At 66.0% G+C, this 43,936-nt stretch carries 34 protein-coding genes (1 of these 34 cut by a window edge); 23 read left to right on the top strand and 11 right to left on the bottom strand.

Annotated elements, in window-relative coordinates; translation table 11 throughout:
- The 5 genes from AUL32_RS17120 to AUL32_RS17100 form a co-directional block, all read left to right on the top strand.
- A partial coding sequence (locus AUL32_RS17120) for a DsbA family protein (RefSeq protein WP_062117485.1) occupies positions 1-638 on the top strand: 638 nt, incomplete at its 5' end.
- A gap of 161 nt (positions 639-799) precedes the next feature.
- Entirely contained in the window at positions 800-3,475 is a 2,676-nt protein-coding gene (gene ppdK, locus AUL32_RS17115) for a pyruvate, phosphate dikinase (RefSeq protein ID WP_062117481.1), read from the top strand.
- A gap of 316 nt (positions 3,476-3,791) precedes the next feature.
- A complete protein-coding gene (locus AUL32_RS17110; RefSeq protein WP_062117477.1) occupies positions 3,792-3,980 on the top strand; it encodes a hypothetical protein in 189 nt (62 codons plus the stop codon).
- A 138-nt stretch (positions 3,981-4,118) separates the two neighbouring features.
- On the top strand, positions 4,119-5,756 hold the full coding sequence (locus AUL32_RS17105) for a long-chain-fatty-acid--CoA ligase (protein WP_062117474.1): 1,638 nt from the start codon (positions 4,119-4,121) through the stop codon (positions 5,754-5,756).
- A 70-nt stretch (positions 5,757-5,826) separates the two neighbouring features.
- On the top strand, positions 5,827-6,690 hold the full coding sequence (locus AUL32_RS17100) for a DUF1499 domain-containing protein (protein ID WP_062117471.1): 864 nt from the start codon (positions 5,827-5,829) through the stop codon (positions 6,688-6,690).
- A 9-nt stretch (positions 6,691-6,699) separates the two neighbouring features.
- Here AUL32_RS17100 and AUL32_RS17095 read toward each other — a convergent pair whose 3' ends face one another.
- On the bottom strand, positions 6,700-7,605 hold the full coding sequence (locus tag AUL32_RS17095; RefSeq protein WP_062117469.1) for an MBL fold metallo-hydrolase: 906 nt from the start codon (positions 7,603-7,605) through the stop codon (positions 6,700-6,702).
- A gap of 93 nt (positions 7,606-7,698) precedes the next feature.
- On the opposite strand from AUL32_RS17095, the gene trhO reads away from it, so the two are divergent.
- Positions 7,699-8,580 carry an oxygen-dependent tRNA uridine(34) hydroxylase TrhO gene (trhO, locus tag AUL32_RS17090; protein ID WP_062117466.1) on the top strand — a complete coding sequence of 294 codons (882 nt, stop codon included), beginning with the start codon at positions 7,699-7,701 and terminating at the stop codon, positions 8,578-8,580.
- 126 nt (positions 8,581-8,706) lie between these two features.
- Positions 8,707-9,105 (top strand): hypothetical protein, encoded by a 399-nt coding sequence (locus tag AUL32_RS17085; protein WP_156421084.1) that lies wholly within the window; start codon positions 8,707-8,709, stop codon positions 9,103-9,105.
- Between the two features lie 56 nt (positions 9,106-9,161).
- Here the strand turns inward: AUL32_RS17085 and AUL32_RS17080 are convergent, their stop codons facing one another.
- From AUL32_RS17080 to AUL32_RS17065, 5 genes are all read right to left on the bottom strand, one after another.
- Entirely contained in the window at positions 9,162-10,142 is a 981-nt protein-coding gene (locus AUL32_RS17080) for a metal ABC transporter substrate-binding protein (protein ID WP_062117463.1), read from the bottom strand.
- A 27-nt stretch (positions 10,143-10,169) separates the two neighbouring features.
- The gene (locus AUL32_RS17075; RefSeq protein WP_062117460.1) at positions 10,170-11,039 is read right to left on the bottom strand and encodes a metal ABC transporter permease; all 870 of its coding nucleotides are present in this window, start codon (positions 11,037-11,039) and stop codon (positions 10,170-10,172) included.
- The gene (locus tag AUL32_RS17070) at positions 11,036-11,770 is read right to left on the bottom strand and encodes a metal ABC transporter ATP-binding protein (protein ID WP_062117457.1); all 735 of its coding nucleotides are present in this window, start codon (positions 11,768-11,770) and stop codon (positions 11,036-11,038) included. Before AUL32_RS17070 ends, AUL32_RS17075 begins: the two co-directional genes overlap by 4 nt.
- A gap of 5 nt (positions 11,771-11,775) precedes the next feature.
- Entirely contained in the window at positions 11,776-11,928 is a 153-nt protein-coding gene (locus AUL32_RS25310; RefSeq protein ID WP_156421083.1) for a hypothetical protein, read from the bottom strand.
- A 230-nt stretch (positions 11,929-12,158) separates the two neighbouring features.
- Positions 12,159-13,952 (bottom strand): DEAD/DEAH box helicase, encoded by a 1,794-nt coding sequence (locus AUL32_RS17065; RefSeq protein ID WP_441294109.1) that lies wholly within the window; start codon positions 13,950-13,952, stop codon positions 12,159-12,161.
- Between the two features lie 748 nt (positions 13,953-14,700).
- Between AUL32_RS17065 and AUL32_RS17055 the strand changes: the two genes are divergently transcribed.
- From AUL32_RS17055 to AUL32_RS17040, 4 genes are all read left to right on the top strand, one after another.
- Complete coding sequence (locus AUL32_RS17055) at positions 14,701-15,717, top strand: sulfate ABC transporter substrate-binding protein (protein WP_061975694.1); 1,017 nt, start codon at positions 14,701-14,703, stop codon at positions 15,715-15,717.
- Between the two features lie 189 nt (positions 15,718-15,906).
- Complete coding sequence (gene cysT, locus AUL32_RS17050; protein ID WP_062117446.1) at positions 15,907-16,758, top strand: sulfate ABC transporter permease subunit CysT; 852 nt, start codon at positions 15,907-15,909, stop codon at positions 16,756-16,758.
- Positions 16,748-17,641, top strand: a complete 894-nt coding sequence (cysW, locus tag AUL32_RS17045) for a sulfate ABC transporter permease subunit CysW (protein WP_062117443.1) — start codon at positions 16,748-16,750, stop codon at positions 17,639-17,641. Before cysT ends, cysW begins: the two co-directional genes overlap by 11 nt.
- 18 nt (positions 17,642-17,659) lie before the next feature.
- Positions 17,660-18,703: a sulfate/molybdate ABC transporter ATP-binding protein gene (locus tag AUL32_RS17040; protein WP_062117440.1), complete on the top strand. Its 1,044-nt coding sequence runs from the start codon at positions 17,660-17,662 to the stop codon at positions 18,701-18,703.
- Positions 18,704-18,709: 6 nt separating this feature from the next.
- Here the strand turns inward: AUL32_RS17040 and AUL32_RS17035 are convergent, their stop codons facing one another.
- Complete coding sequence (locus tag AUL32_RS17035; protein WP_082659760.1) at positions 18,710-19,642, bottom strand: response regulator; 933 nt, start codon at positions 19,640-19,642, stop codon at positions 18,710-18,712.
- Positions 19,635-23,024 (bottom strand): hybrid sensor histidine kinase/response regulator, encoded by a 3,390-nt coding sequence (locus AUL32_RS17030; protein ID WP_062117437.1) that lies wholly within the window; start codon positions 23,022-23,024, stop codon positions 19,635-19,637. Before AUL32_RS17030 ends, AUL32_RS17035 begins: the two co-directional genes overlap by 8 nt.
- A gap of 206 nt (positions 23,025-23,230) precedes the next feature.
- Here AUL32_RS17030 and urtA point away from each other — a divergent pair, with 206 nt between their 5' ends.
- The 5 genes from urtA (at position 23,231) to urtE (ending at position 29,022) form a co-directional block, all read left to right on the top strand.
- A complete protein-coding gene (gene urtA, locus AUL32_RS17025; protein WP_062117435.1) occupies positions 23,231-24,535 on the top strand; it encodes an urea ABC transporter substrate-binding protein in 1,305 nt (434 codons plus the stop codon).
- A 130-nt stretch (positions 24,536-24,665) separates the two neighbouring features.
- The gene (gene urtB / locus AUL32_RS17020) at positions 24,666-26,321 is read left to right on the top strand and encodes an urea ABC transporter permease subunit UrtB (RefSeq protein WP_062117433.1); all 1,656 of its coding nucleotides are present in this window, start codon (positions 24,666-24,668) and stop codon (positions 26,319-26,321) included.
- The gene (urtC, locus tag AUL32_RS17015) at positions 26,318-27,475 is read left to right on the top strand and encodes an urea ABC transporter permease subunit UrtC (protein ID WP_062117431.1); all 1,158 of its coding nucleotides are present in this window, start codon (positions 26,318-26,320) and stop codon (positions 27,473-27,475) included. The genes urtB and urtC overlap by 4 nt, the downstream gene beginning before the upstream one ends.
- A 5-nt stretch (positions 27,476-27,480) precedes the next feature.
- Positions 27,481-28,323 (top strand): urea ABC transporter ATP-binding protein UrtD, encoded by an 843-nt coding sequence (gene urtD / locus AUL32_RS17010; RefSeq protein ID WP_244497935.1) that lies wholly within the window; start codon positions 27,481-27,483, stop codon positions 28,321-28,323.
- A gap of 3 nt (positions 28,324-28,326) precedes the next feature.
- Positions 28,327-29,022 (top strand): urea ABC transporter ATP-binding subunit UrtE, encoded by a 696-nt coding sequence (gene urtE, locus AUL32_RS17005; protein WP_062117429.1) that lies wholly within the window; start codon positions 28,327-28,329, stop codon positions 29,020-29,022.
- Here urtE and AUL32_RS17000 read toward each other — a convergent pair.
- Complete coding sequence (locus tag AUL32_RS17000; protein WP_062117427.1) at positions 29,019-30,989, bottom strand: acetoacetate--CoA ligase; 1,971 nt, start codon at positions 30,987-30,989, stop codon at positions 29,019-29,021. The genes urtE and AUL32_RS17000 overlap by 4 nt on opposite strands.
- A gap of 176 nt (positions 30,990-31,165) precedes the next feature.
- Here AUL32_RS17000 and AUL32_RS16995 point away from each other — a divergent pair, with 176 nt between their 5' ends.
- Positions 31,166-33,172 (top strand): WecB/TagA/CpsF family glycosyltransferase, encoded by a 2,007-nt coding sequence (locus AUL32_RS16995; protein WP_062117425.1) that lies wholly within the window; start codon positions 31,166-31,168, stop codon positions 33,170-33,172.
- A 192-nt stretch (positions 33,173-33,364) separates the two neighbouring features.
- Here the strand turns inward: AUL32_RS16995 and AUL32_RS16990 are convergent, their stop codons facing one another.
- A complete protein-coding gene (locus tag AUL32_RS16990) occupies positions 33,365-34,792 on the bottom strand; it encodes a phospholipase D-like domain-containing protein (protein WP_062117422.1) in 1,428 nt (475 codons plus the stop codon).
- Between the two features lie 514 nt (positions 34,793-35,306).
- On the opposite strand from AUL32_RS16990, the gene AUL32_RS16985 reads away from it, so the two are divergent.
- The 6 genes from AUL32_RS16985 (at position 35,307) to AUL32_RS16960 (ending at position 43,698) form a co-directional block, all read left to right on the top strand.
- Positions 35,307-37,613, top strand: coding sequence for a mechanosensitive ion channel domain-containing protein (locus AUL32_RS16985; protein WP_156421512.1), 2,307 nt, complete (start codon positions 35,307-35,309; stop codon positions 37,611-37,613).
- A 532-nt stretch (positions 37,614-38,145) separates the two neighbouring features.
- Positions 38,146-39,468, top strand: coding sequence for an ABC transporter substrate-binding protein (locus AUL32_RS16980; protein ID WP_062117504.1), 1,323 nt, complete (start codon positions 38,146-38,148; stop codon positions 39,466-39,468).
- A 183-nt stretch (positions 39,469-39,651) separates the two neighbouring features.
- Entirely contained in the window at positions 39,652-40,515 is an 864-nt protein-coding gene (locus AUL32_RS16975) for a carbohydrate ABC transporter permease (RefSeq protein ID WP_061975720.1), read from the top strand.
- Positions 40,516-40,518: 3 nt separating this feature from the next.
- Positions 40,519-41,349 (top strand): carbohydrate ABC transporter permease, encoded by an 831-nt coding sequence (locus AUL32_RS16970; RefSeq protein WP_062117406.1) that lies wholly within the window; start codon positions 40,519-40,521, stop codon positions 41,347-41,349.
- Positions 41,350-41,362: 13 nt separating this feature from the next.
- Positions 41,363-42,367: an ABC transporter ATP-binding protein gene (locus AUL32_RS16965; protein ID WP_061975724.1), complete on the top strand. Its 1,005-nt coding sequence runs from the start codon at positions 41,363-41,365 to the stop codon at positions 42,365-42,367.
- Between the two features lie 227 nt (positions 42,368-42,594).
- Positions 42,595-43,698 (top strand): hypothetical protein, encoded by a 1,104-nt coding sequence (locus tag AUL32_RS16960; RefSeq protein ID WP_062117403.1) that lies wholly within the window; start codon positions 42,595-42,597, stop codon positions 43,696-43,698.
- A gap of 127 nt (positions 43,699-43,825) precedes the next feature.
- Here AUL32_RS16960 and AUL32_RS16955 read toward each other — a convergent pair whose 3' ends face one another.
- Positions 43,826-43,936 carry the 3' end of an aldo/keto reductase gene (locus AUL32_RS16955; RefSeq protein WP_062117399.1) on the bottom strand. The gene runs 720 nt beyond the window's last position, so the window shows 111 of its 831 coding nt (coding positions 721-831); its start codon lies off the right edge, out of view; the stop codon is at positions 43,826-43,828.

Below are 43,936 nucleotides of genomic sequence, written 5' to 3'. Positions count from 1 at the left end.
CCTCTGAGGTCCCCGCCGCAACGACCCAACCCGCGCAGCCGGCGGAGCGCGCCACCAACCCTTCGGCGGCCACCGCGCCCAAGCCCGAAGGCACGGTCGACGTCGCCAAGCTGATGAGCCCGCAGGCGCTGCCGGACGTTGTGATCGGCAAGGCCGACGCACCTGTGACCATCGTCGAATACGCTTCGATGACCTGCTCGCACTGCCGCGACTTCCACTCCGAAAGCTATCCCGCGATCAAGAAGGACTATCTCGACACCGGCAAGGCCAAGCTGATCCTGCGCGAGTTCCCGTTCGACCCGCGCGCTTTGGCCGCGTTCATGCTGGCCCGCTGCGCCGGAGACGAGCGCCGCACCGCCATGGTGGATGTCATGTTCGACCAGCAGCGCGAATGGGCTGCGGCCGAGAACGCCTCCGTCGCGCTTCTGAAGATCGCGCAGCTTGCGGGCCTATCGCAGGATCAGTTCAAGGCCTGCCTCCAGAACACCGAGCTTCAGGGCAAGGTCGTGGCCGTGCAGGAAGCCGGGCAGAAGGAATTCGGCGTGTCCGCCACCCCGACCTTCTTCATCAATGGCGAGAAATATGCCGGCGCCTTGTCGGCGGACGAGATGGCGGCCATCATCGAGAAGCATCTCTGATACCGAATTGACGGCGCTTTCCCATCGGAAAGTGCCGTTTCCTCGTTTGGACTCGAAAGGAATGCCGCAGCGCAGCATTGGCGCGGCGTCGCAGTTTGCGTAAAGGTAGGAGTCCGAAAGGACTGCGGCACCACCGCCGCGCCGGGGTTCCAAGATATCCGATGGCCAAGAGACTGTTCACCTTCAAACGGGGCGCAGCCGACCGCACGGCCGATGCGACGGAAGCGCTCGGGCTGAAAGGCTCCAATCTCGCGCTGCTGGCCTCGCTGGATCTGCCCGTGCCCCCCGGCTTCACGATCTCGACCTCGGCCTGGCGCGAGGCGGCTTCCGGCCCTGATCTTCCGCCGGCCCTGCGCAACGAGACGCTGGCCGCGATCGAATGGCTGGAGGGGGTGACGGGCCGCCAGTTCGACGGCGCCGACAAGCCGCTGCTGCTCGCCGTGCGCACCAGCGCACGCGCCATCATGCCGGGGCTGGCCGACACGGTTCTCGATGTCGGCCTCAACAGTCGGACCGTTGAGAAGCTCGCGGGCGAACTCGCCGATCTCGGCTTCGCCTTCCGCTGCTACCGCCGCTTCATCGAGAGCTATTGCTCGCTGGTCTACAGCATGGACCCCGGCGAGTTCGACGACGTGGCCGATGCCGAGCGCGCGCGCGCCGGCTGGGAGGGCGCCGAGCCGCACTCGCTGGTCGACTGGCGCGCGCTGATCGCGGCCTATCTCGCCTTCGTCGAGGACGAAGTGGGCGAGGCCATGCCGCAATCGCCGCTGGAACAGCTGTACCGGGTCGTGGAGGCGAGCTTCGCCAGCTGGCGCGGCCCGGTCGCGCGCGCGTTCCGCATCGTCCACGGCATCGGAGAGAACGCGGGCCTCGCCGTGACCGTTCATGCCATGATCTTCAACGAGCGGGGCGAAAAGTCCGGCACCGGGCGCGCTCTGTCGCGCGACCTCAAGACCGGCGAGCCCTGCCTGTCGGGCGAATTCGCCCTGGGCGGGCGCGGCGGCGACGAGATCGGGCCGCAGGTGCCGCCGATCGATCTCGGCGCGGCGGACGCGGGCGCTTTGTTCCCCGCCGATCTCAAGGCGCTGGCCGACCATGCCCGCCGCATCGAGGAGCATGTCGGCGACGCCAGCGAGATCGACTTCATGGTCGGCGACGGCGAGCTCTTTCTTCTGCAGTCGCGCGTTCTCAAGCGCAGCGTGGCGGAGGGCATCCGCATCGCCGTCACCATGACGCGCGAAGGGCTGATCCGCGAGGAAGACGCGATCCTGCGCATCGAACCTTCGGCGCTGGATCAGCTCCTCCACCCGACGATCGAGCGCGGCGAGGAGGTGGTCGTCATCGGCAAGGGCATGCCGGCCTCGCCTGGTGCCGCCAGCGGCCAGATCGTCTTCTCCTCCGAACAGGCGATCGCCCTGGCCGGGGAAGGGCGCAAGTCCATCATGGTGCGCAACGAGACCCTGCCGGAAGACGTGCATGGCATGCATGTCACCGAGGGCGTTCTGACCGTGCGCGGCGGCACGACCAGCCATGCGGCGGTGGTGGCGCGCGGCATCGGCAAGCCCTGCGTGACCGGCGCCGGTGCGCTGCGCGTCAACGCCGAGGCGGGAACGCTGACCGCCGCCGGACGCGTCCTCCAATATGGCGACTGGCTGACGATCGACGGAACCACCGGCGAGGTGATCGCCGGCGCGCCCAAGCTCAAGCGCCCCTCGCTGACGGGCGACTTCGCCACGCTGATGGAGTTCTCGGACCGGGCGCGGCGCATGCGCGTGCGCACCAATGCCGAGACGCCGGCCGAGGCCCGCGCCGCCCGCGCCTTCGGCGCCGAGGGAATCGGCCTTTGCCGCACCGAGCACATGTTCTTCGAGGGCGAGCGCATTTCGATGATGCGCGAGATGATCCTGGCGCGGGACGAGGCGGGCCGCCGCGCGGCGCTCGACAAGCTCTTGCCGATCCAGCGATCGGACTTCATCGAGCTGTTCGAGATCATGGCCGGCATGCCGGTGACGATCCGGCTTCTCGATCCGCCGCTGCACGAATTCCTGCCCAAGGGCGAGCAGGAGATCGCCGAGACCGCCGCTTCGCTCGGCATCAGCATCGCCGTCGTCACCGAGCGGATCGACGCGCTGCACGAGTTCAATCCCATGCTCGGCCATCGCGGCTGCCGGCTCGCCATCTCGCATCCCGAGATCGTGGAAATGCAGGCGCGCGCGATCTTCGAAGCCGCGATCGAGGCTGGCGAGCGCAAGGGCAAGGCCGTGGTGCCGGAGATCATGGTGCCGCTGGTCGGGCTGCGCAAGGAGCTCGACTTCGTGAAGGCGCGGGTGGACGAGGTGGCGCAGCTCGTCATGGCGGAGCGCAAGCGCGAGATCACCTATCTCGTCGGCACGATGATCGAACTCCCGCGCGCCATCGTGCGCGCCGACACGATCGCCGAGGTGGCCGACTTCTTCTCCTTCGGCACCAACGACCTGACCCAAACCGTCTACGGCATCTCGCGCGACGATGCGGCGAACTTCCTGTCCTCCTACGAGCGGCAGGGCATCATCGAGCGCGATCCGTTTCAGACGCTCGACATCGAGGGCGTCGGCGAACTGATCGCGCTGGGCGTCGAGAAGGCGCGCCGCACGCGTCCGGATATTCCGCTCGGCGTCTGCGGCGAGCAGGGCGGCGATCCCAATTCGATCGCCTTCTTCGAGCGCACCGGGCTCGACTACGTGTCGTGCTCGCCCTACCGCGTGCCTATCGCCCGCCTTGCGGCGGCACAGGCCGCGATCCGCTTCGAGCGGGCGCTCCGCACGGCTGCCGCACCCAAGACCCGCACGCGGTTCTGAGCGACGAGAAGGTTCGGCGCGTCAAGAAACAGCTGGGCCATGTTTCGGTTTTGGCTCTTCCTAGCGCTGTTCCTTTCGACCCGACGCCAACGCTAAAGCCAAAGCCCGAGTTGCGGAAGCGCTGTTCGACACGACGACGAATTCGACGCAGAGGAAGCTCGTCCTGTTCGAGAAGACGGCCGAAGCCCTCGGCGTGCGGAAGCACGCCTTCGCATCGGATGTGGACTATCGTGCTGCGATCAAGGACGTCTTTTCCAAGCTCAAGCTCCAGGACGACTACGCGGACATCGCCTAGGCAATCGAAGAAAACCTCGGATTGACCAAGCTCGGCGTTTTTCTCGTGACGGTGTTCAACGTGATGCTCTATCCCAGCGGGGATGGGGACAAGGCTTTGACCTCAGCCTTTGCGGTCTACGACCGGCTTCATCCTCAAACCAAGCCTTCCGGGTCCCGAATTCGCACCTTGTCGATCGAGAGGCTCGGGCTCTACCGCATTGGCCGGTGAGGGCCGGCGTTTGAGCAAGTGACGATAACGCGAGCGTGCGGCTGACCTCTTCGCCTCACGCTGGACAAGACCCGCATTCTCCTCAACTCTCGGCCTTCAGACGCCGGGCAACGGCGCGAATCTGAGGAGGAGAGGTCGATGCTAGGACTGATGCAGGACTGGCCGTTGCTTTGCACCAAGGTCATCGACCACGCGGCGGAGCATCATGGCGGGCGCGAGGTCGTGTCACGCTCCGTGGAAGGGCCGATCCATCGCACGACCTATCGCGATGTCCGCCGGCGTTCACTGCGCCTCGCCAAGCGGCTGCAGCGGGACGGGGTGAAGCGCGGCGCGCGGATCGCGACGCTGGCTTGGAACACCTGGCGCCATCTCGAATGCTGGTACGGAATTCTGGGTTCAGGTTCCGTCTACCACACGCTGAACCCGCGCCTGTTCCCGGACCAGATCGCCTGGATCATGAACGACGCCGAGGACGAGATCGTCTTCGCCGACCTCACCTTTCTGCCGATCCTGGAGGCGATCGCGCCGCGCGTGCGGAGCCTGCGCCGGGTCGTCGTTCTGACCGACGCCGCGCATCTGCCGCCCAACACGCTGGACGCCGTCCCCTACGAGGAATGGCTGGCGGAGGCGGACGAGGACTTCGCCTGGGTTCCCGCCGAGGAGCGGGACGCCGCCGGCATGTGCTACACATCCGGCACGACGGGCATGCCGAAGGGCGTCGTCTATTCCCATCGCTCCAACGTCCTTCATTCCATGATCGCGGTTCAGCCGGACGCGATGAACATTTCCGCGCGCGATCGCGTCATGCCCGTGGTGCCGCTTTTCCACGCCAATGGCTGGGGCATCGCCTTTTCCTGTCCCATGGTGGGCGCGGCGATGATCATGCCCGGGCCGAAGATGGACGGCGCCTCCATCCACGAACTCCTGACGAGTGAGCGCGTCAGCTTCAGCGCGGCGGTGCCTACGGTGTGGATGATGCTGCTTCAGCATTTGCAGGCGACGGGCGGCGCGGTTCCGGACTTGAAGCGCGTGGTGATCGGCGGCGCGGCCTGTCCGCGCGTGGTCTGCGAGGCGTTCGAGAAGCGCTACGGCGTCGAGGTCGTCCATGCCTGGGGCATGACCGAACTCAGCCCGCTCGGCACGCTGAACGTTCCGACGGCGGATTGGGAAGGGCTGGACGACGAGGCGCTCTATCGCCTGAAGGAGAAGCAAGGCCGCGTTCCCTTCGGTGTCGAGATGAAGGTGACCGACGACGAGGGCCACGACCTGCCGCGCGACGGGCGCAGCTTCGGGCGGCTCAAGGTGCGCGGGCCGGCGGTCTCCTCGGCCTATCACAAGGGTGCGGGGGCGGAGGCCTTCGAGGCGGATGGCTGGTTCGACACGGGCGACGTCGCCCATATCGATGCCAGCGGCACGATGCAGATCACCGACCGGGCCAAGGATGTCATCAAGTCGGGCGGCGAGTGGATCTCCACGATCGAACTCGAAAACCTCGCCGTCGGCCATCCCGACGTGACCGAAGCGGCGGTGATTGGCGTGCCGCATCCCAAATGGGACGAGCGCCCGCTTCTGGTCGTGGTGCCGCGCGAGGGGGCCTCGCTCACGCGTCAGGCCATGCTCGATTATCTCAGCGGGCGCGTGGCGCGTTGGTGGATGCCGGACGACGTGGTGTTCGTGGAAGCAATTCCGCACACGGCGACGGGCAAGATCCAAAAGATGGAGCTGCGCAAGAGTTTCGCGGACTATCGCCTGCCTAGCGCCGACCCGGTGGCGTGAACTGTTGCCGATCGTGGCGATCTGCTAGAAAGCTCGAGGATCGGCGGCGGACGGCAAGCAGGGCGAGCGTGTGGCGGGACATTATCTGACGGGGCGCAGCCGGAGCGCGATCTGGGCCTGGAACCTCGCGGCCTTCGCCTTCGCGCTTCTGCCGATCTCGGTTGGCTTCTTCCGCCTGCATCTCCTCGATCAGTCGATCCTGTCGCTGTCGCTTCTCCTGGCCGGCGGCATCGCCGCATTGGGGCTTCTCCTGGCCGTGTTCGCCATCCTCATCATCTGGCGCAGCGGCGCGCGTGGGGGCGGTCGGGCCGTTGGGGCGCTTCTGGTGGGCGGGGTGGCGGCGGCGCCGTTTCTGGGAGCGGCCTATCTCTTCACCAAGTATCCCGACGGGCATGCCGCGGAAACGACCGGCATGAGCGCGGCGCTGTCCGAGACCGCGCCCGCCACCGTCTCCACGCTCGACGGCGTTCTGGTCGGGCGCGATTTCCAGGCGACCGCCGCGACCGTCTACCAGGCCGCGCGCACCGCCATGGAAAAAAGCGGAATGACGATTGCGGACGTCCGCACGCCCGACATGGCGCGGCTGGACGGCCCCGATCTCGGCGTGTCCGGCACCGTTTCGGTCCCCATCCCGACCTTGCGCGATTCGCTCAATCTGGACGACGAGGAGGAGGATGACGCGAGCGAGCCCTTCGCCGATCTCGACTCCGACGACTACACGATTCAGGCCGTCGGCTACGCCCCGCTTTTCGCCTTTCCCAGCGACGTCACCATCCGCATCGTCGAGACCGATGGTACGACCTATGTCGATCTGCGCTCCGTGTCGCGAAGCTTGGAGCGCGACCTCGGCCAGAACCGCCGGCTTATACAGGGCTTTCTGGCCCGCCTGGACGAGGCGATGAAGGTTCTCGAAGGCGTCGCGCCGGAGAGCTAAGCCACTTCGTCAGACCGGCTCGAACCGGGCCGTCAGCTCCACCCCGCCGGTCGCTGCGACGAGGCCGCGCTCGCAGAGATCCTCCAGATGAGCCAGGACCGAAAGGGCTGCCGCGCCGTGCAGCGCCTTCGGCGTGCTGCGGTAGATGGCGGAGACCATGTCGGCGACGAAGCGGTCCCCGGCGCGCACGCGCTCCAGAATCGTCTGCTCGCGCATCCGGCGGTGAGCCCGCGTGGCGCGCAGGAAGGCGGCTGGCCTCTCCACCGGGCCGCCATGGCCCGGCAGATAGAGCCTGTCCGCCCGGGCCGAGAGCTTGTCGAGAGAGGCCATGTAATCGGCCATGCGCCCGTCCGGTGGCGCGACGATCGTGGTGGACCACGCCATGACGTGATCGCCGGAAAACAGAAGGCCCTGATCTTCCAGCGCGAAGCTCATGTGATTGGCGGTGTGCCCGGGCGTCGCGATGCCGACGAGCCGCCCCGCCGCCGTCTCAAACGGCTCGCCGTCGCCCAGCGTGATGTCGGGTCGAAAGCTGTGGTCGGCCGCGGCATCCAGAAGATTGATCTCGCCCGGCGCCAGCGGACGCGAGGTGCGATGCGGCCCCTCCGCCACGAGCGGCGCGCCGGTGGCGTCTCGCAGCGCCGCGTGCAGACCCGTGTGGTCGAGATGCGTGTGGGTGGCGAGGATCGCCTCCACGCGCCGCCCGTCGATCGCTCGTAGCAGCGCGCTCAGATGCGCCTCGTCCTGCGGGCCGGGGTCGATCACCATCAGCGTGTCCTGCCCCAGGAGATAGGTGTTGGTGCCGGTGAAGGTCATGGGCCCGGTGTTGGGGGCCGTCAGTCGCACCACACCCGGCGCGACCGGAACGGGGCGCCCATGCTGAGGCTGGAAGGTCGTATCGAGATCGAGGCTCATCGGCTCATGAGGTCGGACCTCACGGCAGCCAAGTCAAGCCGCGTTTGGGCAGGCGAGGTTTGAAACGGGGGCGTCCAGGCGCTATAGGGCGCCATGACCTGGACCATCGTCGCCCTTTATCGTTTCGTCGCGATCCCGGACCTGCCGGCCCTGCGCGCGCATCTCTTCGACTTCGCCAAGGCGCGGGACATCTATGGCACGCTGCTTCTGGCCGGCGAGGGGATCAACGGCACCGTGGCGGGCACGCAGGGCGCCATCACTGATCTGGTGGATGAGCTGGATCGAACCCTCGGCGTTCGACAGGGCGAGGTGAAGTTCTCCACCGCCAACGCGCGCCCCTTCGCGCGGCTCAAGGTGCGCATTCGCCCCGAGATCATCACCATGCGCGCGCCCGAGGCCGATCCGACCAGGCAGGTCGGAACCTATGTCGAGCCGAAGGACTGGAACGCCCTTATCGCCGACCCCGATGTCGTGGTGATCGACACGCGCAACCGCTACGAGACGCGGGTCGGCACGTTCGAAACGGCGGTCGATCCCGAGATCGACAGCTTCACCGAGTTCAAGACCTTCGTTCACGAGAAGCTCGACCCCACGCGTCAGCCCAAGGTCGCTATGTTCTGCACCGGCGGTATTCGCTGCGAGAAGGCCTCCAGCTTCATGCTGGCGCACGGCTTCTCGGAGGTCTTTCATCTTAAAGGCGGCATTCTGCAGTATCTCGAAGACGTGCCGGCCAGCGAAAGCCGCTGGCAGGGGGAATGCTACGTCTTCGATTCGCGCACGGCCGTCGGACACGAGTTGGAGCAGACCGCCGAATGGCGCCGGTGCTTCGGGTGCGGCGAACCCGTCACCGTTGAGGAGCAGGCCGATTCGGCCTATGAGTCCGGCGTTTCCTGCCCGCGCTGCATCGACCGGCTGACGCCCGAGCGCGCATACGCTCTGCGAATGCGCCAATCCCAGATGACTCAAGGGAAATAGCAAGGCAGCCTTGTGGAAAGCGGTGGAATATCCGTCTTTTAGCTGCCGCAAGATTCATTTTTCACTGCGCTGCAACAAATATCGATTAGATCGACTTCGATCCCCAACTGGTGAGCGGAGGCGTCTATGCAAGCGTTTCGTGACCGTAAAATGCACGTGGCCGGCGCAGCCGGTCTTTGTGCGACAGCAGCTTTTCTTCTCTACGACCGAATCGATATCATCCCCTTCGCGCGCGGCGCGACGGACATTCGGCACGAGATTTCCAGCCTTCAAGAAACACTCCCCGCCGAGCAGGGCGACGGCAGCGTTCTGGAGGAAGTGACCTTCGACGGGCGCGTCGTCACGCTGCAATTCGTGGCGGACGAACGGGTGGGCATGGATGCGTGGCGCACACGCGACGAGTCCCGTCGCTGCCAAATGTGGAAGAAGGCGCTTCGCGCGCGTCAGGTCACGTCGGTGGAATATCGCTACCGCGCGGCGGGCAGCGTTTCCTCGGTCTTCATCGACCGTGCCGTCTGCGGCTGACGAGAGTTAGCCCATCCGGCCGGCGCTCGCGCCAGCCGGATGCGGATCGTTCGGGATCAGCTCGTCTTCAGCGCCTTGACGATCTCATCCGCATTGTTGCGGAACATATCGAGATAGGTCGAGGCCGGGCCATCGGCGGGCGAGAGCGCGTCCGAGAAGAGGGCGCCGCCGACCTTGGCGCCTGTCTCTCGGCTGATCTGGTCGATCAGGCGCGTGTCGGAGATGTTTTCCACGAAGACGGCGCGAATTTTCTGCGCACGGATCTGGTCGATGATTTTGGCGACATCCTGGGCCGATGCCTCGGCTTCGGTGGACACACCCTGAGGCGCCAGGAAGCGGACGTGATAGGCCTGACCGAAATAGCCGAACGCGTCGTGCGAGGTGACGATCAGCCGCTGATCCTCGGGAACCGTGTCGATCTCCGCGCGGATCTTGCCGTCCAGCGCCTTGATCTCGGCGATATAAGCCTCTCCGCGCTTGCGATAATCGCTGGCATGGGCCGGGTCGGCCTTGGCGAGCCCGTCCGTGATGTTGCGAGCATAGATCGCGCCGTTCGTCAGGCTCTGCCACGCATGCGGGTCGACCGACCCGTGGTCGTGCCCATGGTCATTTTCGTGCGCGGCCTCTGCCGTCTTCTCGCCGGCGTGCTCGTGCGCCTCTTCGGCTTCCTCGAGCGCTTGCTCCTCTGGCGTCAGCTCGCGCGGCTTCACGCCGGTAGAGGCGATGACCGCCTCGCCCGAGAAGCCCGAGGTCTTCACCAGGCGCGGCATCCAGCCTTCGAAATTCAAGCCGTTCTCGACCAGAACCTTGGCCTCGCCCAGGGCCTTCGCGTCGCGCGGCGTCGGCTCGAACACATGCGCGTCGCCGTTCGGGCCGACCAGCGTCGTCACCGCGACGTCGTCGCCGCCAATGCGTTTGACCATGTCGCCCAGAATCGAGAAGGAGGCGACGACCTTCAGCGGTTCCGCGAAGGCAGGCGAATAGGCCAGCGCCGAGGCGGCGAGCGCCAGCGCGAGGGAAAGCGAGCGAGTTGTCATCGATAGGTCCTCGAAGGACGGCCGGGTTCAGATGGGGCGGCGGAGCTGAATGCTTCTCGCCATGACGCTGTCGATCCGGCCGACAAGGACCGAAAGCGCGTAGATCACGCTGGCCGAAAGGATGATGGCCGGCGATGCGGGCAGGTTCTGATGGAAGGAGATCAGAAGCCCGACATAGGAGGAAACGATGCCGATGGCCGACGACATGATCATCTGGCCGGTGACGCTGGCGGACCAGAAGCGGCTCGCCGTCGCGGGCAGCATCATAATGCCGACCACCATCAAGGTTCCCAGCGCCTGGAACCCGCCCACGAGATTGAGCACCACGAGCGAGATGAAGGCCATGTGGACGAAGCCGCCGCTGCCGCCGACCGCGCGCAGGAACTGCGGGTCCAGGCATTCGGCGACGAGCGGTCGGTAGAGAAGGGCGAGAAGAACGAGCGTGGCGGTAGCAATGCCGGCGATCAGCAGGATCGCGGGATCGTCCAGCGCCAGGACCGTGCCGAACAGCACGTGAAGCAGGTCGACATTCGAGCCGTGGACGGACACCAGCAGCACGCCGATGCCGAGCGAGGCGAGGTAGAAGGCTGCAAAGCTCGCGTCCTCCCGCAAGGGGGTGAAGCGCGAGACCATGCCGGCAAGGCCCGCCACGAGCAGCCCCGTCACGATGCCGCCGACCGTCATCGCGAACAGCGAGAAACCGGCGATCAGGAAGCCGACGGCCGCGCCCGGTAGGATCGCGTGGGACATCGCGTCGCCCACGAGGCTCATGCGCCGGAGAACCAGGAGGACGCCGAGCGGGCAGGCGCCGAGCGAAAGCGCCAGACAGCCCACCATGGCGCGCCGCATGAAGCCATAATCCGCGAAGGGGCTGGCGAAGAACTCGACGAGGGTCATGCCGCGACGCTCTCGAACGGATCGGCCCAGCGCTCGGACAGGTTGCGCGCTTCGCGCAGGCGGTCCTTGGTGAGCACCTCCGCCGTGCGCCCCCAGCCGATCAACTCGCGGGCGATCAGCAGCGTTTCGGGGAAGTGCTCGCGCACCAGATCCATGTCGTGGAGGACGGCGATGATCGTGCGCCCTTCCGCATTCCAGTTGCGCACGATCTGCAGGAGATCAGCCGTCGTGCGCGCGTCGATCGCGGTGAAGGGCTCGTCCAGAAGCAGGAGCTTGGCGTCCTGCACCAGCATTCGCGCAAACAAGGCGCGCTGCAACTGGCCGCCGGACAGCGAGCCGATGGTGCGCGCTTCGAACCCTTCCAGGCCCACCGCGCAGATGGCCTCGCGGACCCGATCGAGATGGCGCCCCGCGATGCTGCCGAAGAAGCCGACCTTGCGCCATGCGCCGAGCGAGACGAGATCGATGACGTCGATCGGGAAGCTGCGGTCGATCTCCGCGCTTTGCGGAAGATAGGCGACGTCGCGCCGCGAAATGCCGTCCAGCCGAATGCGCCCGCGCGAGACCGGCACGATGCCCATCAGGCCCTTGAGAAGCGTCGATTTTCCGGCGCCGTTCGGCCCGACGATTGCAGTGAGCGACCCCGGCGCGAAGCGGCCGGACACCTGGCTTACGGCCGGATGGCGGCGATAGGCCAATGTCAGATCGTCCAGCGAGACCGAAGCGTCCATTGCGATCAAGCCCAGAGAACCAGGGCGACCAGCACCCACAAGACGACGATCGGCCCGGCCAGGAACGCCAGACGCTGCGCGGCGGAGCGGCGCAGGGCGGAAGGGCGAAGCGTCGGGGAGGGAGTGGAGCGTTGCAACATGGGATCGGAGCCAGACATCGTGCTGAACTGTTATAACGTAACAACGCCAATTTCCAGTGGCCGCCTGACAGATTCTTGACCGCGCAGATCGAAGTTCGCGATTTCCGGCTGTTCAACGAAAAAAGCCCGGGTGCGTGACCCGGGCTTTGAAAGTTTGGAAGGCCAGCGCATCCCTTCCGGAAGCGCTTTGGCCGTCGTGTATCGCGACGCCTAGCGGGCGATCGCGCGGTTAGGAACGATTGGCCCGTTCAGGCCTTCGGCGGGCGCGGACGGCGGGGCTTGGCGCCGGCGGGCGGCGGACCGCGACGCTCGGGCCGGTCCCCACCCGCCGCCGGGCGACGGTCGGGCTTGCTGAAGCCGCCCGGCTTCTTGCCGGTGCGCGGGCGCTCCGGGGCGCGCTCGCCCTTCGGCGGGGCCTCGGCAGTCGAGATCGTGATGTCGTCGTCCAGGCCTTCTGCGCTCGCGGCGAACCGCTTGGCGGCGGCCTCGACGATCTCGAATCGCGTCTCACGATCGAAGATGCGGATCGCGCCGATATCCTCGCGCGTGATCTTGCCGCGGCGGCATAGAAGCGGCAGCAGCCATTTCGGGTCGGCGTTGTTGCGCCGGCCGATATCCATGACGAACCACGAGGTGGGACCGACATCGCGGCTGCGCGGCGCGCGTTCCTCGCGCTCCGGCCGGTCGTCGCGCCCGTCGTCGTCGCGGCGCGGCTTCATGCCGCGCGGCTCGCCGGGATCGTAGACGTCTTCGGGCGAGGGCAGGCGCTGATTGTAGAGCCGCGCGAAGGCGCCGGCGATCTGCTCGGGAGAGCAGCGAGAAACGAGCTCGCGGACCATGTCCTGGTCTTCCTCGCTCGGCTCTTCGGTCAGGATCGGGTCGGCCAGAAGCCGCTCGCGGTCCAGCGCGCGGATTTCGTCCGCCGAGGGCGCGCCGCTCCAGACCGGCTTGATGCGTGCGTCGGCGAGGAGGCGCTCGGCCTTGCGGCGGCGTGACAGCGGCACGAGCATGACCGACACGCCCTTGCGGCCGGCGCGGCCGGTGCGCCCGCTGCGATGTTGCAGCGTTTCGGCGTCGTTCGGCAGTTCGGCGTGGATGACCAGCGTCAGGCTCGGCAGGTCGATGCCGCGCGCGGCGACATCGGTCGCCACGCAGACGCGCGCCCGACCGTCGCGAAGCGCCTGGAGCGCCTGGTTGCGCTCGGCCTGACCGAGTTCACCCGATAGCGACACGGCGGCGAAGCCGCGATCCACCAGCCCTGTATGGAGATGGCGAACCTGCTCCCGCGTGTTGCAGAAGACGATCGCGGCCGGCGCTTCGGCCTGCCGAAGAAGGTTGACCACGGCGAGTTCCGACTCGGTCGGCGCGATGCGCACGGCCCGGTACTCGATGTCGGCATGGCTTGAGTTGCGCGCGCTCGCCTCGATGCGCACCGCGTCGCGCTGGTAGCGCTTGGTCAGCGTGATGATCTGCTTGGGAAGCGTAGCGGAGAAGAGCAACGTGCGTCGCTCGTCCGGTGTCGCCTCCAGGATGAATTCGAGATCTTCGCGGAAGCCGAGATTGAGCATCTCGTCCGCCTCGTCCAGCACGACGACGCGCAGGCCGCCGATCAGGAGGCGACCGCGCTCCAAATGGTCGCGCAGGCGGCCGGGCGTGCCGACGACGATATGCGCGCCGCGCTGCAGCGAGCGCTGCTCGGCGCGCGGATCCATGCCGCCGACGCAGGTGACGATGCGCGCGCCGAACCCGGCATAGAGCCAATCGAGCTCGCGCTGCACCTGCAGCGCCAGTTCGCGCGTCGGCGCGACGACGAGCGCCAGCGGGTCGCCCGCTTCGGGCAGCTTGTCCGCTCCGCGCAGCAGCGTCGAGGCGAAGGCCAGACCGAAGGCGACGGTCTTGCCCGAGCCGGTCTGGGCAGACACGAGAAGATCGCGCTCGGCGACTTCGGGCGCGAGGACCGCGTCCTGAACGGGCGTCGGGTCCTGATAGCCGCGTTCTTCGAGAGCGGCGGAGAGGGCGGGGTGTGTCGGGCGGAAGGGCACCGGAATTCCTTGAAGATTGTGCCGTTCCATCGAACTGCGGTCAAACCGACCGCCGCCCCCTGTCATGGCTCCATTGTGGCATGGAACCGTGATCCCGCTCGGGGGCACACGATTCCATTCGCGGAGCGGGGCATGTGTTCCGGTGCGCAGGGCAAGCCAGAGTGTCGCCTCAACCGCGAGAATGCGCCGTCTATAAGCACAAACGCCAGAGAAAGGCGACCCCCGACTTGAAGGCCGGTAGGACTTGTCGAGTGCGCGAGAGAAGAGAGCTGGTTTCTACATCGCCAATGCGATGTTCAACGCCGTCAGCCAGAACATGGACGACACCAACATACCGATGGTGAGGCCGCGGCCCATCGCAAGCGGATCGGTCATCTTTCGCATCGTGTCCCCCCGACAGAAAGCGCGCACGCTGGAGGTTTTCCTCATTGTCGAACGTCCGCGCATAAAGATTAAAATTGCATCTTTTTCTGCGAATGCAAAAATAAAATCGGGAAAAGCCTGCATTTTTCTGGGGGTTAGATCGGTTTCGCACCAGTTTCGTGGGACACACAGCTCCGTTTGAATGGTGGACTGGCAAAGCCAGAATCGGGTCCGAGCGGGCTAGATAAGTCGAATTTTTCCCCGAAACCCTCTGCGGCAGCGGTTTCATTTCTCTGGTGAGGCCGAGGCCGGGACCAATTCGTCTTGTCGGAAACCCCACCTTAGAACAGGATCAATCCATATCTTCGATGGAGTATGGCCGTTCATGAAACGCTTTCGTTCCAGCCTTCTCGCGATCGGCCTTTCGCTGGCTGCGGTTCTTCCCGCGGCTGCGCAGACGACGCTGCTCAACGTTTCCTACGATCCGACTCGCGAACTGTATCGCGACTACAACGCCGAGTTCTCGAAATTCTGGGCCGCCCAGGGCCATGACGCCGTGACGATTCGCCAGTCACATGGCGGCTCGGGCGCGCAGGCCCGCACGGTGATCGACGGTCTCGACGCCGATGTCGTGACGCTGGCGCTGGAAGCGGATATCGACGCCATCGCCAAGGGCACCAAGAAGATCCCGGCCGATTGGCGCGGTCGCCTTCCGCACAACTCGGCGCCTTACACGTCCACGATCGTCTTCCTCGTCCGCAAGGACAATCCGAAGGCGATCAAGGACTGGGGCGATCTGGTGAAGGAGGGGGTGCAGGTCATCACGCCGAACCCGAAGACCTCGGGCGGCGCGCGCTGGAACTATCTGGCGGCTTGGGCCTATGCCAACAAGGCCTTCGGCAACGACGCGGCCAAGACCAAGCAGTTCGTCGGCGACATCTATCGTCATGTCCCGGTTCTCGACACCGGCGCGCGCGGCTCCACCACGACCTTCGTGCAGCGCGGAATCGGCGATGTCCTGCTTGCATGGGAGAACGAGGCCTTCCTGGCCCTCGAAGAACTGGGCCCCGACCAGTTCGAGATCGTTGTTCCCTCGATCTCCATCCTCGCCGAGCCGCCGGTGGCGCTGGTGGACGGCAATGTGGATGCGAAGGGAACGCGCGAGGCCGCGACGGCCTATCTCCAGCATCTCTATAGCGACGTGGGTCAGACGATCGCCGCCAAGCACTACTACCGCCCCTCCGAGCCGGAGAAGGTCGCCGACAAGGCGCTTCTGGAACGCTTCCCCAAGCTCGAACTCGTTTCGATCGACGACGCGCAGTTCGGCGGCTGGGCCAAGGCGCAGCCGGAGCATTTCGGCGATGGCGGTGTGTTCGACCAGATCTACAAGCCCGCCAACTGAACGGGCGGTCCCCAAGGCCTTCTCCTCCCAGAGGTTTGGGGACTTCACCCCGGCGGGACTTGTCCCGCCGGGTTCTTTCTACGCATGATGCCGGCTCACGGCAGGATCGAAGGGTTTCCAATGCTGCACCGGACCGGTTTCCGGCCGCAACCGCCCGCCCGCCGGGCCAGACGCGGGTTGCGCTGATCCATGGCGTCATCCGTTCTGCCGCGCTTTCGCGCGCCGAGCGTCATCCCAGGCTTCGGCCTCGCGCTCGGATTCACGCTGGCCTATATCGGCCTTCTCGTTCTCGTTCCCCTGTCGGCTTTGGCAATCCGCAGTTCCAGCCTCGGCTGGGACGAGTTCGTCCGGCTGGCGCTGGACCCGCGTGTTCTGGCCGCGCTGCGCCTGTCCTTCGGTGCCTCCTTCGTGGCCGCGCTGGTCAATGCCGTGTTCGGCCTTCTGATCGCCTGGGTGCTGGTTCGCTACGACTTTCCCGGCCGCCGGCTGGTGGACGCGGTGATCGATCTGCCCTTCGCGCTGCCCACGGCCGTCGCCGGCATTGCCTTGACCGCGCTCTACGCGCCCAATGGCTGGGTCGGCCAGTTCCTGGCGCCGCTGGGACTCAAGGTCGCCTATACGCCGCTCGGGATCGTGGTCTCGCTGGTCTTCGTGTCGCTGCCCTTCGTGGTGCGGACCGTTCAGCCCGTGCTGGAGGAGATCGACGCCGAGGTGGAGCAGGCCGCCGCGACGCTCGGCGCCAACCGCTTCCAGACGGTGACCCGCGTCGTGCTTCCCAGCATCATGCCGGCGCTGCTCACGGGCTTCGCGCTCGCGCTCGCCCGCTCGGTCGGCGAGTACGGCTCGGTGATCTTCATCGCCGGCAACATTCCCTATGTCTCGGAAATCGCGCCACTTCTGATCGTGATTCGGCTGGAGGAGTTCAACTATGGCGGCGCCACGGCGGTCGCGGCCGTGATGCTCATCATCTCCTTCCTCATGCTTCTCGCGATCAACCTCATTCAGGCCTGGAGCCGCCGGAGATACGGTCATGGTGCTTGAGGCTTCCCTGAACGCGGCGCCGCCTCTGGTCGTCCGCAAGCGCCGCCCGGTGACCACCGAAGGGCCGGCCGTGAAGTGGACGCTGATCGCGGTCGCGCTCGTGTTTCTCGGCTTCTTCCTGTTCCTGCCGCTCGTTGCGGTGTTCGTTGAGGCGTTCCGCAACGGCGTCGCCATGTATTGGGCGGCGATCGTGGAGCCCGACGCACTGGCCGCCATCCGGCTGACCCTGCTCGTGGCGGCCATCGCCGTGCCGCTCAACGTCGTGTTCGGCCTCGCCGCCGCCTGGGCGATCGCCAAGTTCGAGTTCAAGGGCAAGGCGCTCCTGATCACGTTGATCGATCTGCCGTTCTCGGTTTCCCCGGTGATCGCGGGCCTCGTCTACATCCTCCTGTTCGGGGCGCAGGGCTATTTCGCGCCGCTCCTGCAAGGGACGGGGATCCACATCGTCTTCGCCCTACCGGGTATCGTGCTCGCCACCGTCTTCGTCACGCTGCCTTTCGTGGCGCGGGAATTAATCCCGCTCATGCAGGAGCAGGGTACGGGTGACGAGGAAGCGGCGATCTCGCTTGGGGCCACGGGCTGGAAGACCTTCTTCCGCGTCACGCTGCCCAATGTGAAATGGGCGCTGCTCTACGGCGTGCTCCTGTGCAACGCCCGCGCCATGGGCGAGTTCGGCGCGGTGTCCGTAGTCTCGGGCCGCATTCGCGGCCAGACCAGCACCATGCCGCTGCATGTCGAAATCCTCTACAACGAATACAGCTTCTCCGCCGCCTTCGCCGTCGCCTCCATCCTGGCCTTCCTCGCGCTCGTCACGCTGGGTCTGAAGGCATTTTTGGAATGGCGCTATGCCGGCGACATCGCCTCCGCGCGCGGCGGCCACTGAGATCGAAGGACATTTCCCATGGACATTCGCGTTCGCAACATCCGCAAGGAATTCGATCTCTATCCCGCGCTCCACGATGTTTCGCTGGACATTCGCTCGGGCGAGCTGATCGCGCTGCTCGGACCCTCCGGCTCTGGCAAGACGACGCTTCTACGCCTCATCGCCGGACTGGAGTTCCCGACCAGCGGCCAGATCTTCTTCGGCGAGGAGGACGCCTCGTCGAAGACGGTGCAGGAGCGCAATGTCGGCTTCATGTTCCAGCATTATGCGCTGTTCAAGCATATGACGGTGGCCGAGAATATTGGCTTCGGCCTCAGCGTTCGCGAGCGCAGCAGCCGTCCGGCCAAGGCCGAGATTCGCCGCAGGGCGAGCGAATTGCTCGATCTCGTGCAGCTTTCTGGCCTGGAGAAGCGCTATCCCCAGCAGCTTTCGGGCGGTCAGCGGCAGCGCGTGGCGCTCGCCCGCGCGCTCGCCATCGAGCCTCGCGTCCTTCTTCTGGACGAGCCCTTCGGCGCGCTGGACGCCAAGGTGCGAAAGGAACTGCGCCGCTGGCTGCGCGAGTTGCACGACAAGATCGGCCTCACCACGGTCTTCGTCACGCACGACCAGGAAGAAGCGCTGGAGCTGGCGGACCGCGTCGTGGTCATGAGCCAGGGCCGGATCGAGCAGGTCGGCTCGGCCGACGACATCTACGACCGGCCGCGCACGCCTTTCGTCTTCTCCTTCATCGGCCAGTCCAACCTCGTGCCGGTCGAGGTGCGCTCGGGCGAGATCCGCCATGGCGACATTCTCCTCGGCCGGACGGAGGAGGCGGACGGGCGCTGGAACCTCTATGTCCGCCCGCATGATCTCGACATCGTGGAGCCGGGCAGCCCGGCGTTGAGCGGCACGGTCTCGCTGTCGCGCCGGGCCGGCGGCTCGCGCATTTCCGAGTTCGAACTGGGGCCGGATCGGCGCCGCATCGAAGTCGAGATGCCGGCCGACCGAGGCGGCGAGCCGGGCACCGAACTCCACGTGCGCCCACGCCGCTGGCAGCTATATCGCGACGCCGTCACCGCTTGAGCGGGGTCACCGCTCGCTCAGCGTCTTCATCACAAGAAACGTGGCCGTCGCGCGGTTTTCGACCCCAAGCTTGGCGAAGACCACTTCGAGGTGCTTGTTCACCGTGCGGGGGCTGAGGTCGAGGATCGCGGCGATATCGCGGTTGGACTTGCCGCGCGCGAGCCAGAGAAGAACGTCGGCCTCGCGCATGGTGAGGCCGAAATGCTGACGCAGGAGCGCTTCTTCGCCCGCCGTGTCGTCCACCGTGAGGCGGAACAGATGTTCGTCGTCTCCGACCTTGCCGAGCGGGCTCAGCTGAAGCCGCATCCCGGCTTCCGAGACGAGTTCGCTTGCCACCGGAGCCTGCCCGGCCGCGCCGTCTTGCAGCCAGTCGCGTAAGGGTTGGGGCAGGGCCGGGCGCCCGTCGATCGGCTCCAAGACACCGGCCAGAAGCCGCGTTGCCTGCGGCGTCGACCAGAGCACGACGCCGGCGCCGTCGCTCGCCAGAAGAAAGCGCCCGGCCGTGTCCAGCGCGGCGCGGGCGTTTTGCGCGGCGCGGGCATTGGCGAGATGAACGCGCATGCGCGCCAGAAGCTCGTCCGGCACGATGGGCTTGGCGACGTAGTCGACCCCGCCGGCTTCCAGCCCGCGCACGACATGCTCGGTATCGGCGAGGCCCGTCATGAAGATCACGGGAACATGGCGAAGCGCCGGGTCGGCCTTCAGGCGCCGCGTCGTCTCGAATCCGTCGAGGCCCGGCATGACCGCGTCCATCAGCACGATGTCGGGCGTGATCGCCTGGGCAATGCCGAGTGCCTGCTCGCCGTCGAGCGCGACCAGAACGGTCGAGCCGCCCTGTTCGATCGCGTCGGTCAGCATCCGCAGCGTGTCGGGCGAATCGTCCACCACGAGCACGATGTCGCGCTCCCGCTCGCCGGCCCCGGGGCGCGCCTCACTCACCGGGCGCGGCCTCCAGCGCGCTCACCATGCGGCGCAGGTCGAACCTGCCGATGTGAACTCGCATCGCGTCCACGAAAGGCTTCATGTCGGGGTCGTCCTCGATGGCTGCGAGCTTTTGTTCGATGCCCCTGACATAGCCGATCCGTCCGAACTGGAGAAGCTGAGCGATATCGGCCGGTGGCGGATAGCGAAGGGGCCGGGGCGGCTCTGTCACCTTCGCCGGCGGCTTGCCCCGCGTCCATTCGAGGCCGAGCACGTCGCCGACCGTCGCCAGGAGTTGGCGCAGGTCGAAGGGTTTGGCCAGTTGCGCGGCGGCCTCCGGCGCCGTCTCGCCCGCGCCGGGCGCCTCCGCGAAGGTCGCCGACAGCATGACGACCGTTCCGGTCTGGCCGCCCGTTCGCAGGGCCTTGGCGAGGTCCCAGCCGTTCATGCCGGGCATCTGCACGTCGAGCAGGAAGAGATCGGGTCGCATTTCGGCGGTGACCGCCAGGGCCGCCGGACCATCCGGCGCGGTCAGCACGATGAAGCCGAGCGGGCGCAGAACCTCCACCATGAGATCGCGATGCGTCTCGTCGTCGTCCACCACGAGAACCGTTCGCCGCGGCCCGGCATAGCCCTGGATTGCGCTGGCTGCGCCTCGCTCCGCGCCGGCCGGGATCGGCGAGACGCGCGCGTCGGGCACGGCCGAAAGCATGACGCGCACCTCGAACCGGCTTCCTTCTCCGGCCGTGGACGATACTTTGATGTCGCCGCCCATGAGATTTGCGAGAAGCCGAGTGATGGTGAGACCGAGGCCGAGGCCCGGCGTCTTGCCCTGCGCCGCGCTGCCCCGCTCGAACGGCTCGAAGATGCGGCCGAGCTCCGGCTCGGGAATGCCGGGGCCCGTGTCGGTGACGGTCAAGATCGCGACCTGGCTGCGATAGGCGACCTCGAAGGTGACGTGGCCGGACTCCGTGTATTTTACGGCGTTGGACAGGAGGTTGATGAGGATCTGCCGCAGCCGCTTCTCGTCCGTGCGCACGACCTCGGGCAGGCGCTCGGGGCGGACGAAGCGGAAGTCGAGCCCCTTGGCGCTCGCCTGCAACTGGAACATGTCGACCAGCTGGGCCAGGAAGTCGGCGAGCCGCACTTCGCCGCGCTGGAGCTGCAGCCGCCCGGTCTCGATCTTGGAAATGTCGAGGAGCCCGTCGATCAGCCCTGAGAGATGCTCGGCGGAGCGGCGGATCGTGCGGATGCCGCCCATCTTGGCCGAGGGAATGGCCGCGTCCTGCTCCAGAAGCTGGGCATAGCCGAGCACGGCGTTGAGCGGCGTGCGCAACTCGTGGCTCATGCCCACGACGTAGCGGCTCTTGGCAAGGCTCGCCGCCTCGGCCATTTCCTTCGCCCTCTGCAGGGCGGCGTCGGTGCGCTGGTGCGCCTCGATCTCTTTCAGGAGCAGCGTCGTCTGGCGCGCCGATTCCTCCTGCGCCACCCGCCGGCTTTCCTGCGCCAGGACGAAGAACCAAGTCGAAATGCCCGCGACGATCATCAGGACGAAGAAGGCGGCCCAGAGTGCCTTGGCGATCACCTCCGTATCGTCCGGGCTCGCGAGAACGGCCTGATAGTAGATCAGCGAAAGCACCACCGAGATGACGCCCGCGAGCAGAGCGAGGCCGCCGAGATAGTGGCCGACCTTGGCGTCGATCCGCCGCCGAAGCCGCTCGGGCAGGGCGGTGGCGAGCGAGGCGACCTGCGCGGAGAAGCGCGCATGCGGCTTGCAGAGGTCATGGCAGCGCGCGTCGAGCGAGCAGCAGAGCGAGCAGATCGGCGCGGAATAGGCCGGGCAATAGGCCATGTCCTCGGGCTCGAAGGGCAGTTCGCACACCCGGCAGGTGATCTCCGTCCGCCGCGCCCAGGCGGCGCGCGGCTTGCGGGCGAGATAGTAGCGCCCGTCCGTGGCGTAGGCGATGAGCGGCGCCGCCGCGAGCGCGACGCCGAGCGCGACGAAGGCTGAAAGCGCCTGCGCCGTCGCGCCGAACAACCCGCCGAAGGCCAGAAGCGAGACGAGCGTCGCAAGTCCCATCGACCCGAGGCCCACCGGGTTGAGATCGTAGAGATGCGCGCGCTTGAACTCGATGCCCTTAGGCGACAGGCCCAGCGGCTTGTTGATCGCGAGATCGGCGACGATCGCGCCGAGCCAGGCGACGGCGACATTGGCAAAGAGGCCGAGCGTCACCTCCAGCGCCTCGTAGATGCCGAGCTCCATGAGGAGCAGCGCGATCGCGACGTTGAAGATCAGCCATACGACGCGGCCGGGATGGCTGTGGGTGAGGCGCGAGAAGAAGTTCGACCAGGCGAGCGAGCCCGCATAGGCGTTCATCACGTTGATCTTCAGCTGCGACACCACCACGAAGCCGGCGGTCAGCAGAGCCGCCGCCTCAGGCCAGGGCAGGACAAAGCCGAAGGCGACATTGTACATGTAGGCCGGCTCCGCCGCGTGCTCGGGCGCGACACCGGCACGAAGCGCCAGGACGGCGAGGAACGAGCCGAAGAAGAGTTTCGGCGCGCCCAGCACGATCCAGCCCGGACCGGCCGAGAGAAGCGCCAGCCACCACGAGCGGCCCGCGCGGTCGCGCAGCGAGGCGCGACGCTGCTCGGGCAGGAAACGCAGGATATCCACCTGCTCGCCGATCTGCGGCATCAGCGCCAGGATCACCGAGGCCGCCGCGCCGAACTTCACCAGGCTGAGCGCGTCGGTGCCCGGCGCTGCCTCGAGGCCAGGGAAGTTCACCCAGGCTTGGATCGAGCCCCAGTCGTGCCAGAGAATGAAGCCGACCGGCAGAATGTTGAGCCCGATCCAGAGCGGCTGGGTGGCGAGCTGGAACCGGCTGATCCAGGTGACGCCGTGCGTCACCAGCGGCACGACGGCGAGGGCCGAGACGATGTAGCCGAGCCAGAGCGGAACGCCGAAGGCAAGCTCCAGCGCCGCCGTCATGATCGAGGCTTCCACCGCGAAGAGGATGAAGGTGAAGGTCGCGTAGATCAGGGAGGTGACGGTGGAGCCGATATAGCCGAAGCCCGCGCCCCGCGTGAGAAGGTCGATATCGACGCCGTAGCGCGCAGCATAGTAGCTGATCGGCAGGCCGGTGACGAGCAGCACGAAGCCGACCACCATAATCGCCAGCGCCGCGTTGGAAAAGCCGAAGGACAAGGTGATCGCCCCGCCCACCGCCTCCAGCGCCAGGAAGGAGATGGCACCGATCGCCGTTTGCGACACGCGCGGCGCCGTCCAGCGCCGGGCGCGCTTGGCGGTGAAGCGCAGCGCATAGTCCTCCAACGTCTGGTTGGCGACCCAGCGATTGTATTCGCGGCGGATGGGAAGAATGCGTTGGCGCGCGGTCATGCCTGTTTTCTGGTTGTCAGTCCGCATTGACCGGGTTTTGAGCATTGTTTCCGGCCGAGGGCCGAAACGCAAGACCAGCGACCCCACCGCCCGACCTACGTCATTCGACGTATGTGCGAAGCGTCGCGCGCAACCGATAGTCCAATCCGAACGCGGCGGGCCCTGGGGTGCCAGTCGCTCGGGGAAGACGAAGAGGGGTTCGAATCATGACGTTCAAGGCCAGTTTCTTTGGCGCCGCGCTGGCTGCGGCCCTTTCCACCACCGCGCTTCATGGCGCCTTCGCCGCCGACGACACGATCAAGGTCGGCATTCTCCACTCGCTGTCGGGCACGATGGCGATTTCGGAGACGACACTGAAAGACGCCATGCTCATGCTCATCGACGAGCAGAACAAGAAGGGCGGCCTCCTCGGCAAGAAGCTGGAAGCCGTCGTGGTCGATCCCGCGTCGGACTGGCCGCTCTTTGCCGAAAAGGCCCGTCAGCTCATCGCGCAGGACAAGGTCGCCGCGACCTTCGGCTGCTGGACCTCGGTGTCGCGCAAGTCGGTCCTGCCCGTGTTCAAGGAGCTGAACTCGATCCTGTTCTACCCCGTGCAGTACGAGGGCGAAGAGTCCGAGCGCAACGTCTTCTACACCGGCGCAGCCCCGAACCAGCAGGCGATCCCCGCCGTCGACTATCTCATGAACGACGGCGTGCAGCGCTGGGTGCTGGAAGGCACGGACTATGTCTACCCGCGCACCACGAACAAGATCCTCGAAGCCTATCTGAAGTCCAAGGGCGTCGCCGCCGAGGACATTAAGGTAAACTACACGCCCTTCGGCTTCTCCGACTGGCAGACCGAGGTTTCGGCCATCAAGGAGTTCGGCGGCTCGGGCAAGAAGACCGCCGTCGTGTCGACCGTGAACGGCGACGCCAACGTGCCCTTCTACAAGGAACTGGCGAACCAGGGCGTTTCGGCCGAGACCACGCCGGTCATGGCCTTCTCGGTGGGCGAGGAAGAGCTCGCCGGCATCGACACGGCGCCGCTCGTCGGCCATCTCGCGGCCTGGAACTACTTCCAGTCGGTCGACACGCCGGAGAACGAGGACTTCATCGCCAAGTGGAAGACGTTCACCAAGAACACCGACCGCGTGACTAACGACCCGATGGAAGCCCATTACATCGGCTTCAACATGTGGGTTAAGGCCGTCGAGGCGGCCGGCACGACCGACCCGGACAAGGTGATCGACGCCATGGTCGGCGTCGCCGTGCCCAACCTGACGGGCGGCATGTCTTCGATGGGCGCCAACCACCACATCACCAAGCCTGTTCTGATCGGCGAGATCCAGGCTGACGGCCAGTTCGAGGTGGTGCACGAAACCTCTGGCCTTGTGCTGGGCGACGAGTGGTCGGACTACCTGCCGGAATCGGCGCCGCTGATCTCCGATTGGCGCAAGCCCATGAACTGCGGCAACTTCAACACGCAGACCGGCAAGTGCGGCGGCGCCGGCGCGCAGGCCGCTTCCAACTGATCTCGGCTTTCCCACACGTCGATGCGCGGCGGTCGGGAACCTGCGAAACGGTCCCCCTCGCGGGGACCGTTTCCATCTCCGGCTCGGTCCGGCGCATTCCTCCGCCTTACCCCCAATGTGGGACGTTTCGATGTTGACTGAGCTTCGAGCCGTGCTGACCGGCTTTCTGGAAGTGCTGGCTGTCGCCCTCGCGCTTCTGGCCGGCGCGTTCCTGGCGACCGGCGGCAAATCCTTTGCCCAAGGCGCCGACCCGGCCGCGATCATCGCCGGGTTTGCCGGCAAGAAGAGCTTCGAGGAGACGGAGGCCAATCTGCGCGCTCTGGCCGCGACGGGCGATCCCCGCGTCGCGCCGACGATGGACGCTCTCGCCTCGGGCGACCTTTACTATTCCAAGACCGACAACCGCGTGGTGATCGCGACGGGCCGAGGCGCGACGCTGGCGGCCATCGACCCCCTGACGTCGGCCCCGCTCGGCGACCTGCCGAAGGCGAGCCTGGAGAAGGTCCGCGTCAAGAATTCCATCCGTGCGCTGGTGGCGGAACTGAAAGGCGCGTTGACGCTCGGCTCCGAGGATCCGGCCGAGCGCATGCGGGCCGCGAGCAGCCTGTTCGAAAAAGCCGCGCCGGATCAGATTGCGGCGCTGGACGGCGCCATCACCAAGGAGAGCGAGCCGGCGATCCGCACGCGCTTCGAGGAGGCGAGGGCGGTCGCCGTGCTTCGCTCCGACCGGCCGGGCGCCGAGCGCGCCGAGGCGGTGAAGGTGCTTGCCACGCGCGGAGACCGCACGGCGCAGAACGTTCTCGCCGGTTTCTCCAACGATGCCGACCCCGCCGTCGCCAAAGCCGCCACAAGTGGCGTTTCCGCCATTGCCGATACGATCGCATTCTGGGGCCAAGCGCAGAACATCTGGTACGGCATCTCGCTCGGCTCGGTTCTGCTTCTCGCCGCCATCGGCCTCGCCATCACCTTCGGCGTCATGGGCGTCATCAACATGGCGCATGGCGAGATGGTGATGATCGGCGCCTACACGACCTTCGTCGTGCAGCAGGCGCTGCGGGCGAACGCACCGCAATGGCTGGACTACAGTCTCGCGTTGGCCCTGCCGCTGGCCTTTCTCGTCGCGGGCTTCGTCGGCTTCGTCATGGAGCGCGGCATCATCCGCTTCCTCTACGGCCGCCCGCTGGAAACGCTGCTCGCCACTTTCGGCGTTTCGCTGATCCTGCAGCAGGCCGTGCGCACGATCTTCGGGCCGACCAATCGCGAGGTGTCCAATCCGTCCTGGATGTCGGGCTCCTCCGAGGTCGGGCTGATGTCGGTGACTTGGAACCGTCTCTGGATCATCGTCTTCGCGCTCGCCGTCTTCGCCGCGCTGCTCTTCGCGCTGAATCGCACCTCGGCCGGCCTCAAGATGCGCGCCGTGACGCAGAACCGCCGAATGGCCGCCGCGATGGGCATCCGAACGCCGATGGTGGACGCCATGACCTTCGCTCTCGGCTCCGGCATCGCCGGCATGGCGGGCGTCGCGCTTAGCCAGGTCGACAACGTCTCGCCCGATCTCGGGCAGGGCTACATCATCGACAGTTTCATGGTCGTGGTGTTCGGCGGCGTCGGCAATCTTTGGGGCACGTTGGTAGGGGCCATGAGTCTCGGCATCCTCAACAAGTTCCTCGAGCCCTATGCCGGCGCGGTGCTCGGCAAGATCGTGGTGCTGGTTCTCATCATTCTCTTCATCCAGAAACGCCCGCGCGGCCTCTTCGCCCTCAAGGGAAGGTTCGTCGACGCATGATCACTGCCCGCTTTCTCGGACCCCGGGCCCTTTGGCTCGCCGCGATCCTGCTTCTTGTCGCGGTGCTGGTTCCCGTCTCGAACCTCGCGCTTCACGCCGGCCACCCCTTGCGCGTGCCGGACCATCTCGTGCCGCTCTTCGGCAAGTATCTCTCCTACGCCATCCTGGCGCTCAGCCTCGATCTCGTCTGGGGCTATGTCGGCATCCTGTCGCTCGGCCATGGCGCCTTCTTCGCCCTCGGCGGCTATGCGATGGGCATGTATCTCATGCGCCAGATCGGCAGCCGGGGCGTATACGGCAATCCGGTCCTGCCGGACTTCATGGTCTTCCTGAACTACAAGGCGCTGCCCTGGTTCTGGCAGGGGTTCGACCAGTTCTGGTTCGCAGCCCTCATGGTGCTCCTGGTGCCGGGCCTCTTGGCCTTCTTGTTCGGCTATTTCGCCTTTCGCTCGCGCGTGACGGGCGTCTATCTCTCGATTATCACGCAGGCTCTGACCTACGCCCTTTTGCTCGCTTTTTTCCGCAACGACATGGGCTTTGGCGGCAACAACGGGCTGACCGACTTCAAGGACATTCTCGGCTTCCCGATCCAGGCCGCCTCGACCCGCGCCGGCCTCTTCGCGGCGACGGCGGTCACGCTGGCGCTCTTCGTCCTCGTCGTCTCCGCCGTCACGCGCTCCAAGCTCGGGCTGCTCATGGTCGCCGTGCGCGACGCCGAAAGCCGAACGCGCTTTCTCGGCTGGCGGGCGGAGCATGTGAAGCTCTTCGCCTTCACGCTCTCGGCGGTCATGGCCGGTGTCGCCGGCGCGCTCTACGTGCCGCAGGTCGGCATCATCAATCCCGGCGAGTTCGCACCGCTGAACTCGATCGAGGTCGTGGTCTGGACGGCGGTCGGAGGGCGCGGGACGATCCTCGGCCCGGTGCTCGGCGCGCTCCTCGTCAATGGCGGCAAGAGCTACTTCACCGCCGCAGCCCCCGAAAGCTGGCTCTTCGTTCTCGGCTCGCTCTTCGTGGTGGTCACGCTCTTCCTGCCGCGCGGCATCGTCGGCACGATCGACCATGGCTGGCGGGCGTTCGGCGAGCGACGCCGCGCCGCGCGCGCCGAAAAGGGCGTGGCCGGTGAGCCCGTTCCCAATCCCAGCCCGGCGGAGTGAGCGCCATGATCGAGACCACGACCCAGACCGCTCCACGACTGTCGCCCCATCCCTACGCCACGCTTCTGGCCGAAGCGCGCGAAAGGGAGGACGCTGGCAAGCCGCCGCGTGGCGAAACGCTGCTCTATCTCAACGGCGTCACCAAAAGCTTCGACGGATTCAAGGCGATCAACGACCTGTCGCTCGTCGTCGCGCGCGGCGAGATGCGCGCCATCATCGGCCCGAACGGCGCCGGCAAGACGACGATGATGGACATCATCACCGGGAAGACCCGGCCCGATGCGGGCGAGGTCTATTTCGCCGGCAATACCGACCTCACCACGCACGACGAAGCCGAGATCGCCTCCATGGGCATCGGCCGAAAGTTCCAGAAGCCGACCGTCTTCGAAAGCCACACGGTGGAGGACAATCTGGTTCTGGCCCTGTCCGGCCGGCGAGGCGTCTTCGCGACGCTGTTCCACAAGCGCACGGGCGAGGAGCGGGCGCGGATCGACGGCATTCTGGAGACCGTGCGCCTTTCGGCCAAGCGGCATCTGCCGGCGGCCGATCTCAGCCACGGCCAGAAGCAATGGCTGGAGATCGGCATGCTGCTGGCGCAGGACCCCGAACTCCTTCTGGTGGACGAGCCGGTGGCGGGCATGACCGACGCCGAGACCGAGGAAACGGCGCGGCTCCTTCGCGAAATCGCGCAGACCCGCTCGGTGGTCGTGGTCGAGCACGACATGCATTTCGTGCGCGCGCTCGGCGTCAAGGTCACCTGTCTGCACGAGGGCCATGTGCTGGCCGAAGGACCGCTGGATCAGGTTTCGGCCGATCCGCGCGTCATCGAAGTCTATCTGGGGCGCTGAGCCATGCTGCGTGTTTCCGATGTCGATCTCTTCTATGGCGCGGCGCAGGCCTTGCGCGGCGTGTCGATGAGCGCGGAAAAGGGGCAGATCACCTGCGTCCTCGGGCGCAACGGCGTCGGCAAGACTTCGCTGATGCGCGCCATCGTCGGCCAGCAGGCGATCCGCTCGGGCGAGATCGCGCTGGCCGGCGCCGACCTCAAGGGCGCGGCGCCCTATACGAGGGCGAGGGCCGGCATCGGCTTCGTGCCGCAGGGGCGCGAGGTGTTTCCGCTGCTCACCGTGAAGGAAAATCTGCAGACGGGCTTCGCGCCGGTAAAGCGCGCTGAGCGCACGATCCCCGAGCATGTCTTCGAGCTCTTCCCGGTTCTGAAATCCATGCTGGGCCGGCGCGGGGGTGACCTGTCGGGCGGCCAACAGCAGCAACTGGCGATCGGCCGGGCGCTGGTCACGCGCCCCAGCCTTCTCGTGCTGGACGAGCCGACCGAGGGCATCCAGCCCTCGATCATCAAGGATATCGGCCGGGCAATCCGATACCTCAAGGACGAGGCCGGGATCGCCGTTCTCCTGGTCGAGCAATATCTCGATTTCTGCCGAGAGCTCGCCGATAAGGTCTACATCATGGATCGCGGCCAGATCGTCTTCGAAGGCGTCGGGGCCGATCTCGATGACCCCGAGGTGCGCAAGCACCTGACCGTTTAACCCTGCAACTCTGGCCGATCGCGGTAAAGATCGAGCGCGGCGGGGTTGGCCAGCGCCTCCTTGTTCTTGACCTCGCGGCCATGCACCGTGTCGCGAACGGCGAGTTCCACGATCTTGCCGCTCTTGGTGCGTGGGATGTCGGAAACCGCGACGATCACCGCCGGCACATGGCGCGGCGAAGCACCCGTGCGGATCGTGCGGCGGATCGTGTCCTTCAGCGCGTCGGTCAGTTCGGCGCCGTTTCGTAGCGTGACGAAGAGCACGACTCGAACGTCGCCCTCATTCTCCTGCCCGATGCAGATCGCCTCGTTAACCTCAGGAATCGTCTCGACCTGCGCATAGATCTCGGCCGTGCCGATGCGCACGCCGCCGGGGTTCAGCGTCGCGTCCGAGCGCCCGTGGATGACGAGGCCCCCATGCTCCGTGGTTTCGGCAAAGTCGCCGTGGCACCAGACGCCGGGGAAGCGCTCGAAATAGGCGGCGCGATATTTCGCCCCGCTCTCGTCCGCAAAGAATCCGAGCGGCATGGCGGGGAAGGGCCGGGTGCAGACCAACTCGCCCTTCTCGCCGACCGGGGCGGGCTTACCCTCGTCGGTCCAGACCTCCACCGCCATGCCGAGGCCCGGCCCCTGGATTTCGCCGGCATAGACGGGCCGTGTCGGGTCGCCCAGTACGAAGCAGGAGACGATGTCCGTGCCGCCCGAAATCGAGGCGAGGTGCAGGTCGGACTTGATCCCCTCGTAGACGAAGCGGAAACCTTCGATGCTGAGCGGCGAGCCGGTGGACATCATCGCGCGCAGCTTCGTCAGGTCGTGGCTCTCGGCGGGCCTCGTGCCGCTTTTGCGCAGCGCGTCGATATATTTGGCCGAGGTGCCGAAATGCGTCATGCCTTCCCGTTCGGCATAGTCGAACAGGACGGGCGCCGAAGGGTGGAAGGGGGAGCCGTCGAAGAGAAGCAGCGTCGCGCCGCGCGCCAGCCCCGAGACGAGCCAGTTCCACATCATCCAGCCGAGCGTGGTGAAATAGAAGAGCCGATCGCCCGGCTTCACGTCCGTGTGCAGCCCATGCTCCTTCAGGTGCTGGAGCAGCACGCCGCCCGCCCGGTGCACGATGCATTTGGGTGCGCCCGTGGTGCCGGACGAGAAGAGAATGAAGAGCGGGTGGTCGAAAGGCAGACGCTCGAACCAAAGCTCCGCCGGTTCGAAATCTGCGGTGAAAGCGTCTAGACTCGTGCTGCCCGGCAGGCTCGCGGGGTCGAGATCGCTGCCGATCAGCGGTACGATCACGAGCTTCGTCAGCGTCGGAAGCTGCGGCAGAACCTCGGCCAGTTTCTCCCGCAGGTCGATGCGCTTGCCCGCGTACCAGTAGCCATCCACGGTCACGAGCAGCTTGGGCTCGATCTGGCCGAATCGGTCGAGCACGCCGCGCGGACCGAAATCGGGCGAGGCCGAGCACCAGACCGCGCCGAGCGAAGTCGCGGCCAGCATGACGGCAATCGATTCGGGAATGTTGGGCATGAGACCGGCGACACGGTCGCCCACCTCGATCCCGGCCGCCCGCATCGCCTGCTGAAGGCGGGAAACCTCGGCCCGAAGCCGGTGCCAGGACCAGCGGCTTTCCGCTTTGTCCTCACAGATGGAAACCAGCGCGTCGGCCTCGCCGTCGATCCCGGGAAGGGGCCGCAGGAGGTTCTCCGCGAAGTTCAGTCGCGCCTCGGGAAAGAAGCGCGCGCCGGGCATCCGGTCCCCATCCGCGATCAGCGCTCCGCCCTTATCGCCGACAACCTCGAAGAAGTCCCAGACGGCATCCCAGAAGAGGTCCGGCTCGGCCAGCGACCAGGCCTGCAACGCCGCGCTGTCCGCCATGGCCGCTCCCCGCCGAGCCTCGCAGAAGGCGCGAAAGGCGTTCATGCCGCTGGCGGCAGCGCGCTCGGGCGAAGGGGTCCAGAGCGGGGACGAATGGGACATGGACGCAAGACCTCGAAGGCGGGAACTCGAAAGGAGTGGAGACCGAAGCCCGGCCGAGCGTCAAGCACGGTCGAGGCGGCTTCGGCCTCAACGTGGCGTTCGCGGCCCAAGCGCGCATTCCAAGGGTGTCCTTAAGATTTGACGGTCATCATGCCGCCAGACGGAAGGATCGCTGCATGATGTCGACGATCGAGTATCTCGGGATGCGTTTTCTGGACGCCAATCCCTCGGGGGTGCGCGCCGCGTTTCGGGAGGCGCTGAAGGGCGGATTCGGCTATGTCGTCACGCCCAATGTCGATCATGTCGTGTCCTATCATCGCGGCGACGCCGCCCTGCGCGAGGTCTATGACGGCGCTCGCTTTCAGATTTGCGACAGCCAGGTCCTCGCGAAGCTCGCCGCTCTTTCCGGCGTGCATCTGACGCCCTATCCCGGTTCGGACCTGACGCGCGATCTTCTGGAACACCCGCTTCAGCGCGGCGTGCGCATTGCGGTGATCGGGCCGGACGAGGCGGCCTTTCGCGATCTGGAGGCGCGCTTTCCCTCGATCGCCCTTCGTCACGTGCCCTGCGCCGCCCGGCTTGCCGTCGGTTCGGCCGAGTGGCGGGAGACGGTGGAGCGGGCCGTGGCGGCGGAGTGGGACCTTCTCCTCGTCTGCCTGTCCTTTCCCAAGCAAGAATTGTTCGCCCGCGATCTCGGGCTTGCCGGGCGCCAGCGCGGCTTGGCGCTCTGCGTCGGCGCCAGCGTCGATTTTCTGACGCGGCGCCAGATCCGCGCGCCCGAGCCGATGCGGCGGGCGGGCCTTGAATGGCTGCACCGCTTGGTGAGCAATCCCCGGCGCATGGCCGGGCGCTATCTCAAGCGCGGACCGGTGATCTTCGCTTTGGCGGCCGGCGCCTTTTTCAAGGCCAAGCCGGCGGAGCCGGTAGTGCCGGGGCGTCGCCGGGTCCTGTTTTTGACGACCGTTCTGCCGCATGGCCGCACCACCGGCGGCGAAATCGCCTCCATGAACTTCATCAACGGGTTGAAGGCTGCGGGCTGCGAGGTCGAGGTGGTCGGCTATCACCGGCAGGGGCAGGACACCAATCCTCCCCCGGGCTTCCTGTCGCCTCGCGACTGGCCGATCGAAAGCGCGGGTCGGCCGCTCCAGGCAGGCCTTTGGATGGGCCGCGCGCTACTGACCGGTCGGCCTTACTCCGTGCAAAAATATGTCGGCGCGGCGATGAAGCGCTTCGTGCGCCTTCGGCTTCGCACCCGGCTCGCCGATCTCGTCGTGGTCGACCATGCGCAGGCCAGCTGGCTTCTTCCCGCCTTGCCGCGCGAGCAATCGGTGGTGCTGATCGCGCACAATGTCGAGCATCGGCTCTATGGCAGCCATGGCGATGCGATCGCCGGCGCGGCCAAGCCGGGCCTACGGCAGCGGTTGAAAAGCGTGATCTATCGGCGCGAGGCCGAGACTCTTCTGCGGATCGAACGGGCGGCGGTGGCCCGCGCGGGGCAGGTCTGGACCTTATCGGAGGACGACGGATCAGCCTTCGCCCAGCTGGAACCGGGCAGGGTGGTTCGAACCTTCGGCGTTCCCGGCCAGGCGTTTCGCGGGGCCTCGCAGCCGCTGCCGGACCCCAGCGTCGATGTCGGGCTTCTCGGTAGTTGGAACTGGGACGTGAACCGCGCCGGTCTCGACTGGTTCTTGGCGAACGTCGCGCCGCGCCTGCCGAGGCATCTTCGGATCGTCGTCGCAGGGCGAAGCCATCATGCGCCGGGAACGTCGCTCGGCCCGGTTCGCTTCGCCGGCTTCGTGCCGGATGCCGGCGCCTTTCTACGAAGCTGCGCGGTGGTGGTGATCCCGAGCACCGTCGGCTCGGGCATTCAAATCAAGACGATCGAGACGTTGGGCCTCGGTGTGCCGACCGTCGCCACATCGATCGCGCTGCGCGGCATCGACGATCCGCCGCTGGACCTTCGTGTCGCCAACGGCGCCACCGACATGGTGAGTGCCATTCTGGAAGCGTTGAACACGCCGAGGCCGGACGGGCGCGACGGTGCGGCTTGGCGGCTGGCCCGCGAAACGGCGTTCCAGGCGGATGTCGTCGCCGCGCTGGACGGGTTGCTCTGCGTGAAACGAGGGCCGGAAGCGCAAGCGACGGAACCGGCCTGGGTTGCCTTCGAGGGTATGGTTGTCTGAGCAGTGGCCCCTTGGCCTCTCCTGCGCCGATGATACCACCTTGCAGCCGTTGCGTGCATGGGAGCCATGCGCTGGAAGGTGTGGCTCACGCGGCTGGAACATGGTTCAAGGGACTTGCAACACTTCCTCCCAGAACGTTGCATTGCTAGAGCCCGCTCTGTCCTCCCCAGAGCGGGCTCATTTGTGTCCGGATCAGGCGGGCTTGGCCTTTCGCCAGTTGCGGGGCTTCAGCCGTCGGAACAGACCGCGCTTCTCGAACCCTTCGAACATCTCGTCCGGCCCTTCCGGGTCCAGAACCTCGTTGTCGGCCAGCCATTGCTCCATGCCCGTAAGCTCCGGTCGCTCATAGGGGCGAAGCGTCTTGCCTTCGCCGCGCAGCGCCTCGATCGTGGCGATCAGCGAGCCGGTGCGCTCGAGCTGGGCCGTCACGACATCGCGCTTTACGCCGAGATGTTCGGCGAGCAGATCGTCCCGCAGATGGAGGATCGTCGGCCCCTTGTCGAAATTGCCCGGCAGCGAGGTGTCGATCGTCACGTCGCATTCCGTGTCGAGGCGCATCGAGCGGTTGTTGAGGTTGGAGGAGCCGACGCGCAGGATGCGATCGTCGACGATCAGGATCTTGGCGTGGACATAGATCGCGTCGCCTCCATCGGTGAACGGGTGGTAGATGCGGAAGCGGCCATGCCTGTCGTGTTGGCGCAGGACCTCGTGCAGGCGCGCGCGTGCCGTGTCCATCGCCAGCGGTTCCAGCCAGCCCTGCGCGTTCAGAGGGTTGATGAGGACGATTTCCGGCCCGTCCTCCTCGTCCAGCCGCTTGGCGATCGCCTCGGCGATGCGGCGCGATGCGAAATATTGGCTCTCGGCGTAGATCGTCCGGCGTGCCGAGGCGATCTGATCGAGATAGAGCGTCTCGATCTCGGTGATCGGCCCATGGGTGTGCGAGGGCGGGCTCGATCGCGACACGGCCATTCGCACATTCTCGAAATGCGGCTTCAGTTTCTCGGGCCACGGGTCGTAGGTGCGGCCCAGCGGCTCCATCGGTCGCCCGCCGGCATCGTGCCAGCGGTCGCGCGCGACCTGCGCCAGCGCCAGCGCCATCGGGCCGTCCACGGCTGTCGTCGCGTCGTGCCAGGGTTTGTGCGGCTTGCCGCTGACCAGAAGCCGGCGCGGATCGTGATGGACGTGCTCGCGCGTGTCCCAGCGCTCCTCCGTCACGTCGATGCCGCCGCAGAAGGCCAGGCTCTCGTCGATCACGACGATCTTCTGGTGATGCGAAGCGCCGGGCGGATGGGTGCTGTCGAGCTTGGTGTGGATGCGCCGATGACTCATCCATTTCATCACTGTGAAGAGGGTGGAGCCCCGCACCAGCGTCTTCAGGGCGCCGAGGTCCCAGCGCAGGAGATAAACCTCCAGGGCCGGGTTCTGGTCCACAAGCCAATAGATGAAGTCACCGACCTTTTCCGGCGCGTTGTCGCCTTCCGGCCGGCCAAGGCGAATGCGCGCGTCGAAATCCCAGCCCACCAGGACGATGCGGCGTTTGGCGCGCAGCATGGCCGCGCGCGCGTGAACGAAATATTCGTCCGCATCCACGATCAGCGCGGCGCGATGGGCCTCCGCCACGCAGAGGCAATTCCCGCCAGGGCGAAATTGGACTGCCTTCGCTGCGTCGAGAGAGTGCGGTGAGGCGGATTTCGGTTCCGAGGCGCGACCGTGCATGACATCCTTCGGTGCTTCTTCACTATGGCCTGTCCTTAAGCGAGCGACGGCCTGTCCTTAAGCGAGCGACGCCTCGCGGTAATGACAGGTCCGAACCCTCGCGGATCCGTGAGCAAAGATGCGGCAAGATGCGTAAGGGGCAAGCGGCAAAAGGGGGAGCGACCGATCTCCACCGCCTGATCCGGCTGCTCACGCTTCGGTGATCCTTAACGCTGTCTTCCTCCGAGGCTCGATCTTCGGCGAACTCTCGCCACGCTTATGTTGCAAGGCAACAGAAACGACTCCCCGACGTTTCCAACCATCTCGCCGCCGGACCAAGGCGAGAGGAGAGAGACCGACGACGCTCTGACCCGACCAAGCTCCCGAACGGCGCTTTTGCGTGGGGAGCCGGTTCGACGCGAAACCGAACGAGGACCTCTTGCTGAAACGACTTGTCGCGATCGCGGCCCTTTATGCCCTTGTCATCGCCGCGCTACCGACCGCCGCGCTGGCCCAGATCCCGATGATCCCCGGCCTGACCAGCGGAGCGGCAAAGACGCCGCAGACCGAACCAACCGCTGCCGCGACCGATCCGCAGGCGGACCGCGAGGCCTTGCAACGGGTGATCGGCCTCCTCTCGGACGATGCGCGCCGCGCAGCCTTGCTGAACGAGCTGCGCTCGCTCGAGGGCGCTCTGCCCGCCGGCAAGGGGGAGGCCGCAAAGGCGGGTGCGGACGGGGCACAAGGGGCTCCGGCCGAACCCCCGGCCGGGGGCGAGAAAGCCCCCATCATCGGAGAAAAGGGGTTGATCGGCGCGATTTCGTCGAGCCTTGCGGAAAGCGGCGAGGCGGCGCAGACGACATCCCTCGGCGCGCCTGTGGAGGAGAAGCTCACCCAGGCGGCCGACGAGCTTCAATCGCGCATCGACAGTTCGTTCGGCGGCAAGGCGACGCTCGATTTCTTGACCTGGGCGCTGCCCGGCGCCGTCGTGGTCGTCGGCCTCTACGTGTTCCTGTTTCGAAACCGCTGGCTGCGTCGGCGGCGCGAGCTGCAGCAGCGCCCGACCGGCACGGGCTTCCAGATCGCGCGCCGGATTGCACAATGCGTGCCCTTCGGCGTCGTGCCGCTCCTGATCGTGGTGGGCGCGGCCTCGGCCTGGGCCGCCGCCTTCGCGCCGACCTGGCGGGATGGTCGGCTGTTCGTCGCCCTGTTCTCGCCGCTCTTCGCCGCGCTCGTGACGCGCCAGCTTCTCTATTATATGCTGATCGCGCTTGGCCCGACGCGCGGCTGGCGGCTGATCGGCTATGCGCAACGCCGCCTCCTGCGCTGGGTGTCGACGCTGGCCGCCCTTGCGGCGACGGCGGCGATCCTTCGCGAGTTCAGCCTGCGAACCGTGGTCGGCTTCAACGTCGCCGACGTCGCCTCGCTGGTGATCGACCTGTGCCTTGCTGTTCTGACGGCGGCCTTCATCCTTCGTCACCGGCTGACCGTGCGCAGTCTTCTCATTCGCGGCCATCGTGAGGGTAGGGCGAAGGATCGCTCGTCCGGCGTCCTGTCCTCGGCCTTTCGGGGCCTCGCCACGTCGTGGCATCTCGTGGCGCTCGCCTTCGTGGTCGCCAATGTCGTCGCGCGTCTGACGGGGACGGGCAACGGCATGTTCATTCTCGAAAGCACGGCGGCGCTTCTCTACATCTTCGGCGGCTTGGCGCTGCTGGCGGTGGCCAATGCCGGCTTCAGGCGTCTGTCCGGCAATATGAGCCGAGGGCGCATCACGTTGCGGAGCGCGGTGACGCGGCGCTATCTCGATATCTTCCACCTGCTCTTGCAGATCGCGGTCGCCGCCTTCGTGGTGGTGCAGGCGGTGGATGTCTGGGGCTTCGACCTCGCCGGCTGGCTCGGCTCCGAGCGAGGCCAGCGCTTCGTTCAGCCCATGCTCTCGCTCGTCATCGTACCGGCCGTGATTTACGCCATCTGGACGACGATCGACACGGCCGTCACCCATCTCCTGGAGCCGACCGACAGCCGGGGCCGGGCGCGCACCCGTTCGGGCCGCATTCGCACGCTGCTTCCGCTTCTGCGCAACCTCGTCTTCGTGGTCCTATCGATCGTCACCGTTATCGCCATGCTGGCCAATATCGGCGTCGACGTCACGCCGCTACTGGCCGGTGCCGGCGTCATCGGTCTGGCCTTCTCCTTCGGCGCGCAGCAATTGGTGCAGGACGTCATCACCGGCTTCTTCATCATCTTCGAGGACACGATCGCGGTCGGCGACGTGATCTCGACGGGCGATCGGACCGGAACGGTGGAGGGGTTGACGATTCGCACCGTGCGCATCCGCGATGGCAACGGCGCCTTGCACTCGGTTCCATTCAGCCAGATCAAGGCGCTGCAGAACAACTCGCGCGGCTTCGGCATCTTCCCCCTCAACGTGTCCATCGCCTTCGGCTCGGATGCGGACCGGACCATGGAGATCATGCAGGAGGTCGGCCGCCAGATCCTGACCGATCCCGTCTTCGGGGTGGACATGCTGGCGCCGTTGGAGATTTGGGGCGTTGACGGCTTCACGCGGGAAGGCGTCGTCATCAAAGGCGCGATTCGCTGCAAGCCGTTGCAGCAATGGAGCGTTGGGCGGGAGTTCAATCGCCGCCTGAAGCGGCGGTTGGACGAGGAGCAGATCCGCTTCTTCGCCGCCGAGCAGCGCATCGCCGTTCACGAGGACGGGCAGATCCGCCTTGCGACGAACTGAGGTCGAGCGAGCATGATGCGGCCTGCGATGCGCTTGAGGCGAGTGAGGAGCCCAATCTTCCTTGCCTACGCGTCTTCGCGACCGCTGTTGAACACGCCATCATCTCGTCTCTGGATTTGGGGTCCTCCCGCGATCGGCTTCGGCCGATCGCGGGAGGATTCCGTACCGGTTGGGAAAGCGAAGGCAGACTGAGATTTTCCTGTATAATGGGCGTTCGGTCTGGACCGGCCTTTTCACCTGAGGTTACATGGCTCGAAATTGCTGCGTCGAAGGGTGGACCTGTCCTTCCTTTGGGGCAGGGCGGTCAGAGCGAGGCTTGGGAAGGGCGGTTGAACCGCCGTTCAATCCGACGGGGATTGCGGGTGACGGAATGTTATGTCGCTCTTGCGTTCAAACCGCAGATCGGTGCCAATGTCGCTCGCACGGCATCAATTCGTTCGCGATGGAGTCGAGGCCATCGTGAGTCGCCAGCTGAGATCATCTCGGAACAAGGGCCCCGCACGGGGCGTCAGGGAGGAAAATCGATATGCGCATGGGAAAGATGAACTGTTTCGTAGCGGCCGCGAGCCTGCTCGCGCTTGCCGGCAATGCCAATGCGCAGCAGCCGACGACGCTGACGATCGGCACCGTCAACAACAATGACATGATCGTCATGCAGAGCCTGACCGGTGAGTTCACCAAGGCTCATCCGAACATCCAGGTGAACTGGGTGACGCTGGAGGAGAACGTCCTTCGCCAGCGCGTCACCACCGACATCGCGACCAATGGCGGCCAGTTCGATATCATGACGATCGGCACCTATGAGGTTCCGATCTGGTCCAAGAAGGGCTGGCTCGCGCCGCTCGACGCGCTCGGCACAGACTACGACGCCGACGACCTGCTGCCGCCGATCCGCGCGGCGCTCTCGACGGACGGTAAGCTCTTTGCGGCGCCGTTCTACGCCGAGAGCGTGATGACGATGTACCGCAAGGACTTGCTCGACAAGGCCGGCCTCAAGATGCCGGAGAAGCCGACCTGGAGCTTCATCGCCGAAGCGGCGGAGAAGATGACCGACAAGTCGGCCGGCGTGTATGGCATCTGCCTGCGCGGCAAGGCCGGCTGGGGCGAGAACATGGCGTTCCTCGGCAACATGGCCCGCTCCTTCGGCGCCAACTATTTCGACGCGACCTGGAAGCCGCAGTTCGAGAGCGACGGCTGGAAGAAGGCCGTCGCCCTCTATGTCGACCTGATGACGAAGTACGGCCCTCCGGGTGCCGCTTCCAACGGCTTCAACGAGACGCTGTCGCTCTTTGGCCAGGGCAAGTGCGGCATGTGGATGGATGCCACCGTCGCGGCGTCCTTCGTCACCGACCCGAAGCAGAGCCAGGTGCCGGACAAGGTCGGCTTCGCCCCGGCGCCTTGCGGCATCGACAACTGCCCGAACGACGGCGCGAACTGGCTCTGGGCTTGGTCGCTCGGCATTCCGGCTTCGTCGCAGAAAAAGGAAGCGGCCGAGACCTTCGTGTCCTGGGCAACCTCCAAGGCCTATCTCGACCTCGTCGCAAAGGAAAAGGGCCTCGCCAACGTTCCTCCGGGTACGCGTCAATCGCTCTACAAGAACGCCGACTACCTGAAGGCCGCGCCTTTCGCGCAGCAGACGCTGAACTCCATCAATAAGGCCGATCCGTCCATGGGCGAGAACAAGCCTTATGTCGGTCTCCAGTTCGCTGCCATTCCTGAGTTCCAGGGTCTCGGCACGGCTGTCGGCCAGCAGATGGCGTCCGCCCTGTCGGGCTCGACGACCGTCGATCAGGCGCTCGCCGCCGCGCAGGCGCAGGCCACGCGCGAGATGACACGCGCCGGCTACATCAAGTAAGCTCCGAATCGATCCTCCGGCCGGCCCTGTGCCGGCCGGAGGATTCATATGTCGTCGTCGGATGATCGGGAGACATTTGCCGGCCTGAGACCTGTTCGGCCGGCGCACGCGTGGCGCCGAGATCGCGCGCTATCCATCACCAGCCCGCACGGAAGAAGGCGGGCGCTTCGCCCGGGGGGAACTATGGCGACAACGCATACCAAATCGGTCGCGCGCTGGATGATGGCGCCTTCGGTGGTCGCACTGTTCATCTGGATGATCGTGCCGCTCGCCCTGACGCTCTACTTCTCGACCCTGCGATACACCTATTACGACCCGATCACGCCCTTCGTCGGCATCGAGAACTACACCTACTTCCTGTCCGATCCGCGCTTCATCAGCGCCTTCCAGAACACGCTGATCCTCGTCGCCGGGGTGCTCGCGATCACCATGATCGGCGGTGTTCTCATCGCGCTCCTGCTCGATCAGGCCTTTTACGGCCAGACGGTCGTGCGGCTTCTCGTGCTCGCCCCGTTCTTCGTCATGCCGACCGTCGCCGCTCTGGTCTGGAAGAACATGATCATGAACCCGGTGAATGGTGTGATCGCCTGGGCACTGACCACCGTCGGGCTGCAGCCGATCAACTGGCTGACGGACCATCCGCTCCTGTCGATCATCATCATCGTCGCCTGGCAGTGGCTGCCCTTCGCCACGCTCATCCTCCTGACCGCGCTTCAGTCTCTCTCGGAAGAGCAGAAGGAAGCGGCCGAGATGGACGGTGCCGGCCCGATCTCCTCCTTCTTCTACATCACGCTGCCGCACATGAAGCGCGCCATCACCGTGGTGATCCTGATCCAGACGATCTTCCTGCTTTCGATCTATGCCGAAATCTTCGTCACCACCGGCGGCGGCGAGGCGTCCTCGAACCTGCCCTTCCTGATCGCCTCGATCATCTCGCTGGAAGGGGATGTCGGAACGGCGTCGGCGGGCGCCATTGTCGCGGTCGTCCTCGCCAATATCGTGTCGATCTTCCTCGTCCGCCTCGTCGGCAAGAATCTGGAGGCCTGATCCATGGCGCGCGCTGTTTCCAACCGTCAGAAGATTTTCACGACCGTGGTCGCCTGGGTCGTCGGCTTCCTGATCTTCTTCCCGATCCTGTGGACGATACTGACCTCGTTCAAGCCCGAGATCGAGGCGATCGCCATTCCGCCGAAGTTCCTGTTCTTCAACTGGACGACGGAGAACTACGCGGCCATTCAGGAACAGAGAAACTACTTCTCCTTCCTGATGAACTCGATCTACCTCTCGCTCGGCTCGACCTTCCTCGGCCTCGTCTTCGCGATCCCGGCGGCTTGGGCCATGGCCTTCTCGCCGACCAAGCGCACCAAGGACGTGCTCTTGTGGATGCTGTCGACCAAGATGATGCCGGCCGTGGGCGCGCTCGTGCCGATCACCATCCTGTTCCGCACGCTCGGCCTGCTCGACAGCCGGCTCGGTCTGATCGTCGTCTTGACGCTGATCAACCTGCCGATCGTGGTCTGGATGCTCTACACCTATTTCAAGGAAATACCCGGTGAGATCCTGGAGGCGGCCCGCATGGACGGCGCCAACCTGCGCCAGGAGCTGTTCCGCGTCCTGGCGCCGATGGCGGTGCCGGGCATCGCCTCGACCATTCTGCTGAACGTCATCCTGGCCTGGAACGAGGCGTTCTGGACGCTGCTGCTCACAACCACGAACGCCGCGCCGCTCAGCGCCTTCATCGCATCCTTCTCCAGCCCACAGGGGAATTTCTACGCCAAGCTTTCGGCGGCCTCGACGCTTGCAATCGCGCCCATTCTCATCATCGGATGGTTCTCGCAGAAGCAGCTCGTGCGTGGCCTGACCTTCGGCGCCGTCAAGTAAGGGAGTAGACGACATGGCATCGATCCAACTCAAGAACGTCAGCAAGCGCTTCGGCGAGGCCGTGATCATCCCGGACCTGAATCTGGATATTCGCGACGGCGAGTTCGTGGTCTTCGTCGGGCCGTCCGGCTGCGGCAAGTCCACCCTGCTGCGCCTTATCGCGGGCTTGGAGGACACGTCGGACGGCGTGATTTCGATCGACGGGCGGGACGTCACCAACGTGCCGCCGGCCGGGCGCGGCCTCGCCATGGTGTTCCAATCCTACGCGCTCTATCCCCACATGAGCGTCGGCGCCAATATCGGCTTTCCCCTGAAGATGGCGGGCGAAAGCAAGGACGTGATCGACCGCAAGGTTCGGGCGGCGGCGGCCACCCTGAACTTGACCGACTATCTCCAGCGCAAGCCGCGCGAGCTTTCGGGCGGCCAGCGCCAGCGGGTGGCGATCGGCCGGGCGATCGTGCGCAGCCCCAAAGGCTTCCTGTTCGATGAGCCGTTGTCCAACCTAGACGCGGCGCTGCGCGTCAATATGCGCCTGGAGATTTCCGAGCTTCACGCGCAGCTGAAGACCACGATGATCTACGTGACGCACGATCAGGTCGAGGCCATGACCATGGCCGACAAGATCGTCGTCCTGAACCGGGGCAACATCGAGCAGGTCGGCTCGCCGCTGGAACTCTACAGCAACCCGCGCAACATGTTCGTGGCCGGCTTCATCGGCAGCCCGAAGATGAACTTCCTTTCGGGCGCGGCGGCCGCCAAGCACGGCGCCAACACGATCGGAGTGCGCCCCGAGCATCTCGCCATCTCAAAGGACGGCGGCGAGCTGAAGGGCACGGCGGGGGTGTCCGAGCATCTGGGCTCCGACACGTTCATTCACGTGCGTCTCGACAATGGCGAGCAGGTGACGGCGCGCGGCCTCGGCGACTACCGCGTCAGCCATGGTGATCCCGTCTACCTCACGCCCGAAGCCAACCGCATCCATCGCTTCGACCAGTCCGGTCTCGCCGTCGCGGCTTGAGCCGGAATAGAGGCGCAAGGGCCCAGACTTTGCAAACGTGACTCGGAGTTGATAGGGCGGCAGCGATGCCGCCTTATTTCATTTCCGAGGCGGGGTTCGGTCCGGCAAACGCATCGCAGGGCGACGCCGTACCGCGCTCGGAGAAGAGTCGGAACGATGGTCACGGACAATCCATTGACGTTCTCGCCTCGGTGACATAGTCGGCCGCAAGCAGGAGAGGGACGACCATGGCCAACAGGCAGGATCGACGTTACGCGGCCAAGCTGGCGCGGCAGGCGGCGAAGGGGGATCGTTCACCCGCCGCCAAGGCTCTTCTCAAGGCGGCGGCCGATTTCATGGCGGACCGGCCCATCGAGATCGACTTCTCGATGGAGGACATGGATCGGGCCTGGGATCGTCTGAAGCCTGTTCTCTGGGATCAGCTCGAAGAGGATTTTCCGCTTTTCCGACGCGCGCTGTTCGACGACGCGGCATCGCTTCAGGTGACGGCGACGTCGGCGGAGGGCGAGGAGATCGCCCTCGACATTCAGACGGTTCTGTTCCCGGTCGTCGGAAAGCGCGCGACGCTTGAGGCCTTCGCCGCCGACGAGGCGAAGCTTGCCGGGCTCGCCCGATCCTTGCGCGAGTCCGGCGTCGTGCCGGAGCGTTCGTCCGTCGCGATCATGCCGTCCGTCATCGCGGCCTTCTCCGCTGATCTCGATCTGTCGGGTCCGGATCTCGTCTATATGCTGACGAAGTCTCTCGCCGAAACCCTGCTGACGCCGGACGGAGCGGACGGAGCGCTGACATTCGAGGAAAAGGCCGACATGGTTCTCGAATGGATGCCCTCGCTGATGCCGGAAACGGACGGCGAAGGCGAGGTGTCGGGTTTCCTCGTCGGCGTCGTGGCGGTGGAGATCGACACGACGGAATTGTCGGAGGACGAGCTCGAAGCGCAGGACCTCTCCCTTGCGGCCGCCGGCCATGCCTGGGCCGACACCTATGCTTCCGATCTTCCGTTCCGCTTGGGCGGGTTGTCGCTCTGGTCCGATGCCGGCGTCGCGAGCGCCTGGCACAAGGTAGCCTGCGACATCGACGCGGAGATCGAGCGCCGTGGGCTGCCACGCGAGATCGCCGAGGTCCACGCCTATCTCGAAGGCGGGGTCGAGGAGTCACTCCTCGCCGTGCGGTGCGGCGTGACGATGCTGGGTCCGTTTAGAGTGTCGAACAGGCTCGTCTTTACGGATGTGGATGGTTTCGCGGCCGAGGCGGAAAGCCTCGGAGGCGAGCTCATCGAGTACGAGCGCGCCGAACCGTTGCTGAAACTGATTGCGGCAACGGGGGCTCGGTAGAGGAAAACCAGAGCGCGATCTTGTCCGTCGATCCTCGTACGGCCTTTTTGGATCGACATTTTTCTCAGTGAACGGCGTGGGGGGCAGGCGAGAGGCCTCGCCCCCCACGCCGAGACAAGCTTCCGGTTCAGAACTTCGCGGTCATCGGATCGGAACCGATGCGGCCGTCGCTCGCGTCCAGCGCGGCGATGGCCGACAGGTCATCCGCATCGAGCCGGAAGTCGAAAACGTCGAGATT

The sequence above is a fragment of the Aureimonas sp. AU40 genome (genome assembly GCF_001463785.1).
Taxonomy (GTDB): domain Bacteria; phylum Pseudomonadota; class Alphaproteobacteria; order Rhizobiales; family Rhizobiaceae; genus Aureimonas.
The sequence above is the reverse complement of the archived record's forward strand: the minus strand, read 5'-3'. Positions and strand labels throughout refer to the sequence as shown.

Excerpts from the sequence above, each read along its gene's own strand:
- cysW (WP_062117443.1), top strand. The coding sequence starts at position 16,748 with ATGGTGCTTGAGGCTTCCCTGAACGCGGCGCCGCCTCTGGTCGTCCGC.
- AUL32_RS17070 (WP_062117457.1), bottom strand. The coding sequence starts at position 11,770 with ATGGACGCTTCGGTCTCGCTGGACGATCTGACATTGGCCTATCGCCGC.
- AUL32_RS17080 (WP_062117463.1), bottom strand. The coding sequence starts at position 10,142 with ATGACAACTCGCTCGCTTTCCCTCGCGCTGGCGCTCGCCGCCTCGGCG.
- AUL32_RS25310 (WP_156421083.1), bottom strand. The coding sequence starts at position 11,928 with ATGTCTGGCTCCGATCCCATGTTGCAACGCTCCACTCCCTCCCCGACG.
- AUL32_RS16975 (WP_061975720.1), top strand. The coding sequence starts at position 39,652 with ATGGCGACAACGCATACCAAATCGGTCGCGCGCTGGATGATGGCGCCT.
- ppdK (WP_062117481.1), top strand. The coding sequence starts at position 800 with ATGGCCAAGAGACTGTTCACCTTCAAACGGGGCGCAGCCGACCGCACG.
- urtB (WP_062117433.1), top strand. The coding sequence starts at position 24,666 with ATGTTGACTGAGCTTCGAGCCGTGCTGACCGGCTTTCTGGAAGTGCTG.
- AUL32_RS16970 (WP_062117406.1), top strand. The coding sequence starts at position 40,519 with ATGGCGCGCGCTGTTTCCAACCGTCAGAAGATTTTCACGACCGTGGTC.
- AUL32_RS17075 (WP_062117460.1), bottom strand. The coding sequence starts at position 11,039 with ATGACCCTCGTCGAGTTCTTCGCCAGCCCCTTCGCGGATTATGGCTTC.
- AUL32_RS17095 (WP_062117469.1), bottom strand. The coding sequence starts at position 7,605 with ATGAGCCTCGATCTCGATACGACCTTCCAGCCTCAGCATGGGCGCCCC.
- AUL32_RS17000 (WP_062117427.1), bottom strand. The coding sequence starts at position 30,989 with ATGTCCCATTCGTCCCCGCTCTGGACCCCTTCGCCCGAGCGCGCTGCC.
- AUL32_RS17030 (WP_062117437.1), bottom strand. The coding sequence starts at position 23,024 with ATGACCGCGCGCCAACGCATTCTTCCCATCCGCCGCGAATACAATCGC.
- AUL32_RS16995 (WP_062117425.1), top strand. The coding sequence starts at position 31,166 with ATGATGTCGACGATCGAGTATCTCGGGATGCGTTTTCTGGACGCCAAT.
- urtE (WP_062117429.1), top strand. The coding sequence starts at position 28,327 with ATGCTGCGTGTTTCCGATGTCGATCTCTTCTATGGCGCGGCGCAGGCC.
- AUL32_RS16980 (WP_062117504.1), top strand. The coding sequence starts at position 38,146 with ATGGGAAAGATGAACTGTTTCGTAGCGGCCGCGAGCCTGCTCGCGCTT.
- cysT (WP_062117446.1), top strand. The coding sequence starts at position 15,907 with ATGGCGTCATCCGTTCTGCCGCGCTTTCGCGCGCCGAGCGTCATCCCA.
- AUL32_RS17040 (WP_062117440.1), top strand. The coding sequence starts at position 17,660 with ATGGACATTCGCGTTCGCAACATCCGCAAGGAATTCGATCTCTATCCC.
- AUL32_RS16960 (WP_062117403.1), top strand. The coding sequence starts at position 42,595 with ATGGCCAACAGGCAGGATCGACGTTACGCGGCCAAGCTGGCGCGGCAG.
- urtD (WP_244497935.1), top strand. The coding sequence starts at position 27,481 with ATGATCGAGACCACGACCCAGACCGCTCCACGACTGTCGCCCCATCCC.
- urtC (WP_062117431.1), top strand. The coding sequence starts at position 26,318 with ATGATCACTGCCCGCTTTCTCGGACCCCGGGCCCTTTGGCTCGCCGCG.
- AUL32_RS17085 (WP_156421084.1), top strand. The coding sequence starts at position 8,707 with ATGCAAGCGTTTCGTGACCGTAAAATGCACGTGGCCGGCGCAGCCGGT.
- urtA (WP_062117435.1), top strand. The coding sequence starts at position 23,231 with ATGACGTTCAAGGCCAGTTTCTTTGGCGCCGCGCTGGCTGCGGCCCTT.
- trhO (WP_062117466.1), top strand. The coding sequence starts at position 7,699 with ATGACCTGGACCATCGTCGCCCTTTATCGTTTCGTCGCGATCCCGGAC.
- AUL32_RS16965 (WP_061975724.1), top strand. The coding sequence starts at position 41,363 with ATGGCATCGATCCAACTCAAGAACGTCAGCAAGCGCTTCGGCGAGGCC.
- AUL32_RS17055 (WP_061975694.1), top strand. The coding sequence starts at position 14,701 with ATGAAACGCTTTCGTTCCAGCCTTCTCGCGATCGGCCTTTCGCTGGCT.
- AUL32_RS17105 (WP_062117474.1), top strand. The coding sequence starts at position 4,119 with ATGCTAGGACTGATGCAGGACTGGCCGTTGCTTTGCACCAAGGTCATC.